Source organism: Roseovarius sp. MBR-78 (assembly GCF_040547535.1).
Classification (GTDB): Bacteria; Pseudomonadota; Alphaproteobacteria; order Rhodobacterales; family Rhodobacteraceae; genus Roseovarius.
The window spans coordinates 1-57,671 of sequence record NZ_JBEPPX010000023.1; the positions used below are offsets into that span (position 1 = coordinate 1).

Genomic DNA, 57,671 nt, shown 5'->3' on the forward strand with positions numbered 1-57,671 from the left:
ACTCAGGCGTATGCATTTTTCTCTTCGTCATTATGGATCGTCTCTCTCGTCATGCGATCCACCTTAACAACTGGTCCGAATTTTCGCGACCACCTATGTCCGAGGTCGTCCACTTCCTCGGACCGCCAGGCACCGGCAAGTCGCACTTGGCTACAGCCCTTGGCGTCGCAGCCGTGAAGGCCGGTAGAAGCGTTTACCGCGCAACCCTGGCCGACCTGATCACGGCGTTGCATCAGGCCGAACGCGAGGGTCGGCTGGCCGAGAAGGTCCGTTTCTATACCCGGGCCTCCCTGCTGATTGTCGATGAGATCGGCTATCTGCCCATCTCCACAGGCGGTGCCAACCTGTTCTTCCAACTCGTCAACGCTCGCTACGAAAAGGGGGCCATGATCCTCACCTCAAACCGCGGCTTCGCGGAATGGGGCGAGGTCTTCGGCGATCCGGTCGTCGCGACCGCACTGCTCGACCGGCTCCTGCACCACGCCGTGGTCATCCAGATCGAGGGTGCCAGCTATCGGCTTCGCAGCCATGCTGACCTCATCCCCGAGCATGTCCGCGCCAACGCCCCAATCACCCCACCACCGCCGCCAAAGCGGCGCGGGCGGCCGCCCAACACCAAAAACGGAGCTAAAGATCACTGACACCGGCTGATCACCGGACCCGTGAAAGTGGGGAAATTTACTTCGGCACTTCTGGGGATTTTTAACTCGGCGTTGACACGCCTTCGCCGCCGTCCGTCACCGCACCGGCAGAACCAAGGGCTGCCTGAGCCGGAAGACCGGCCTCGCCATGGCCTTCCGCCTGATGATGTCAGCACAGGCGAAATGGCGAAAACTCGACGGTGCCAACCGGCTGCCGGAAATCGTCCAGGGGATTGCCTTCAAGGACGGGATCAAGCAACTTCAAACTGCCGCCTGATCACGCAGTCACCAACTTTCGGGCATAGCTCCCAAGAACCGGGCCCAGCTCTTCGCGCTCTTCGCCCTCGGCAACCCGTTTCTGGTGCGACGCAAGCTGACGGCATGAGGACGAGTCCGCCCAAAGTGCGTCGAACCGCCGGGACGGCGGCTTTGAACTCGGGCAATCGGCCCAAAAACTGAATTACGCCCCAGGAACCCGTCATGCTGCCAAAGCGGCGCAGCCGAAGCCGTTGACCGGGCGTTCCTCAAACAGATACAGACGCGGCACAGTCGGCCACAATAAGGATGAACAGATGGTCCGCCACTCCGTTTTACGCTTGCTGATGCTTGCCAGCCTCGTCTTTAGCATTTTGAATGTCACGCCCGCCATTGCCCAAGACCCAGAGCTGCGCTTGCTCGCGGTCATTGAGGATATCGAACAAAGGCTTGATGCCCGCGTCGGGATGTTCATTCGCGACAGCGGTTCGGACTGGTCGATCAGCCACCGCGCGGATGAACGGTTTCTGATGTCCAGCACGTTCAAGCCGATGCTCTGCGGTGCCGTCCTGAAGCTCGCGGATGACGGCATGCTTGATCTGGACGAACACATCGCCATCCGGTCGCAGGATATTCTCGAGTATGCGCCGGTCACGCGAACCATGATCGGCCACACGATGACATTCGGCGATCTGTGTTTTGCCGCGCTTGACATGAGCGATAACACCGCGACCAACCTTTTGATCGACCGCATCGGCGGCCCCGAGGCCGTGACGGCCTTTTTGCGCGGCATCGGGGACCCGATCAGTCGGCTGGACCGGCGCGAGCCTGAGTTGAATACATTTGCCCCCGGCGATCCCCGCGATACGACAACGCCCGAAGCGATGGCGGCGACGCTGGAAACGATGCTGACCGGTGATGCCCTCTCGGCGCAATCGCGTGCGCAACTGACCGACTGGATGAGCCATGGCGGCGTCACAGGCCCCCTGATCCGGGCCAGCACACCGGCAGACTGGCTGATCGCCGACCGGTCGGGCAGCGGGAATTTCAACCGCAACGTTATCGCCATGGTGACGCCGCCGGATCGGGCTGCTTACTTCATCACGGTTTTCCTGTCAGACGCAGATGCGGATTTTGCAACGCGCAATGGCGCGGTGATCGACCTGTCACAGGCCGTCATGGAGGTTGTCACGAACCGCTGAGGGCCGACGGGGCGCGCATTTTCACGCCTGTGCATCATGCCCTGACATGCGGGGCGATCTCCATCTCCAGCAAGACGGAGGCGAGGCATTTTCCATGGGCGTCAAGCGCGAGAGAGCGCGTCACCCCGCCGGTCAGGGCACCCCGAATGACGAAGTTCAGCGCGTGGAGCTGGGGCAACTCGTAGCGGGTGATCGCTTCACCCCCCGCTGACGATGACGCGATGCTCCCGTTGTCCCGTGACACCGGGGTATGCCACAAAAGTTGCGCCGTCATGCGTGCCGGTATCGGTCAGGCCCTGCGTGGCCGAGGTGACGAAAAGCGTTTGCAGATCGTGCCCGCCAAATGCCGGGCACGACACCTGGCTTGCGGGGAAACGGATGGCGGACAGGAACCGCCCGTCGGGCGCGTATCGCGCCACGCGGGCGGCCCCCCATTGCGCGTTCCACAGACAGCCTTCGGCATCGACCACCGCGCCGTCGGGGTTCAGACCTTCATCTGCGAGGTCTATAAACACCTCTGCCCCCCCTTCGGGCCAACCCTCCCGCCCCAGCCGCTGCCGCAGGATATGGTGCCTGCGGGTATCCCCGAAATAGGCATGGTGCCGGTTCGGGCTGAAACAGATGGCATTCGATATCGTGATATCTTTCGCGACAGGTTCGAGCCGACCCTTGTAATAGCGATAGATCGTCCCGGCCCCCGGCTCAGCCGTCTTGCCCATGGTGCCGATCCAGAATCCGCCCCAGGGATCGGCGCGGCCGTCGTTCGACCGGGTTGTCGGATCATCCGCCTCCAGCGCGACAAGGTCGGCGCGCCGCTCTGTGGTCAGGTCAAAAAGGAACAGCGCGGTCTCGGACGCGATCAGCAGAGTGTCGCGATCGACCCAGCCCGCTGCCGAGACATGTTCGCCGAACCGCCACTCCAGCGCGCCATTGCTGTCTTGGCTCAGCAGTTTCTTGCCGAGAATGTCGAACCAGAACAATTGTTTGCGCTCCGGGTGCCACAGCGGCCCCTCGCCAAGCAGGCAGACCCGCGGATCGTAGATCGCCCCGGTCATTGGCCGTGAGTCCGGTGGGCGCTGGATTTCGATGTATTGGTCATGTTCATCCTTGTTTCATCTCCGTCAGGATGGGGGGCGGGCATCCGGGTGGGGCAAGACGATCAGCCCGCGCGCAGGTCTGCGGGTAGCAGGCTGTCGGGCATGTTCTGATAGCAGACCGGTCGCAGGAAGCGCCGGATCGACAACGTGCCCACCGAGGTGGCACCAAAGTTGCTTGAGGCGGGATAGGGTCCGCCATGCACCATCGCGTCGGCAACCTCGACCCCTGTGGGCCAGCCGTTGACCAGCAGCCGACCGGCCTTGCGTTCGAGCACCGGCACAAAGGGGGCTGCCGTATCGGTATCCGCCGCGTCCATCTGAAGGGTTGCGGTCAATTGGCCTCGCAGGCCTTTTGCAACGTCGAGCATCTGCTCTGCGTCAGCGGCGGTGACGAGGATGCCCAGCGGACCAAAGACCTCTTCGGCCAGCGCCCCGTTGGCCAACCAATCCCCCGCAGTGACCGAGTAAACAGCCGGTGCGGCGTTGCGCCGATCGCAGACCGCCCCCAACAGTTCCCGGACACCTCTGGCCGAGGCCACCTTGGCGACGCCCCGGCGATAGGAGTCGGCGATGCCGTCGGTCAGCATCACGCCCGCGCCGGTTTTGGAAAGGGCATTGGTGGCGGCACCGACAAAGGCCTCGAGCCCCGGCCCCTCTGGCGCGATGACGATGCCGGGATTGGTGCAGAATTGCCCGACGCCCATGCCGAGCGATGCGGCCCAGGCGGCACCCAACTCCGCGCCGCGACCGGCCAGCGCCTCGGGCATGACGAAGACCGGATTGACCGAGCCGAACTCGCCGAAGAAGGGGATCGGCTCGGGCCGCGCCGCGCAGAGATCGTAGAGCGCCCGTCCGGCACCGAGTGAGCCGGTGAACCCAACCGCCTTGATGAGAGGATGCCGGACCAGAGCGCCCCCCAATTCATGGCTGGTGCCCTGGATCAGCGAGAATACCCCGGCAGGCATGCCACAGCGCGCGATCGCCGCCATGATGGCTTCGGCCACGATCTCGCCGGTCGCGGGATGTGCCGGATGGCCCTTGACCACGACAGGACAGCCCGCAGCGAGCGCCGCAGCGGTATCGCCACCGGCGGTCGAGAAGGCAAGCGGGAAATTCGAGGCACCAAAGACCGCGACCGGCCCGATCGGTCGCTGAACCATCTTCAGATCGGGTCGCGGCAGTGGCGCGCGGTCGGGCAAGGCCGTGTCATGGCGGCGGTCGAGGTAATCGCCGTTGCGGATATGATCCGCGAACAGCCTCAGCTGTCCGGTGGTGCGTCCGCGCTCGCCTTGAAGGCGCGCCTCGGGCAGGCCGGTTTCCGCACTGCCAAGCCGCGTGATGTCCTCGCCCCGCGCGTCAATCTCTTCGGCGATGGTATCAAGGAGGGTCGCGCGGTCATCGCGGGTGGCCCAGCCAAAGGCGGCAAAGGCCTCTTCCGCCGCTTGCGCGGCACGGTCCACCTCTGCAACACCACCCGACGAAAAGCTCAGCGCGTCCCCCGTCACGGGCTGCGATGTGAAACTGTCTTCTGATCCGATCCAGTCGCCTGCGATCAGATGTTTGCTCTTTGGTCGATATGTCATGATGCTCCTCTCATTTGCCCCAGCGCAGCGCGATGACGTCGCGTTCTGCGGCCAGTTGCAGCAGCCGCGCCCTAGTTCGCCCGGTCATCGGTTTCAGCGGATGACGCACGTGATCGGACCCGATCACGCCGCCTTCCTTCATCACCACCTTCGTCGCGCGCAGTCCACATTGGCGGTTCTCGTGGTTGATCAGCGGCAACGCATCGCGCCAGCCCGCAAGCGCCGCGTCGATATTGCCTGAGCGATAGTTGATGACGATGGGCCGGATCAGTTCCGGTTGCAACGCGGATGTCATCGTGCCGGTGCAACCTGCGTCCAGATCGGCCAGCAGCGTCGCGGCTTCTTCTCCGTCGAACGGGCCAAGGATATGCTCTCCACCTTCTTCGATCAAGCGGGTCAGCTTATCGGCGGCAAAGGGCATTTCCATCTTGAAATAGCTGACGTTTTCGATCTCTTTCGCCATGCGCACCAGCAAGGGAACCGACAGGTTGACCCCGGAAAGCGGCGCATCCTGCACCATGATGGGGATCGAGACCGCGTCGGAGACGGCGGCGAAATGCTCGTAGATGCCGATGTCAGTCGGGGCAAGCCCGACGCCGTGATAGGGTGCCATCATCATCAGCATGGCGGCACCCATGGCTTCGGCTTCGCGGGCGCGGTTCACCACCACGCGCGTGCTGAAATGGCTGACGGTCACGATGACCGGAACCCGGCCTGCCACATGCTCCAGCGAGAGTTTGGCGAGGGCGGCACGTTCGGCGTCGGACAGAACAAACTGTTCCGAGTAATTGGCGAGGATACAGATTGCATCCACGCCCTGATCAATCATGCAGTCGAGGACGCGCGTCATGCCATCTGTGTCGATCGAGCCATCGTCGTGGAACGGCGTGGGCGCAACGGGTAGAATGCCGGTCAGCGGTTGGGTCATGGGGTCTCCTTGCGGATGAAACGGAAGCGGGAGGTCTGGCTGAAGGGGGCACCGGGGCGAAGCGTGATCGGCGGAAAATCGGGATGATTTGGCGCGTCCGGCCAGAACTGGGGCTCCAGCGCGATGCCGGAATGCGCACCATAGGGCGCGCCGTGATGGCCCTTGGCAGGCGCGGTATCCATCCGCGCGGCGTCATAGACCTGCAAGCCCGGCGCGTCGGTTTCGACGACCATGACGAGCCGGTCGGTTTCAAGCCGCGCGACTTCGCGCAGGCCCTCGCCGTTCAGGCAGAAATTCGTATCCAGATCGACGCTCGCGGGCAGTGGCGTGGGCTGTCGCAGGTCATAGGCCGTCCCTGCCACCGGGGCCACGGTGCCGGTCGGGATCAGCGCCGCATCCACCGGCAGATAATGGTCGGCATCAATCGTCAGGCGGTGCCCGGCAAGCCCTTGACCGGTCAGGCTCCAATAGCCGTGAAACGCCGGGTTGCAGAGGGTCAGCGTCGCGCTCCGGGCGGTAACAGCGATCCGAAACGCGCCATCCTCCTCGATGTCGTAGGTGACGGCAAAGTCTATCGGTCCCGGCAGGCCCCCGGCACCATCCGGCATATGATATCCGAAGGTAACACTTTCGGCGCGGCACTTCGTGATCGCCCAGACCTGCTGCGACAGCCCGTCAGGCCCACCATGCAAGGCGCTGCCGGCCTCATTCGTGTCGAGATGAAGGACAGAGCCGTCCAGCGGGGCGATGCCCTTGGCAATGCGATTGGCAATCGGTCCGACGATGGCACCGAAATACCGCAGGGGCCCAGAATAGCAGGCCGGATCAGGGCTGCCCAGGGTCAGCGAATGGTCGAAACCGTCGAGGTGAAACGCGCTCAAAGTGGCCCCACGGGTCAGCAAATCTGCGCGCGCCGGGCCGCGTGCGAGGGTTACGCCATGACCGGGGCACCCGTCAGGCGCGTCACCGCGTGTCATCGGGCACCTCATGGAACGGGGCCACGGTTTTCCGCCGCCCCAGCGTGAACGCATCCGCCACAAGCGTCATCGGGCGCAGATCGACCTCGCCACCGCCCTGCTGCACGAAGCTGGCCATGCGGTGATAAAGGCGCGGATATTCGCCGCTCAGCGGGGCCGCCTCGCCGCTCGCCTTACCGTCGATGGAAAGCCGCGCGCCCCCGTCCGACAGCCGCAGCGTGCCGCTTTCGGTCACGGCTTCGATCTCCCATGTCTGCGCGCCCTCCTGACGCCAGTCGAACACCGCCGAGACCCTGGCCCCCTCGGGGTGATGAAACGCGATTTGCGCGGCAATCGGGGTCTGGCAGTTCTCGGGCACCTCAAGCTGCGCCTGCGTGACGTGGATGTCGGCGGGAAGGATCTCGGTCACGATGGAGAGCGCATTGATGCCCGGATCAAAAACGCCAAGCCCGCCCGGCTCCCATATCCAGGCCTGTCCGGGATGCCAGCGGCGCACGTCCTCCTTCCAGGTGACGGTCAGGCTGCGCAACCGTTTGTCGGCAAGCCAGGCCTTGGCCGCAGGGACCATGTCGGCATGACGCGAATGCCAGGTGGCATAAAGGCTTAGGTTCGCGGCCAGCGCCGCGGCTTCAAGCGCGTGACATTCGGCCAGCGTCGCCCCCGGCGGCTTTTCCAGCATGACATGCCGCCCGGCCCTAAGCGCCTGCATCGCATATTCGAACCTCGGCACCGGCGGCAGGCAGAGCGAGACGACCCGAATATCGGTGCGCGTCGCCAGCAGGGTGCCGAGATCGGTGAAGGCCTCGACGCCGTCGACCGTGCCGTGGCGGCTGACGGTGGCGGCCAGTTCCCAGTCGGGGCTGTCGGCGATGGCCGGAACATGCTGATCCAGCGCGATCTTGCCGATACCTGCCAGTGCGATTTTCATCAGTGACTGTCCTTTCCGACCGGCGCGCCACGGCACCCCTTGAGGAAATCCAGATCGGCCCCGGTATCGGCCCCTTCCACATGGGTCTGGTGCAGCCAGTCATAGCCGCTTTGCGCGCGCGCGTGCGACGGGGTCCAGTCGGCCAGCCGGGCCTGCAACGCCGCATCGGAGATATCCAGATGCAAGCGGCGGTTTTCGACATCGACCTCGATCATGTCGCCCGTGCGCACGACCGCCAGCGGCCCGCCCGCCGCCGCCTCGGGCGAGGTGTGCAGGATCACCGTGCCATAGGCCGTGCCCGACATGCGCGCATCCGAGATGCGGATCATGTCCTTGATGCCCTTTTTCAGCACCTTGGGCGGCAGGCCCATATTGCCCACCTCGGCCATGCCGGGATAGCCTTTGGGCCCGCAATTCTTCAGCACCATGATGCAGGTCTCGTCAATGTCGAGTGCGTCGTCGTTGATCCGGGCCTTGTAATCGTCGATATCCTCGAACACCACGGCGCGGCCGCGATGCTGCATCAGGGCAGGGGTCGCGGCAGAGGGTTTCAGGATCGCCCCCTTGGGGGCCAGATTACCCCTGAGAACCGCGATGCCGCCCTTTTGCGTCAGCGCACGATCGAGCGGCAGGATCACGTCTTCGTTCCAGTTCTTCGCGTGCCGGACCTCATCCCAGATCGTCTTGCCCGAGACGGTCAGCGCCTGCTTGTGCAGCTTGCCGCCCTCGGCCAGCCGCTTCAGCACGACGGGCAGGCCGCCGGCATAAAAGAACTCCTCCATCAGGTATGTGCCCGAGGGTTGCAGGTTCACGATCGTGGCAATGTCGCGCCCGCAACGGTCCCAGTCATCAAGCGTGAGGTCCACGCCCACCCGGCCCGCGATGGCCAGCATGTGGATCACGGTATTGGTCGATCCGCCGACCGCCCCATTGCAGCGGATCGCGTTCTCGAAGGCGTCGCGGGTCAGGATGTCAGAGGGTTTCAGATCGTCCTTGACCATCTGCACGATGCGCCGCCCGGAAAGCTGCGCCATCACCCTGCGGCGGCTGTCCACCGCCGGGATCGCCGCATTGCCCGACAGCGCCATGCCGAGCGCCTCGGCCATCGAGGCCATGCTCGACGCGGTGCCCATGGTGTTGCAGGTGCCCGAAGAGCGCGTCACCGCAGCCTCGGCATCAAGGAATTCGTCCTGCGTCATCTCGCCCGCCTTGACCGCCTCGGAAAAGCGCCACAGATGCGTGCCCGCGCCAACGCGTTCGCCCTGAAACCAGCCGTTCAGCATCGGCCCGCCGGTCACCACGATCGACGGCAGATCGCAGGAAGCGGCCGCCATCAGCAGCGACGGCGTGGTCTTGTCACAGCCAACCATCAGCACGCAGCCGTCCATCGGCTGGCCCCGGATCTGTTCCTCGATGCTGAGGGCGGCGAGGTTGCGGAACATCATCGCCGTGGGCCGGAAGGTGTTTTCCGAGGCCGAGAAAACCGGCACTTCCATTGGAAATCCGCCCGCCTCCCAGATACCGGCCTTCACCTTTTCGGCCAGTTCGCGCAGGTGGCCGTTGCAAGGCGTCATGTCGGACCATGTGTTCAGGATGCCGATCACCGGGCGTCCGTCAAACAGGTCATCCGGATAGCCCTGATTCTTCATCCAGCCGCGATGATAGATGACGTCCTTGGTGCTGCCGCCATACCATTCCTGAGACCGCAACTTGCGGGGCCATTTTGCGGGTTTGAATGCCATGAGCTTAGCCCTTCCTCTTGTTGTAGACGTCAAAGATGACAGCGGCGAGCAGCACGAGGCCCTTGATCATCTGCTGATAGTCGATGCCGATGCCCATGAGCGACATGCCGTTGTTGAGCACCCCCATCAGGAAGGCCCCGACCACGGCACCGACGATCCGGCCCACACCGCCCGACATCGACGCGCCGCCGATGAAGGCCGCGGCGATCACGTCAAGCTCCAGCGCGAAACCGGCCTTGGGCGTCGCGGTATTGAGCCGCGCGGCAAAGACCAGACCGGCGATGGCGGCCAGCATGCCCATATTGACGAAGGCCAGAAAGGTAAGCCGTTCGGTCTTGATCCCCGACAGCTTGGCTGCCTTCTCGTTGCCGCCAAGCGCATAGATGCGGCGGCCCAGCACGGTGCGTTCGGTGATGAAGGCATAGATCAGCGTCAGTGCCCCCATGGTCAAAAGCACGTTGGGCAGGCCGCGAAACGTGGCCAGCTTGTAGAGCACGAAGACCAGCGTGACCGCGATAATGGCGGTTCGCGCGATGAAAAAAGCGCGCGGCTCGTCCTCGATCCCGTAGGCCTTGTTATGCGCGCGCTGGCGCAGGCCGGACCAGATGACCCATGCCGCCGCGATCAGCCCGGTGGCAAAGGCCAGCACGTTGAAGTTCCGGGTGCCGAAGAGGCTCTTGAACGCCTCGCTGCCCGGCAGAATATCGGGCACGAAGCCCGTGGCGATCACCTGGAATTCGCGCGGGAACGGCCCCACCGACTGGCCTTCGAGCAGCCAGAGCGACAGGCCGCGAAACACCAGCATCCCCGCCAGCGTCACGATGAAGGACGGGATTTTCCAATAGGCGATCCAATAGCCCTGCGCGCCGCCGATGATCGCGCCGACCGCAACGCAAGTGGCCATGGTGACGCCGATCGAGACGTCCCAGTTCACCACCATCACCGCCGCCAGCGCGCCGACAAAGCCCATGACGGAGCCCACCGAAAGGTCGATATGGCCCGCGACGATGACGATCAGCATCCCCAGCGCCATGATGATGATATAGCTGTTCTGCAATAACAGGTTGGTCAGGTTGATCGGCCGCAGCAGCGTGCCGCCGGTGACGATCTGAAAGAACGCCATGATCGCGATCAGCGCGAAGAGCAGTCCGTATTCGCGCAAATGCGCCGCGAGATAGGCTCCGATCCCGCCAGTTCCGCCGGCCTTTTGCGATGTGCTTTCGACAACAGACATCCCTTGTCCCCTATTCGTTCACGATGAGCGACATGATGCGCTCCTGACTGGCCTCGCCGACCGGCATTTCGCCGACCAAAGCGCCTTCATTCATGACGTAGATCCGGTCACACATGCCCAGAAGTTCCGGCATCTCGGACGAAATCATGACCACGCCCTTTCCGGCGGCGGCGAGATCGTTGATCAGGCCGTAGATCTCGTATTTCGCGCCGACGTCGATGCCGCGCGTCGGCTCGTCGAGGATCAGCACCTCGGGCCCGGCGAAAAGCCACTTGGACAGCACCACCTTCTGCTGGTTGCCGCCCGACAGGTTCACCACCTTCTGGAAAACCCCCGGCGTGCGGATGCCCAGATCCTTGCAGTATTTTTCGGCGACCGTGGTTTCGGCGTGATCGTTGAGCACCGCGCCGCGCGCCACCTTCGGCAGGTTGGTCAGTGTGATGTTGCGTGTGATCGTGTCGTCGAGGATCAGCCCAAGGCTCTTGCGGTCCTCGGTCACATAGGCCAGCCCGGCCTCGATGGCGCGGCTGACGGTCGAGACATCGACCGGTTTACCGTGCATCTCGACAGTGCCCGTGATGTTCTGCCCCCAGCTTTGGCCAAAGATCGACATGGCCAGTTCGGTGCGCCCGGCCCCCATCAGCCCGGCAATGCCCACCACCTCGCCCGCGCGGACATCGAACCCGACATTACGGATCACCTGCCGGTCGGCGTGTTCGGGGTGATGGACCGACCAATCCGCCACCCGCATGATGCGCGCGCCGATCTGTGGCGTGCGCTGGGGATAGCGGTTTTCCATCGACCGCCCGACCATGTCGCGCACGATGCGATCCTCCGTGATGCCATCCTCGGCGTCAAAGCGCGAGACCGACTGCCCGTCGCGGATCACGGTCACGGTATCGGCCACGCGGCGCACCTCGTTCAGCTTGTGGCTGATGATGATTTGCGTCATGCCCTGCGCCTTCAGCTCCAGCATGAGGCTCAGCAGGGCCTCGCTGTCGCTTTCCGACAGGGCCGACGTCGGCTCATCGAGGATCAGGAGACGCACATCCTTGGCCAGCGCCTTGGCGATCTCGATCAGTTGTTGCTTGCCGACACCCAGCTTTGCCACCTGGACGGTCGGCGCATCGCGCAGGCCGACCTTTTTCAGCAGGCGTTCGGTCTTGCGATTGGTTTCGCGCCAGTCGATCACGCCGCCACGGGCCGTCTCGTTGCCCAGAAACAGGTTCTCGGCAATCGACAGAAGCGGCACCAGCGCCAGTTCCTGATGGATGATGATGATGCCGCGCGCCTCACTGTCGGCGATGCCGCGAAACGCGGCCAGTTCGCCGTCATAATGAATTTCACCCGCGTAGCTGCCCGCCGGATAGACGCCCGAGAGCACCTTCATGAGCGTCGACTTGCCCGCGCCGTTCTCGCCGCAGATGGCGTGGATTTCGCCGCTTCGGACCTTGAGCGACACATCGTCCAACGCCTTGACGCCGGGAAACGTCTTGGTGATCGAGCGCATTTCCAGCAATGTATCGCGCATGGTGGCGACCTCGCGAAAATAAGGGAGCAGGGGCGGACCGGACAGGGTGGAGCCGACCGGTCCGCCGGGCCAAATGGCGGCAAACGGCGCGCGAGGCGTCTACTTGATCTGATCCACCGTGTAATAACCGGTATCTATCAGACGCTCTTGCCAGTTGTCCTTGGTGACCTTCAAAGGCTCCAGAAGATAGGAGGGCACGACCTTGACACCGTTGTCGTAAGTCTCGGTATCGTTGATCTCGGGCGTGCCGCCTTCCAAAATAGCCTCGACCATGCCCACGGCGACGCGCGCCAGTTCGCGGGTGTCCTTGAAGATGGTCGAATATTGTTCGCCCGCGAGGATCGACTTGATCGAGGGCACTTCGGCGTCCTGACCGGTGACGATTGGCATCGCCGTGTCGCCGGAGCCATAGCCAACCCCCTTGAGCGAAGACAGGATGCCGATCGACAGGCCATCGTAAGGCGACAGCACGCCATGCACCCGCGTGTCGGTGTAATGTGCCGACAGAAGGTTATCCATCCGCGCCTGCGCCACGGCACCGTCCCAGCGCAGCGTGCCCACAGTGTCCATTCCCATCTGGCCCGACACGACGTTGATGCGGCCCGAATCGATCAGCGGTTGCAGCACCGACATCGCGCCATCGTAGAAGAAGTAGGCGTTGTTGTCGTCGGGCGAGCCGCCGAAAAGCTCGACATTCCAGGGTTCGGCATCGGCAAAGCGCTCTTGCAGACCCGAAACCAGCGTTTCGGCCTGCTGCACGCCGACCTTGAAGTTGTCGAAGGTCGCGTAATAGCTGACATGCGGGCTGTCGCGGATCAGCCGGTCATAGGCGACCACCTCGACACCTGCGTAATTCGCGTTCTCCAGCGCGTTCGACAGGGTGGTGCCGTCGATCGCCGCGATAACCAGCACGTCGACGCCATTTGTGATCATGTTCTCGATCTGCGCAAGCTGGTTGGGAATGTCATCCTCGGCGTATTGCAGGATCGTCTGATAGCCAGCGTCTTCGAATTGCTTGACCATCGACTCACCGTCCGAGATCCAGCGGGACGATGATTTCGTTGGCATCGCGATGCCGACAAGCCCGTCGGCAAAGGCACCTGTGGCAACTGTGCTTGCCAGCGCCGCGCTGACAAGAATGGACTTCAAGGTCATGATTTCCTCCTCCGGTGGCGGGGCGCTCTTGAGATGCGGCACCATCCAGACTCCGTTCTAGCCCCGGAAAGCATAGCAAACTAATGCGAAATTAATCGACAGTCATAATATAAATGGTATGCTTTGGTATGAGCCCTTCCTCGATCTCGCGCCTCAAGCCGTCGCATCTCAGGCTGATCCGCGCCATCCACGACACCGGCAAGCTGCAACTGGCGGCTGACGCGGTCGGCCTGTCGCAACCCGGCGCGTCCCGGATGCTGTCGGAAATCGAAGCCGACATTGGCGCGCCGCTCTTTGAGCGCCTGCCGCGCGGGATGCAGCCGACCCCGACCGGGGCCGCATTCGTCCGTCATGCGCGGGTTATCCTTTTCGAGATGGACGCCCTCACGACCGAAGTGACCCATCTGCGCGACGGCATGGCAGGCGCGGTGCGGGTCGGTGCCGTGACCGGCCCGACCGTCGGCGTCCTGGTGCCGGCCTTGCTGGCGGTGCGAAAAGACGTGCCCGACATCCAGCCAACCATCGAGGTCGCGCCCTCGGTGACGCTGGTCCGCGGGTTGGAGGAAGGCCGGTTCGATTTCGTTCTGGCCCGGATCGGCGACGGCAGCGAAGTGCGCAGCTTTCAGGCCTTTCCGGGGCGCACGGAAGACGTTTGCTTTCTGGTTCGCGCGTCGCATCCTCTGGCAGGTCGCAGCGTGTCGCTGGCCGAAACCATGCCCTATGAGTTCGTCATACAGGAATCGGGCCTGCCGATCCGCACGGCGCTGGAAAATGCCTTTCTGGCAAACCGGCTGAACACGCCGAGACGGGTCACCAACAGCTCCTCACTGCTGGTCGCGCTCAGCGTGGTCATGGGGTCTGAGGCCATCGCGCCGCTGACGCGCGAAGTCGCGCAGCTGCTGACGCGCACCGGTCCCGGCCTTGCGATACTGGATACGCAAGAGACCGTTACCGTGCCACCCTTTCTTGTCCTCTGCCCGCGTCACCGTGAGCTTGCGCCGGTCGCGCAAAAGCTGCTGGATGAGGTGCTGCGTCGGCTTTGAGCCACTGCGAACATCCGCCGCTCGCGGTCACGCCAAAGGCGCGCAACTTGAGCATTGGCGGCGGACGCCGCCGGGGGCGGGCGAGTTTGTCATATCCCCGTGAGGCAAGGTGGGCAGCTTCAGCGTCTTCAGATGGTCTGCGAGCAGGATTTTCGGGCGCACGGTCATACTGCCTTACCTTTCTTCTGCGCTTCGGCGTCTGCCCTTTTCGGGATATGATCGCAGGATGGCAGGGAAGCGCTCATGGTGGCACCGAAATCCTGTCCGGTCTGGCGCGAGACGCGCATCGCGCCTGAAGCGCTGCCGGACAAGAGCGCTCAGCATAGCGTGTTGCGCAGAAACCGGGTGAACCGCGGGTCATTGGCGCGCGCCACATTGATGCGGATGCCATGCCTGTGCGCCGCGGGATCAGCCGCAAAAAAGGTGCCGGGTGCCAAAAATATGCCCTCGGCCGCGGCGCGATGGGCCAGTTCCACATCGTCCTTCCCATCGGGTAGCAAAAGGTAGGTGTAATAACCCTGCGCGGGGATGGTATGGGTGTGCAACCCCAGCTCGCGCAAGGTTTGCGCAAGGCTGACGCCGGCATCATGGGTTAGCCGGGCAATCCGATTAAGGTGTTTCTGGTAGCGGCGGCTGCGGATGATATCGACGATCATCAGCTCGGAAAACCGCGAGCTGTTGACCGAGGTGATCATTTTCAGCTCGGCCAGTTCCGTCGCGATATCCGGCGCGGCGGCGATATAGCCAGAGCGGAAGCTTGCCGACAGCATCTTTGAAAACGTGCCCACAAAAATTACGTTCCGAAACTGGTCAAGCGCGGCCAGCCGCACGCCCTCGATGCCCGGAAGGTCGATGAAGGGGTCGTCATCGACCACAAAGCACCCGGCTTGTTCGGTGATCCGCAGAATGCCATGCGCGGTTGGCAGGTCGAGCGAACTGCCGGTGGGGTTTTGCGCCAATGACTGAGTGAAGAACATCTTCGGTGCCTCGCGCGCCACTTTCTCGGCCAGATCGTCAAGGTCTGGCCCCACGGGCCCGCGACGTACGCCCACAAAGCGCACCTGCGCCAGCCTCAGCTTTGCAAACAGAGGATAATAGCCCGGATCATCCACAAGCACGCAATCCCCGGGCCTCAGGTAGCGCCGCACGATCAGGTCCAGCGCGTGGTTGCCGCCAAATGTGGTGACGATCTGTTTGGGCGACAAGTCGATGTTTTGGCTTTGATGGCGCGCGGCGATCAGCTCCCTGATGGAACTGTTGCCCTTTGGAACGCCATAGCCGGAACTGTCGGCAATCGTATCGCTCGAGGCCGCTAGAATGCGGCGTGGGACGGTTGAGGTCATCCAGCTGCCGGGTGGTCGGCCATCGCCGACGCGGACATCGTAATTCTGGTCAAGCTGGGCACGCAACAACGAGATGTGGTCAACCGCTTCCACCACATGGCGCGGCGTTTTTTCCTGCCGGGGCGGGCGAATGGCCTCGGCAACGAAAAATCCCGCGCCGCGCCTTGCGCGCAGATACCCCATCGCCACAAGCCGCTCGTAAGCCTCCACCACGGTGTTGTACGACACGCCATGGTCTTCGGCCGCGCGACGGATCGAGGGCACTCGGGCACCGGGGCACAGCGCGCCTTTGGCGATCTGCTGGCGGAGGTTTTCAACAACCCGCTCTGTTTTCGTCATTCCGCGCCTCTCTCTGTATCTATAAAATATAAGATACAGTTATGGTATTATTTCTCCAACTGTATCTTTTATTCCTCCAGTCAGCCTCTATGCATTCCGCAAGGGACGGAGGAGCGACATGCCGCAAGACAACAAAGAGCACACCGGGCGCGTGACATCCCGAATCGAAAACCTTCGCAGCATGGAGCCCGCCGAGCGCCTTGCAGCCACGGCCGGCGCTGCCGGGTTGGAGGTGGCGGACATCGCGGCGCTGGGTGAGGGGCCGGTGCTGCCGATGACGATCGCCAATGGCATGATCGAGAATGTGATCGGCAGGTTCGAGTTACCTTTGGGGGTTGCCAGCAACTTCACCGTCAACGGACGCGACTATCTGGTGCCGATGGCGGTTGAGGAACCCTCGGTGGTGGCCGCAGCCTCCTATATGGCGCGGATCGCGCGGGGATGCGGCGGCTTTGTCACCACCTCCAGCGCGCCGATCATGCGCGCGCAGATACAGGTGCTGGGCATGGATGACCCGCACGCCGCGCGCCACCGGCTACGATCGGAAGCGGATGCGCTGATCGAGATGGCCAACCAGCGCGATACCGTGCTGATCGGGCTAGGCGGTGGCTGCAAGGATATCGAGGTGCATGTGTTCGATACCTCGCCCGTGGGGCCGATGGTGGTGCTGCACCTGCTGGTCGATGTGCGCGATGCAATGGGCGCGAACACCGTCAACTCCATGGCCGAAACCATTGCGCCACGCGTAGCCGAAATCGCCGGCGGTCATGTCCGGCTTCGCATCCTGTCCAACCTTGCCGACAAGCGTCTTGTGCGCGCCCGCGTCAGCCTGACCCCCGAGGCGCTGACCACTCCCACGCTGGCCGGTGCCGAGGTGATCGACGGAATGTTGGAGGCCTGCGCGCTGGCATTGATCGACCCATATCGCGCGGCAACGCATAACAAGGGCATCATGAACGGCATCGACCCGGTTGTGGTGGCCACCGGCAACGACTGGCGCGCGATCGAGGCGGGCGCACATGCCTGGGCCGCGCGCAGCGGGCGCTACACCTCGCTGACGCAGTGGGAAAGGGGTAAGGATGGCCGGTTGCACGGGACGTTAGAGATGCCGATGGCGCTGGGTCTGGTGGGCGGCGCCACAAAAACCCACCCCGCCGCGCAGGCCGCCTTGCGGCTGCTGGGCGTCAGCTCGGCGCAGGAACTGGCCGAGGTGACGGTGGCTGTCGGACTGGCGCAGAACATGGCCGCGCTGAGGGCGCTGGCAACCGAAGGTATCCAGAAAGGGCATATGGCCCTGCACGCGCGAAACATCGCCATTCTGGCGGGTGCACAGGGCCATCAGATCGAGGCGGTTGCGAAAGCGCTTGCGGCCTCGGGGAACGTGAGTGTGGACAAGGCGCGGGAACTGCTTGACGGCAAATGACACCCGCGTCGACATCTTCAAGGGAGGAAAGAAGACAATGACCAATTCAAACCGACGCAACTTCATTTGCGGGGCGGGGGCGACCGCTCTGGCGGTACCCGCTGTCGTGGCCGCCAGTAGCGTGCGCGCCCAGGGCGTGACGCAATGGCGTATGCAGGCCCTGTGGGATGGCGGCACCACGCCGATGGCCTATGAAGAACGCTTCTGCGCGCGTGTCGAGCAACTGTCCGGTGGCACGCTTCAGATCAGACCGTTTTCGGGCGGTCAGATCGTGCCTGCCGCGCAGGCTTTTGACGCGGTGCGCGGTGGCGCGTTCGAGATGATGAAGACCTTTGACGGCTACACCGCCGGGCGCATCCCATCGCATGGTTTTTCCTCGACCGTGCCTTTCGGTTTTCCGCAGGGCGATCAATTCGAGGCGTGGTTCTATTATCGCGGCGGGCTGGAGATGGCGCGGCGAAGCTATGCCGATGCGGGCCTGACCTATATTGCCCCTACCATCTATGGCGAAGAACCTATCCATTCGCGCGTCGAGATCCGCCGCATTGCCGATATGGGCGGCCTGAAGGGACGATTTGTCGGGCTGGCCGCTGCCGTGATGGCCGATTTCGGCGTCGCCGTATCGCCGCTGCCGACCGGCGAAGTGTATTCGGCGCTTGATCGCGGTTTGATTGACATTGCCGACCGCGGAGATGTTCGCGCCAATTTCGAGGAAGGGGTTCAGGAGGTGGCACGCTATCTCTTGCTGCCCGGCGTGCATCAACCAAGCACCGCAACCTCGTATGTCGCCAACTCTGCCGCATATGGTCGGCTTGACGAGCAGCAGCGCGTGGCGCTGGATGTGGCCGCGCGCGAGATTTCGGTGTCGCTGCGGCAAGACCTCATCGCAGCGGATGGCGAATATCTCGCCAAATTTGCCGAAGCCGGGGTCGAGGTCATCCGGTTTGACCCCGAGGATGTCATCGAGGGCCGCCAGCGCGCCGTCGAATCCTGGGCACACGCTGCGGGCGATGATGCGCTTGCGGTCGAGATGATGGAAAGCCAGAAAGAGATGCTGCGCGAACTGGGCCTTTTGTAAGCAACAGGCGAATACAAGTGTCACAGGCCTGTCGGGCAACCCGGCTGGCCTGAATTGGAGGTAGGGCACATGCTGCGTATCGCACAGGCTGTCACGGGCCTGAACCATCGGCTTTTTTCAGCAACGCGCTGGCTGGTGTTCGTCATCGCCGGTCTTATGCTGTTCGAGGTGATTGCGCGCTACAGCTTCCGGCTCCCGTCCTCATGGGCACCGGAACTGGCGACCATGCTGTTCGGGCCGTTCTTTCTGTTCGGCGGCCCATATCTTCTGCATTTGGGGGGCCATGTTGCGGTGGATATCGTGTCCGAACGTGCGACCGGCTGGCTGAAACGGCTTCTGGCCTTCGTTGCGGCCCTGCTGGCGCTGGTCTTTGGTGCCATTCTTCTGTGGTTCAGCCTGCCGCTGGCATTGCAATCCTACAGCTACGGCGAGACCACCTACTCCGCCTGGAACCCCGTTATCTGGCCGGTCAAGGCGGTGCTACCGCTGGCCGCGCTTCTTTTGATCCTTCAGGCGCTGGCGGAACTGGCCTTTGCCGCTGTCGCGCCGGAGACCAAGTGATGGAATCCTCTTTTGTGCTGACGGGCATGTTCGCCTCGCTGGTTCTTCTTATGCTGACTGGCGCGGGGCTGGCCTTTGTGCTGGGCGCCATCGCCTTTCTGGCAACGATCTTTCTGTGGGGGCCCCATGCGCTTATTGTCACGGTTCTGAACACCTATCAGACCATGACATCAGAATCCCTGATGGCAATTCCGCTCTATGTGCTGATGGCTGCCATCCTGCAAAAATCGGCGATCATCGAAGATCTCTACAACGCGATGGAAAAGTGGTTTTCCAACCTAAACGGTGGGTTGGCCATTGGTACGGTGGTGATCTGCACAATCATGGCGGCGATGACAGGGGTTGTCGGTGCGGCGGTTGCGGCGATGGGGATTCTGGCGCTACCGGCGATGTTGAAGCGCGGCTACCACCCACCGCTGGCGCTGGGCACGATCTGCGCCGGTGGCACGCTGGGCATCCTCATTCCGCCGTCGATCGTCACCATCGTTTTTGCGATCACCGCACAAATCTCCATCGGCCAGATGTTCATAGCCGGTATCGTGCCGGGGCTCATTCTGGCGAGTTCCTACAGTCTGTATATCTGGGCGCGCGCGCGCCTGAACCCGGCACTGGCACCGCTGCCCGAAAACCGTGTCACCCCACCGCTGGCTGAGCGGCTGGCAGCCCTGCGCACGCTGATCCTGCCAGCTCTCGTTATCCTGAGCGTGCTGGGCACCATCTACATGGGCCTCGCCACCCCGACCGAGGCCGCGGCCGTGGGCGTTCTGGGTGCTGCTCTGTCGGCCGTGGTCTCTGGGCGGTTCCGGCTGGCGGTTCTGAGCGAGGCCGCGACTGACACGCTGCGTGTCACCGCCATGATCTTGTGGATCACCCTCGGTGCCAAGGCCTTCATCTCGGTCTTCGTGGCAACTGGCGGCGCGGATTCGGTGCTTGATTTCGTGCGCAACCTTGAAGCTTCGCGCTGGATTGTATTGGGAGTGATGATGGCCATCCTGATCCTTCTGGGGCTGTTTCTGGATGAGATCGGCATCATTCTTTTGTGTGTTCCGGTGTTCATGCCCATCGTGCGCTTGTTGGGGTTCGACCCCTTGTGGTTTGGTGTCCTGTTCATGGTTACGGCGCAGATGGCCTATATCACGCCGCCCTTTGGCTATACGCTATTCTACCTGAAGGGGGTGCTGCCAAAGGGCATCGGCATCGGCCAAGTCTATCGCGGGGTGATGCCGTTCTTTGCGATACAGTTGGTGATTCTGGTCCTGTTCGCCGTCTTCCCCGGTATCGTCACATGGCTGCCCGAATTGGCGATGAACCGGCTTCGCTAGCGTGGAAAGGTTGCTGTCGCTTTGCCTTTAATTCGGCTCTGCCTTAATCTGTATGGCGGAGGGGTAGCGGCCTGACCGAGGCGGAAATTCACTTAGAAAACGCCAGGAACCTGTTCAGATCAACCGAACCACCTCTAATATCACTCAGAACGCACCTTGCCATGAAGAGCGCGGATCGCCGAGGAGAAATGTGATCATTCGGGATGGAACAGTTAGGCACATCTGGATCGCGCCATCTCTGTACTCAGGCTGCCGACCCCGCTTGCCGGTCGACGGAGGCACCCAAGCCATATCTTGATCGAACCAGATCGTCAGGGAGCTGTGCCGCTTCAACGCTTCGTTGTAGGACGGTCAGTTCTTGGTCTTGTAGCTCGGTCGTATGGCGCTGCTCATGCATCACAGCAACCATGCTGGGTTCTCAATATGAAGCTCTCTCGATGTTTGCGTAACAAAGTCGGTCCGCGGTGCTTTGTGCAAGCGGGGCCAGTTCCGTAAACGGCTGATGCGAAAGGAGTTTCCTGAGTTCATGGCAATGCTTTCTGCGTCATGCTTGCCTGCTGCAGTTTCGTCGCCGCACCGCTTTCGCGATAGGCCAGATGAGGACGAGCACGGTCGCGATTGCCAACCCGGCCGAGATCGGGTGCGTAAGAAGCTCGGTCGCATCTCCGCGGCTGATGAGAAGGGCGCGCCTCACACTCTGCTCGGCCATTGGTCCGAGGATCATGCCAAGAATGATGGGGGCCAGCGGGACATTGACCTTTTCAAGAAAATAACCCGCAAGACCGGCGGCGAGCATCACCCAGAGATCAACCGGACGACCATTGATGACGAAAACGCCGACGCACATCAGGACCAGGATCGACGGCACCAGCAACACGCCGGGCAGGCGCTGAAACTGGGCAAAGACACGCGTTGCCAAGACACCGCCAAGGACTAGGATCAGGAGCGACGTAATCAGCATCTCCATCATGAAACCGCCTATGAGGAGCGGGTTCTGATGGAAAAGCTGCGGCCCTGGTTGCAGACCGTGGATGGTGAGCGCACTCAGCACGAGGGCTGCGACCACGTTGCCGGGAATGCCAAGAGACAGCGCCGGAATCATCGAGGCGGCATTGTCGGCATTGTTGCCGCATTCGGCGGCGGCCACGCCCTGGGGATTGCCCTTGCCAAAGCTGTCGGGGTCGTCGGAGGCGTTCCTGGCGGCGTTGTAGCTGAGGAAGGCCGCAATGTTTCCGCCCGCTCCGGGCAGGATGCCGACGCCGATACCGATGCCCGAGGATCGCAGCCAGGTCGGCAGAAGGCCGCGCCACTCACCGGGACTGAACGGCACGCGCGTCAGTTTCAACTGTGCCGCCGAAAGTCCCTTGAGATCGCAATTCTCGGCCAGTTGGAGAACCGGCGGCAGCGCATAGAGCCCGACCAGCACAACGATCAGATCCGGCCCACCGAGAAGCCATGTCTGGCCGAAAGTGAACCGCGCCTGCCCCGAGAGATTGTCGATGCCCATGGTGCCGATCAGCAAGCCGAGAGTGGCCGCCATGATGCCCTTGACAGGATCAGAGCCGACCATCACCCCGACCGAGGCCATGCCGAACATGGCGATCCAGAAATACTCGGCGGGGCCGAAGAACAGCGTGACGCGCGCCAGTAGCGGACCGACAGTCATCAGTGCGAGGGCGCTGGCGATGCCGCCCACGGCAGAGGACCAGCAGGCGATTTTGAGCGCCTTGGACGCTTCGCCCTTTTCGGCCATGGGAAAGCCGTCGAAGGTCGTTGCGATCGAGGCAGGAGTGCCGGGAATGCGAAGCAGGATCGCAGGAATTGCGCCGCCATACATCGAACCATTATAGATTCCGGCCACCATGCCGAGCGCGACCAGCGGGTCCATCGAATAGGTCAGAGGCAGCAGCAGCGCGATGGCCATGACCGGGTTCAGGCCAGGAAGCGCGCCAATGAAGACACCCACCAGCGTCGCCCCGATCATGGCGACCAGCGGACCGAAGGTCAGAACCTCCGAAAGCGCATTGATGTAGAACTCCATGTCAGCCCCCGACACCCGAAAGGGAAAGGATCGCCTCGCGAGGGAGCGGCTTCCTGAGCAGGACGGTGAAAACCAGATAAACAATCGCGACGAACGCAACGGCGGTGAACAATGCGTAGATACCCCGACGGAATCCCAGCCCCAGTGGCATGGCCAGCATCAGCAGAAAGGACGCGGTGTAGAACCCGAGAGGGACAACGGCGGCCACGTAGAGGGTCGCAATCACGACCGCCGTCATCAGTTGGGCCGGGGCATCCACGAGGATACGCGCCCGTGTTGAACCGGACCGGACGGCCTTGGTCGCCACGGCCCCGCCCAGAAGCGTCAGGACCAGGCCGAGCACCATCGGATAGGTTCCGCTGGCCCCGGCATAGTCTCTCGCCATCCAGGCGGCGGCGAGGCCGAGGCTGATAAAGATCAGCCCCAGCAGGATATCCTGACGCGTTTCCATCGCTCAGAGGCCCAGGGCCTTGGACACTTCGGCCAGAGCGTCGTATTCCGACTTGAGCCGCGCGCCGAGCGCCTCGCCCTTGACCACGTTGGGTACTTCGCCCTTGGTCTTCAGAAACTCCACATAGCTTGGATCATTGACCGCCTCTTCGATGGTGTTGGCCAGGAGCGTGACGATCTCCGGATCAAGCCCCTTCGGCCCGAGAATAGCCCGCCACAGCAGCGTTTCCTTGTCACCAAGACCCAACGCCGCCAGCCCCGAAGCACCGGGCAAGGCCGGCACGTCGGCTGCAGACGTCACCAGCAGGCACTTCGCCTCGCCATTCTCGACATAGGGTAGGACGGGCGAGATCGAGCCGCCGTAGATATCCACATGGTTGCCAAGAAAGTTCTGCAAGGTTTCGCCCGCGCCACCAAAGGGAATGGCCACGGCCTCGATGCCCCTGGCCTGGAAGATCCGCTCTGCGGCCAGTTGCATGGTCCCGCCGATGCCGTCATTTCCATAGGTGTATTTGCCGGGGTTGGCCTGCAATTCCGCAAGAAACTCTTCGCCGGTGCTCGCCGGGAAGTCGGCCTTGACACAAAGCGTATAGGCGGTTTCCGAGGTCGAGACGATCGGCGTGAAACTGTCCAGCGTATAGGCGACGTTCTGCACCTGCGGCACGGTGGTGAGCGGGCTGTTCCACGTCGCGAACAATGAATAGCCATCGGGCTTGGCCTGCATGAATTGCGAAGCGCCGACAGAGCCACCACCGCCCCCCACATTCAGGATTGCGATCGAGGTGCCGAGTTTTTCTTCAAGCAGGATCGCCAGCTTGCGGGCGCTGGTATCGGTGCCGCCGCCCGCGCCGGCCGGAATCGTCAGCTCGATTGTGCGCGCGGGGTATTCTGCCAGAACCGGCGTGGCGATTGCCGCCGCTGCCGTCACGCCGATGAGTGTTGCCTTCAGTGTCATGGTCTCTCTCCCTTGTGTATCTCTGTGTCGTCACTTGATTTCGCTGCGATAGCGAAATTCGGTGGCGCTGCCGCTTGCGATGCGCCATTCGATCGGGGTGTTCTCGATGTCGAGCGCTGTGCGCTCGATCACGGCCAGCGGGTCGCCTGGCTGGATTCGAAGTTGCTGCGCGACACGGTCCGAGGCCCGCCCAAACGAGACCTCATCCGCCGCGCGCGTCACCATCACGCCGAAATGCTCGAAATAAAGCGGGTAGAGCAGCGGGCCCAGACTGGCCTCGGGCAGCGCCTCGAAGCCAGCAAAGCGGCTTGCCGGGATATAGATTTCCTCGAAAAGGACCGGCTGATCCGAAAGGCTGCGCAGGCGCACGATCTTGATGACATCGCGTGTCCCCAGCACGCTGGCCGCCTTTTGCGGTGCTTCGGTTGCGCTGCGCAGGATGATCTGGCTCGATGGAATCGAAGGTGGCGAGCCGTCTCGCTCACGGATCGGGAAGAATCGGAACAGTGTCGCGTTGAAAGAGGGGGCGCGCACACGAGTGCCAGAGCCTTGCCGACGTTCGAGCAGACGCTCTTCCACCAGCCCATCCACCGCCTTGCGCACGGTTCCGATCGACACGTCGAACTCCTTGGCCAGACGCGCCTCGGACGGGATCGGATCATCCGGGGTCCATTCACCCTTCGCGATCCGGGCGGTCAGCGTATCACGCAACCGCACATAGGCCGGAAGCCTGGTGTCGGCCTCTGCGAATCTGTCCATCACGCACTCCTCCTGATAAGAGGAATAGTTCATATTGACCCATATAGTCAACTGGTCATATATATGATTATGAGGAGGCTAGGATGATCCAGTTCGATTGCCATGCGCATGTCTATGAAGAAGTGTCCGTCATCGACGGCGCGCGCTATGTTCCCGACCAACCCGCGCCTCTGGTCGATTGGCTCGATCATCAGGAAAATCGCGGAATCAAGGGGGGTGTGATCGTTCAGGTCAGCTTTCTCGGGACCGACAATTCGGAACTCTGCGCCGCGCTCTCGCGGTTGGACCGGTCACGATTTGCCGGGGTTTGTGTCGTTGCAATGGATGTGCATGACGAAGAACTTGATCGGCTCGCAGCGGTTGGCGTGCGGGGGGTCCGCTGGAACCTGGTGCGTGGGGCGACGGTCCCGGACCTGCGGCACAAGACCACAAGGGCATTGCTGCGCAAGCTCCGGGATCGAGACATGCATCTCGAACTCCATCTCGAGGGCCCACGCCTTGCCTCCTTGCTGCCAAAGTTGACCGATCTGGGGATCAACATCGTGGTCGATCACTTCGGCCTGCCCTCGGAAGCGGTGCCAAGAGACGATCCGCTGCTCAGGGCAGTCGCGCATCTGAACGACCGCAACGCGCTTTTCTTCAAGTTTGCCGCGCATTACCGGATGCCGTTCGACATCCGGCCGCATGCGGAAGAACTGACAAGCTTGCTGCTGGCCGATCATGTCGTATGGGGTAGCGACTGGCCGCATACCCAGCATGAAACCCGAGCCAGCTATACGGAGGTTTGGTCCCTATCATCGCAATGGCGCGGGTTATCGGATGCGCGCGCGGCTCGGATCTTGTACGGAATCGGATAGGAGGCATTGCCGAAAATCCACTTACCCCGGCTGGTCAGATTCCCGGAACCACCCCTGTTCATGAACGTCTGCCCCCCGCTTTTCAGAATGACAGGGGCGCGTTATCCTTGACCTCTTTCAAGACAAAGAATGTCCGGATCTGACGGACGCCCGGCAGCGTGATCAGTTGCCGACCGTGCAGCAGGTTGAACCCGGCCATGTCGCGAACGCGGAGTTTCAGGAGATAGTCGAAATCGCCTGCGACGAGGTTGCAGTCCAGCACTTCTTTCATCGCGTCCACGGCTGTCTCGAATTCGGCAAAACTTTCCGGTGTGGACCGGTCCAGAACGACCCCGACCATCACCAGCGCCCCAAGGCCCACTGCGGCAGGGGCCACCTCTGCACGAACCGAGGTAATGAAACCCTTGTCCAGAAGCCTCTGCGTGCGTCGGTGGCACGTGGCCGGGCTGACATTGACCAGTTTTGCCAGATCGGCATTGGCAATGCGGCCATCCTTTTGCAGCGCCCGCAACATGTTGCGGTCGATTCGGTCAAGTTCATGTGTGGAAGATTCTTCCATAATAACCATTATATGTGGATATATAGTCAGTATATTTTATTTAAAATCGGCAGTAAAGGAAATATCCAGTCAAAATATGAAAGCCATGTTCCGGGCATCCCTGCTAGAGTTTTCAATATCCGGAACACTCAGGAGAAACCCGCATGTCGCTTCTTACCAAATTCGAACGCTATCCCCTCACCTTTGGCCCCACGCCGATCGAACACCTGCCCCGCTTGACAGAGGCACTTGGCGGCAATGTGCAGATTTATGCCAAGCGCGACGACTGCAACTCGGGCCTCGCCCTGGGCGGCAACAAGCTGCGCAAGCTGGAATATATCGTGCCGGATGCGATTGCCTCGGGGGCTGACACGCTTGTGTCCATTGGCGGCGTGCAGTCGAACCACACCCGCATGGTGGCGGCGACGGCGGCCAAGATCGGCATGAAATGCGTCGTGGTGCAGGAAAAATGGGTGCCGCATTATGACGCCGTCTATGACCGCGTCGGCAACATCCTGATGACCCGCCTGATGGGCGCGGATTCGCGTCTGGTTGAGGATGGCTTTGACATCGGCATCCGGCAAAGCTGGGAAGACGCGATCCAGTCGGTCAAGGATGCGGGCGGTGTGCCCTATCCCATTCCGGCGGGGGCGAGCGTGCACAAATACGGTGCGCTTGGCTATATCGGCTTTGCCGAAGAAGTCGCCGCACAGGAAAAAGAACTGGGCTTTACTTTCGACTACATCGTCGTCTGCGTCGTCACCGGATCAACGCAGGCTGGCATGATCGTCGGTTTTGCCGCGCAGGATCGTGCGCAAACCGTGATCGGCATAGACGCTTCGGGCACGCCGGAACAGACCCGCGCACAGGTGCGTCAGATTGTTGACAACTCCGCTGAACTGGTGGGGCTGGACCGCAAGCTGCGTGAGGATGAGATCGTCATCAACCCTGACTATGCCTATCCGGCCTATGGTGTCCCGTCCGAGGCGACAAACGATGCCATCCGGCTCGCCGCCCGAACCGAGGCGATGATCACCGATCCCGTCTATGAGGGGAAATCCATGCAGGGCATGATTGACCTGACCCGCAAAGGGTTCTTTCCCGACGGCGCGAGGGTGCTTTACGCCCATCTGGGCGGCGCACCGGCAATCAACGGTTACAGCTATTACTACAAAGAGGGTTAATCCCATGTCCGCCGATTTCCCGCATCTCAAGGCCATCGAACAGCGGCTTCTCTGGCTGTCTCACTGGATGATCCATCATGCGAACCACGTTCGGCCAAAGGTGGATGGGATCAAGATCGGCGGGCATCAGGCCTCATCTGCCTCGATGGTGTCGATCCTGACGGCGCTCTATTTTCATGCGCTGCGGCCCGAAGACCGGGTGGCAGTCAAGCCTCATGCGTCACCGGTCTTTCATGCGATCCAGTATCTGATGGGCAATCTTGACCGCGCCCGGATGGAAAATTTCCGCGGCTTTGACGGCGTGCAAAGCTATCCCAGCCGGACCAAGGATGTGGATGATGTGGATTTCTCCACTGGCTCTGTCGGACTTGGGGTGGCGATCACCACCTTTGCCTCGCTTGTGCAGGATTATATTCGTGCCAAGCCATGGGGCGCGGATGTGCCCGAGGGGCGGATGGTGGCGCTGGTTGGTGATGCCGAACTGGACGAGGGCAATGTCTACGAGGCACTGCAAGAGGGTTGGAAAAACGAGTTACGCAATTGCTGGTGGATCATCGACTACAACCGACAGTCGCTGGACGGGATTGTGCGCGAGGGGCTTTTTGCCCGGATCGAAAAGATATTCGAGGCCTTCGGCTGGGACGTGGTGCGCGTAAAATACGGCACGCTGCAACGCGCGGCCTTTGCCGAACCGGGGGGCGCCGCCTTGCGCGACTGGATCGACCGCTGCCCGAACCAGCAATACGCGGCGCTGACCTTCATGGGCGGGGCCGTCTGGCGCAAACGACTGATGGAGGATCTGGGCGATCAGGGCGATGTCAGCGCGCTGATCGACCGTCGCACGGATACCGAACTGGCCGCGCTGATGGAAAACCTGGGCGGCAACTGCGTTGAAACGATGGCCGAAACCTTTGCCGCCATCACCCATGACCGCCCGACCTGTTTTCTTGCCTATACGATCAAGGGTTGGGGCACGCCGATTGCCGGGCACAAGGACAATCACGGCGGGTTGATGAACCCGACGCAATTCGCCACTTGGCAAAAGCACATGGGCGTGCCCGAGGGGCAGGAATGGGAGCCGTTCGCGGCCCTCCCTGATCCGGCGGCGCTGCGCGATTATCTCTCGCGAGTGCCATTTTTTGCCAAGGGCCGCCGCCGCTTTCACGATGCCAGCATCCCGGTGCCCGGCATTGCCATCGATACCGACCGCGAGATTTCGACCCAAGCCGCGTTTGGCAAGATTCTTGATGATCTCTCCAAGGGCGACAGCGCGCTGGCGGCACGGATCGTCACCACCTCACCGGATGTGACCGGAACCACGAATCTTGGCCCTTGGGTCAACCGGCGCAAGCTGTTTGCCCGCCAGCCGCTGGCCGATGCCTTTATCGAACATCGCATTCCGTCGACTGCAAAATGGAACTTTGCCCCGGAAGGTCAGCATATCGAACTGGGTATCGCCGAGATGAACCTGTTCTTGTTGCTTGGGGCGGCAGGCCTGTCGCACAGCCTGTTCGGCAAGCGGACCTTTCCCATTGGCACGGTCTATGATCCCTTTGTGCATCGCGGATTGGATGCATTGAACTATGCCTGCTATCAGGACTCGCGCTTTATCATTGTTGGCACCCCGTCCGGTGTGACTCTGGCCCCCGAAGGCGGCGCGCACCAGTCCATTGGCACGCCCTTGACCGGCATGTCGCAGGACGGTCTCGCAGCGTTCGAGCCTGCCTTTGCTGATGAACTCGCCGTCATCATGGAATGGGCGTTCGATTATCTTCAGCGCGACGGCGACGGCGACCCGGATGAGCGCACCTGGCTGCGCGATGAAACAGGCGGGTCGGTCTATCTTCGGCTGAGCACCAACCCGCTGGAACAACCGGGCAAGCGCCATGATGACGCCTTCCGGCAGGGGGCTATCGACGGGGCATACTGGCTGCGTAAACCGGGGCCGAATTGTTCGGTTGTCGTCGCCTATCAAGGCGTCGTGGCACCCGAGGCCATCGCAGCAGCCGGGATCATCGGCGAACATCGCCGCGATGTTGGAGTGCTCGCCGTCACCTCCTCTGACCGGCTGAATGCGGGCTGGACGGCGGCGCAACGTGCGCGCGCACGGGGCAATGCCAAGGCCCGCAGCCATATCGAGACCCTGTTTGCTGATCTGCCCCGCGACTGCTTGTTCGTCACCGTGATAGACGGCCCCCCGGCCACGCTCGCGTGGTTGGGCGCGGTCAGCGGGCACCGGACCGTGTCGCACGGGGTCGAACACTTCGGCCAGACCGGCACAATCGGCGACCTGTACCGTCACTTTGGTCTTGACCGGCATGCTCTGGCGCAGTCGGTGCTTGCGCTGTCGGACGGAGACCGATCCGCGCTGGCCGCATTGCGCAGTCTGCTTCCGTCTTGACCCGCTGGACGGCAGGATGTCGTCGCGGCGCAAGGTCCGAATTCTACCCCGCCGCCACACAGATTTAGGCGACATCTGTCATTTTCCCGAAACTGGCGATCACGATCCGCCCCGATGGGTCCGCCGGGGCGTTATGCGCCGACCGGCGGGGGATCGTTTCGGCCTGCCCTACAGCCCGCCGAAGTGGAAGGCCTTGGTCTCGAGGTATTCCTCGATCCCTTCCTGAGCACCTTCGCGGCCAAGACCGGAGGCCTTGACGCCGCCGAACGGGGACACCTCGTTGCTGATCAGCCCGGTGTTGAGGCCGACCATTCCGAATTCCAGCGCCTCGCCAAAACGGAAGGCGCGCGCCATGTCGCGGGTGTAGAAATAGGCGGCCAGACCAAACGGCGTGCCATTGGTCAGCGCCAGCGCCTCTTCTTCGGTATCGAAGCGGAAAATCGGCGCGACGGGGCCAAAGGTTTCCTCACTCGCCAGCCGCATAGCGGTGCTGGCACCCGAAAGCACCACAGGATCGGCATAATGTTCCGGCAGATCGCGGGCCTGGGTGACGCGAGTTGCGCCCTTGTCGAGGGCATCCGCCACATGGGCGTTGATCTTGTCGATCGCGGCGGTGTTGATCATCGGTCCGATATCCACCCCGGCCTCTGTCCCGGCGCCGACGCGCAACGCATCGACCCGTTTCGCCAGCGCCGCGACAAAGGCATCATGGATGCCCGACTGCACCATGATCCGGTTGGCGCAGACACAGGTCTGACCGCCATTGCGGAACTTGGACTGCATCGCGCCTTCGACTGCCGCATCAAGATCGGCGTCATCAAAGACAACAAACGGCGCGTTGCCGCCCAGTTCCAGACTGAGCCGCTTGAGCGTCGGCGCGCATTGTTCGGCCAGAAGCGCGCCAACGCGGGTCGATCCGGTGAAGGACAGCTTGCGCACGATGGGGCTGGCGGTCAGGGTCGCGCCGATGGCCTCGGGTTTACCGGTCAGGATGTTCAGCACCCCCGCCGGCATCCCCGCACGCTCGCCAAGAACGGCGAGGGCCAGGGCCGAACAGGGCGTGAAATCGGACGGTTTGACCACCATGCTGCAGCCCGCCGCCAGCCCCGGTGCAACCTTGCGGGTGATCATGGCAATGGGAAAGTTCCACGGCGTGATGATCGCGCAGACGCCGACCGGTTCCTTCATGGCAAGGATCTTCTTGCCCGCGACGGGCGAGGGGATGATCTTGCCGTTGATCCGCCGCGCCTCTTCGGCGAACCAGCGCACGAAACTGGCCCCATAGGCCACCTCGCCGCGCGATTCCGACAAGGGCTTGCCCTGTTCGGCGGTCAGGATCTGTGCAAGATCGTCGGTATTGTCCAGAATAAGCGTATACCACCGCATCAGGATATCGGCACGCTCGGCATGGGTGCGGGCACGCCAGCCGATCATCGCCTTTTCGGCTGCTGCAATGGCGGTGCGGGTTTCCGCGGCGGTGCAATCGGGCAATTCGCCCAGGACCGCGCCGGTGGCGGGGTTCGTCACCGCCATCTCGGGGCGGGAAAACCACGCACCGTCGATCAGTGCGGCGTTGCGAAAGAGATCGGGGTCTTGCAGGGTCATGGGGGTTTCTCTTGTGCGGCGAGGTTTGGCGCGAGACGGATTTTGGGTGAGCGGGCTCATGAGGCCGCCTCCAGCGCGGCAAGGATTGCCGCCGTGATCTGGTCGGTGGAATGGCGACCGGGCCGGGTGCCGATGCCCTTGGCGGTTGCCTGTTCAATGGCCGCCATGACGGCCCTTGCGGCGGCGTTTTCGCCCAGGTGGTCAAGCATCATCGACGCCGACCAGATTGCCGCGATCGGATTGGCAATGTTTTGTCCGGCGATATCGGGGGCCGAGCCGTGAACAGGCTCGAACATCGACGGACCAGAGCCATCGGGGCAGATATTGGCCGACGCCGCAAAGCCCAGCCCGCCTTGGATCGCCGCGCCGAGATCGGTCAGGATATCGCCGAACAGGTTCGAGGCCACCACCACGTCCAGGCTTTCGGGTGCCATCACCATGCGCGCCGCCATCGCGTCGATATGCATCATGGAGACGGCAACATCGGGATAATCGGCGGCGACGTGGCGGGTGATTTCATCCCAGAAGACCATCGAATACTTCTGCGCATTCGACTTGGTGACCGAGGTCACATGCCTGCGGCGTGCCCGCGCCTGCTCGAAGGCGAAGCGCAGAATGCGTTCGACGCCAGCGCGGGTGAAGATCGCGGTCTCGACCGCCACTTCGTTGACCATGCCCTGATGCACGCGGCCCCCGGCGCCGGAATATTCGCCTTCGGTGTTCTCGCGGATGCACAGGATGTCAAACCCCGGCGCTTTCAGCGGCCCCTCGACACAGGGCAGCAGGCGATGCGGGCGGATATTCGCGTATTGGTTAAAGGCCTTGCGGATCGGCAGCAAAAGACCGTGCAGCGACACCGCATCGGGCACCGTGTCCGGCCAGCCAACCGCACCCAGATAGATCGCGTCGAACGCACGCAGCGTTTCGATCCCGTCGGCAGGCATCATCGCACCGGTCTCTTGATAGTGCGCGCAGGACCATGGAAAGGTCTCGGTTTCCAGCGTGAAACCGGCAGTCATAGCCACGGCGTGCAGCACCTTCATGGCCGCATCCGTCACATCCGTTCCAATCCCGTCACCGGGGATCAGGGCGATCTTGTGATTGGTCATGTTCGTTCCCTCAAGAAGGCCGTTCAAAACGTGGCCAGCACGGATTTGGTGCGGCGATTGGCGGTGTAGGCTTCGCGGCCCAAATCCTTGCCCAGCCCGCTGGCCTTCCAGCCGCCGGTTGGCAGGATATGATCGCGCGAGCGACCGTAGCGATTGATCCAGACCGTGCCGGCCTCGATTCTCCGCGACAGGCGGAGCGCGCGGGCGAGGTCGCGGGTGAACAGCCCGGCGCAGAGCCCATAGGTCGGATGCCTAGCCATCGCGATCGCCTCGTCCTCGGTCTCGAAGGTCTGAAAGGTGGCGACGGGGCCGAATATCTCGTCGGTGACGGCGGGGTTGTCGGTGGCGGCACCGGCAAGGAGTGTGGGGCGGTAATAACTGCCTTCGGTGTCGAAGCGCGTGCCGCCGCAGAGGATTTCGGCACCGTGCTCGCTTGCGGCGCGCACGATGCCGTCGATCCGCGCAAGTTGCGTCTCTGAAATGATGGGGCAGAAGCCGGGATGCTCGGCCCAAGTCGGCGCGGGAACATGCCGGTTGAAGCGTGCGGTCAGGCGCTCTGCCAGATCGTCGGCAATCTCGCGGGCCACGATCATGCGCGACCCGGCAACACAGAACTGCCCGGCATTCGGCAGGATGCCACGTTCAAGACAGTCCGCTGCAAGGTCGAGATCGGCATCGGCGAAGACAACCATCGGGCTTTTGCCACCAAGCTCCAGCGTCATCGGCTTGATCCCGCAGCGGGCGATATTCTCCATGATCGCGGCACCGGCGCGCGTCGATCCGGTAAACGACACCTTGTCGATACCGGGATGGCCGGTGATCGCCGCCCCGGTTCCCGGGCCGTCTCCCAGAACGACGTTGATCAACCCTTCCGGAAGGCCCGCACGCACCGACAGCTCGGCCATGAAGAGCGCTGACCAGGGTGTCATCTCCGACGGTTTCAGGACGACCGCGTTGCCTGCGGCGAGAGCAGGGGCCAGCTTCCACCCGGCCATGGAGATAGGGAAGTTCCACGGCGTAATAGCGCCCACCACGCCATAGGGCTCGGAGGTGATCATGCCCAGATGCCCCTCTGCCGTCGGTGCAAGCGCGTCGCATTCCTTGTCCGCGAATTCCGCAAAGAACCGGATCTGTTCGGCGGTGACCGGAATATCCCCGGCCATCACCTCGGCGACCGGGCGCGAGGAACAGACAGCCTCCAGGCGCGCCAGCGTTTCGGCCTCCCGCTCGATCAGATTGGCCCAGCGGTGCAGTGCGCGCAGCCTGTCTCGCGGAGCCGCAATTCCCCAGCCGGAGGTCTGCAATGCGGTGCGAGCCGCCTCAACCGCGCGGTCGACAATCGCCGCATCGGCGCACGGGATCGCCCCAAGTGAGGCCCCATTGGACGGTGCCGAGATCGCGATGTCCTCGGTCGCGGAAATATACTGACCGCCGATGTGATGACCAGGCGGCAGGGCCAGGCCCAAAGGATCGAAGGCGAATGTCATGAAAACCTCTTGTGTGTCGCCTTCAGCTTGGCGTGGTTGGGTTGAAAGCATTTGCCGAAAGCGCCCGGTTGGCAGCATTTTTCGCCGCAAGTGCCAGTTGCGGGCGCAGAAGATGGTGCGGCTCAGTCCTGGCAGGCCTCGCGTGTCGCGAACGCGGCGAGTGGCACCGGGCGCGCGGGCGGCTGCGCCCGCAACCGGCCCATCTGAGCGGCGCGCGCCCCTGTTGCCGCCGCCATCACCTCCACCCCGGCAAGCTGGCAATAGCGCCCCTGACAGCGCCCCATGCCGACGCGGCCGAGCGATTTGGCGCGGTTCGCCTCGGGCCCGGAAAGCGGCAGGGTCGCGCGCAGTTCGCCGGTCGTGACGCCTTCGCAGCGGCACAGGATTGTGTCGTCCGGCAGCGCGCGGATCATGTCCGCAGGCCACGGGAAAGCATCAGCGACACCTTTGGCAAAACGGCGCAAGCGACGCGCGCCCCGCAGGTCGCGTCTCTGGGCGACGGTGTCGGTCGGGTATCCCAGATCGTCAAGACAGGCGCGCGCCGCCAGTCGCCCGCCGATTTCCGCCCCGTCGGCACCGAGCAGGGACATCCCGTCACCCGCCAGATAGAGCTCATCCGCAGCGCGACCCGCAGCGTCCGTCCGGGGGAGCCATTGCGCCCATGTCTGTGACCATGTGAACGTCGCACCGGCCAGATCCGCGAGGGTTGTTTCGGCGCGCAAGTGCCAGCCAAGCGCCACTGTATCGCACTCGGTGCGATGTGTCCGCCCTCGCGCGTCGCGCCAGATGATCGCCTTGGGGCTGGTCCCGTCACCCTCAATGGAGTCGAGCGTGACACCGGCCTTGTAGAGGTGCCCGAGGCGCGCGCGCAGGCGCAGCCCGCGCAGCGTGAAGACCGGGCGGGCCAGCGCCATCCTCGCACCACCCCTGACCTGTGTGCGCCAGGGTGCGGTATCCAAAACTGCCGCTACCTCGGCCCCCGCATCAATCAGTTGCGCGGCAACCAGCGTCAGCAACGGGCCTGAACCTGCCAGAACGATGCGCCGTCCGAGTGCCACCCCCTGTGCCTTGAGTGCAATCTGTGTGGCACCCAGACTGTAGACCCCCGCCATCTGCCACCCGGGCACGGGGGCGAGCCGGTCGGTTGCCCCGGTCGCAAGGATCAATCTGTCATAGGGCAGCGATATCACACCGGCAGGTGTCAGAACCTGCGCGATCCCTTCACGCAGGCCCAGAACGCTGCATCCCGGATGATACCCGATCTTTTGGTCCCGCACGAGCCCGTCGAAGACGTCGTGCAAGTGCCGGGCCTTGGCGGCCTCGGACCCATAGAGTGTGCTCGGCGACCGGGTGAATTCCTCGGGCGGGCGACGATAAATCTGCCCCCCCGCCCGCGATCCTTCATCCACCACGGCCGGGCACAGCCCGGCTGCAACAAGCGTTTCGGCGGCGCGGATACCCGCCGGACCCGCACCCACGATTAGTATGCGGGTCATGACAAGATTCCGGGCCAGTTGTCCGATGGGGCCGAACGCAGGCGCATCCCCGCGCGCAACGGCGTCGAACAGGCGCGCAAACGCGGGCCGTCCTCCTGCCACAGCCAGCAATCCTGGCAGGCCCCCATCAGGCAGAACCCCGCGCGCCGCTCGGGTCCGAATTCCGCCGCGCGGAGATCGGGTACTGCGGCCAGAACCGCGGTCAGCACCGTGTCGCCGTCCAACCCTGAATACGCCTCCCCATCAAAGCTGAAGGCCAGCGAGACGCGGCCGGTTTCGGCCACCCGCCTTACGCGCCCGGCACTTGGGGTGCCGCCCGTCATTCCGCAGCCTCGGCATGGGTGTGGGGATGTGGGATATCGGGAAACCGCTCTCGGGTTTCGGTGTAGGCGGCGTTCACCCCCTCCGCGCCCTTGCGCGACTCCATCCGGCGAAAGACCTCTGTCTTGACGAAAAACCGCCAATGCACGGGCAGGGCCATCAGGATATCGGTCAAACAGGCGTAGGCTTCATCGGTCCATTGCGCCTCGAAAGCGTCGCGCTCTGGCCCGAAATGGAAATGCCCATCATGCGTGCGCGCCTTTGCGCGCAACGCGGCGGTCGCGGTCTCATCGACCTCGCCGCCTCGCATGACGACGCCGTAGTCGCGGCGTGCGGCCTCTTTCGACACATGACCGCGCGCCACGTCCTGTGCCACACGCCATGTCTCGCGGCTCATCGGGTCGCCGCGTCCGCCCCCGCCCGCCGAACGGATGGAAAGCACGTCACCCGGCTGCAAGATGGCCGTGTCGGCACTGCCCATGCGGCGCGCGTCCGGAGTGCCGGGATTGACCACCATTTCCGCCAGCCCCGCCGCGCGCCCACCCAGGACACCCCAGGGACGAAAGCGCGAGCGGTCGCGGTTGCGGGCGGTGATGCGCGTGTCCGGGGCGAAAACGCGAAAGGCCATTTCCGTGGCCAGCCCCCCGCGCCAGCGTCCTGCCCCGCCTGTATCGCGTGCAAGGCTGTATTTGACGAACTCCACCGGCACCTCGGTTTCGGTGATCTCGATCGGTGTGTTCTTGAGATAGGCGGCATCCGCGCCCGAGCCGTTGGTGCCGTCGCGATGCGGCATCCCGCCACCGCCGCCGACCACCGGATTGACCGCCGCGATGACCTTTTGCCCGCTGCGCTCGTCATGGGTCATGACATTCACGATGCAGTTGTTTCCCGCAGGCGCAGCGGGCATACGCTCTGGGATGGCCTGACTGAACGCGCCGAAGATCACCGAGCGAAGCCGCGCACATGTCAAAGACCGCATCCCCACGGCCGCCGGCGCGACCGGGTTGAGCACCGTGCCCTCGGGCGCGATACAGGTGAAGGGCCGCGTCAGCCCGGTATTCAGCAAAAGCCGCGGATTGAGCGTGTAGAGCACATAGTAAACCCCGACCAACAATATGGTATGTCGCGGATCGCCCCCCGAAGGCACGTTGAGCGATGAGCCAAGCTGCGGGTCGGACCCGGTGAAATCCAGCTCGGCGCTGTCGCCCCGGATGCGCAGGGTCAGGCGCAGGCGGCAGGGATTTGCAAAATCGCTGTCTTCGTCGGCGTAATCGGCAAACTCATAGTCGCCATCGGGAATGCCGCGCAGGATCTCGCGGGCCTGCGCCTCGGCCTGATCCTTGAGCGCGGCAACCCCGGAGAGAAAGCCTTGACCGCCAAACCGTGCCAGCATCGCGTGGACCTTGCGTTCGCCGGTATTGAGCGCGCCGACCAGCGCCTTGATGTCGCCGATGTTCAAGGCGGGCTTGCGGACATTGGTTTCCATGATACGCAGAATCTGCGCGTCAAAGACCCCCTCGTTGACCAGCTTCATCGGGGGAAACCGCACCCCTTCCTGATGAATTTCAGTGAGCGAGCGCGACAGGGACGCAGGCACCGCGCCGCCCATATCGGTATTGTGGATATGCCCGCCGGTCCATGCCACGATCTCGCCGTCGTGAAAGACCGGTTTCCAGAGATGAGTATCCGGGGCATGCGTGGCGACATGGCCGGAATAGGGATCGTTGGTAAAGGCCACGTCGCCGGGGCGATAATCCTCGACCATGTCGATGGCCCGCCTGTAGCTCAGGCCCGGATACCAGGTCGCCCCCAGATCCATCGGCACGGCAAAGGTGTCGCCGTGGCGATCCATCAGCATCACCGTGAAATCCTGTGTCTCCTTGACGAAGGCGGAATGCGCCGTGCGATGCAGCGTATGCGCCATGTTTTCGGCGGCGGCACGGGCATGGTTGGCCAGCACTTGAAGGGTCATCTTGTCAGACATGGGCTCACTCCGCGAATTCGAGGTGGATATTGAGATGCCTGTCAACGTGGGCGCGCGCACCCTCCGGAATGGCAAGCGTGGTGTCCTCCTGACAGACCACGGCGGGGCCGTCGAAGGTGGCACCGGCCATGAGATCGGCGCGCTCGAAGAGCGGGATATGGCGCGCACCGTTCAGATGCACCTGCACTTGCCGGGCGGGCATGGCGTGACCGGTCGTCGTGATTGCCTCGGCGAAGTCCGGCTTGGGGGTGATACCGATCGCCGAAAGCCGCAGGTTCACGATTTCGATTGCGCCCGCCGGGTCGTCGAAATCGTATATCCGGCGGTGCGTCTCATGAAATGCCGTCGCCAGACGGGCGGGATCGGAGAGCCAATCCGGCTCGAGCGCGGTCTCGATCTCATAGCTCTGACCGGCATAGCGCATGTCGGCCGAGAGCCGGACCTGTGCCGCGCCTGAATGGCCCTGCACCTTGAGCCAGGCATCTCCCTCTTTCTGCAGTTCTGCGAGCGCGGCGCAAAGTTGGCGGGGGGCGTTGGCGTTGAGATCGGTGAAAACGGTCCGCAGGAAATCGCCCCGCATATCCGCGACCAACCCACCGAGCGCCGAAACGACACCGGGCCTTCGAGGGGCCAGAACGCGCGTCATGCCAAGCTCACGCGCGAGGAAGGCGCCCAGCATGGGGCCGCCGCCGCCAAACGGCATGAGCGCATAGTCGCGCAGATCGACGCCCGCGCGCGAGCCCAGTTTCTCGACCTCCACAAACAGTTCCGACACGGCGATGTCGAGAATGGCCTGCGCGGTTTCCTCCACGCTGCGGCCCATCGGTCCGGCAATCCGGGTCACCGCCTCGCGGGCGAGATCGCGGTCTATGCTGAGTTGACCATAGGCCATTTCAGCCTGCCCCAGCCAGCCGCAGACGGCCATCGCATCGGTCACCGTGGCGGCCGCGCCACCGCGCCCATAGCAGGCCGGTCCGGGGCTGGACCCTGCCGAGTCCGGCCCCACGCGCAGCACGCCGTGACTGTCGACGCTGGCAATCGAGCCACCGCCGATGGCGATGGAACTGACCGAGACCGAGGGGATATGCAGGGGGAAGTCGCCGATCCGCTCATCGGTCCCGAACTGCACCTCACCATCGACGATGAGCGCAAAATCGGCCGAGGTTCCGCCGATATCAAGGGTCAGGACATGCGACTCTCCGGCTTGTCGCGCCAGCCAGGCCGCCCCCATCACGCCCGACGCCGTGCCCGACAGCAGCATCGACACACAGTCCCTGCGGCCCTGATGCGCGCTCATCAGACCGCCATTCGATTTGGTCAGTAAGGCGCGCGCCGGCACGCCCCGACCGGCCAGACGATTCTCCAGCGCGGACAGGTATCCGGACACGCGGGGGTGAACATAACCGTTGAGAATCGCGGTCGAACTGCGCTCGTATTCGCGGATCACCGGCCACACCTCGGAGGACGTGAAGACGAAAAGATCGGGGGCCTCGGCCTCGATCATCGTCTTTACCGTGGCCTCCTGTGCCCCATTGCGCCAACTGTGCAGAAACGAGACGACAATGCCATCGGCACCGGCCTCCTGGGCCTGCCTCACTGCGTCGCGGACGGCCTCAGATGTCGGGGCAACCGGTTCGCTGCCATCCGCGCGCAGCCGGACGGGGATACCAAAAACCCGGTCACGCGGGATCAAAGGCTCTGCCCGGTGACAGAACAGCGAATACATCTCGGGCATTCCCAGGCGCGCCAGCTCGATCACGTCCTCAAAGCCTTGATTGGTGATGAGCGCCAGTCGCGCGCCCTTGCGTTGAAGGATCGTGTTGATGCCTACCGTGGTGCCATGCACGAACCGGGTCACAGCGCCCGGATCGAGCCCTTCGCGCTCCGCCAGCAGATCGAGCCCCGTCAGCAATTCGGCACCCGGATCATCGGGGGTGGTCAGCACCTTGAGCGACGCGATACGCCCGCTGCGGGTATCCAATGCGCAGAAATCCATGAAGGTGCCGCCGATATCGACACCGATCTTCCAGTCCGCAGGGGCGGTGTTGCCATCCATCTCTCTTCGATCCTTTCCGGTCGTTTGCCGGTACTCGACCAGATCGGTCGGGCCGCGTCCAAGACGGATAGAGTGACGATGTATAAGGCAGGCTTATGTCTCGATGAGTGGGGTGGCATGTAACAGTTTGCGCATGGCCTCTTCGGCGCGCGAAAGCGTTTTGTCACGCGCGGTCAGGAGAGACACCGGCAAGCCGGGCGTATCTGTCAGTGGGCGTGCCACAAGGCCGGGAAACTGCGCCCAGGGCAAAAGCGCATCGACCAAGGCGATACCCAGCCCGGCACGCACGAACCCGGCCGCCGAGATCGAACTGTCAATCTCGATCTGCGGGGCAAAGATGCCGCCACGCCGGCGCAGTGCCATGTCCAGTTCGTCATGCGGTCGGGTCTGACTGCGATAGGATATGATCGTCTCGTCTTCCAGATCGGAGAACCCCACCTCTTGCGCGCCTTTCAGCCGATGGCCCTCTGGCAAAAGGCAGCAAAAGCTCGTGGTGCCAATGTTTTCGACCGCGATATCGGGCGGCAGGTCGTCATCGAGCGCCAGCGCCATCGACGCATCTCCAGTGCGCAGAAGATCCACCATCGCGGCCAGAGGGGCTACATGCGTGCGCAAAACGACATCCGGATGCTCGGCACGGAATGCCTTGAGCGCGCGGGGCAGCAGGGACATGCCAGGCGGTGGCGAGGCCGCGATCCGCACCAGCCCGGCCCGGCCAAGCCGCAGATCCGATGTCTTGCGGCGTAGCCCTTCAAGACCAGCAAACAGGCGCTCGGCCTCTGGATAAAGCTCGAACGCCTCGGGCGTGGGGCGCAGCCTGCCCTTTTCGCGATCAAAGAGGGCAAAGCCAAGTTGCGCCTCCGTATGAATGAGAATCTGGCTGAGCGCGGGCTGCGATATGTTGAGAAGCCGCGCCGCCCCGGTCACGGTTCCGGCCCGCATGACAGCGGTAAAGACTTCGAGTTGACGAGCGCGCATCGCGTTTCTCCCATAGGTCAGGCTTATAGGGTGCCACGTTTACCGACTTTGACACAACCGGGTTAGCAGGGTTTGATGGGCGAAATTCCTATGTCAAAAGGACATGGCGGCATGGATGTGATCGTTCTGGGCGGCGGTCTGATGGGGACAGCCTCGGCCCTTTTTCTCGCACGTCGCGGCGTCCGGGTGACATTGATCGAGCGCCGCCGGATCGGCGCGGGAGCAACGGTGGCATCCTTCGGCAATATCCGGCGCAGCGGACGGCATTTGGCGCAATTACCTCTGGCTGCCCGGTCTCTCGCGATCTGGAACGAGGCGCAGACACTGTTGGGGCGCGACGTGGAGTTTCGCGCGACCGGGCACCTGAGACTGATTTTCGACACGGACGGGCTGGACGACATGCGCAGCTATGCGCGCGCCGCGCGGGGCAACGATCTCACGCTTGAAGAACTCGGCCCGGACGATCTCCGTTGCCGCTTTCCGGGGCTTGGACCGGATGCAATCGCCGCCTCGTTCTCGCCGAGGGACGGATCGGCCAATCCTCGGTTGGTGGCCCCGGCCTTTGCCGACGCTGCTGCGCGCGCAGGGGCCCTTATCATAGACGAGGCACCGGTTCTGGAAATCGGCCATGGCGAGTCGGGCTTTGCAGTTAAAACGGCGAAGGGGGTCTATAGGGCCGCCACCCTGTTGAATTGTGCAGGCGCCTGGGGTCGGGAGGTGGCGGCGCGCTTTGGCGAGGATGTGCCGCTTGGCACATGGGGGCCGCAAATGGCCGTGACAGAGCCGGTGCCCTATCGCATCGCACCTGTGGTCGGGGTCTGGAGCCGCGCGCACGGGGCTTATCTGCGGCAGGTAGAACGCGGCAACGTGGTGTTTGGCGGCGCTGTCCCGCGCGTTCCGGTGGCACCAGATCCCGGCTATGCCCATGCCGATCCGTCCTCATTGCCCGCTCAGGTGGCGGCGGTGCTGAAGCTGGTTCCGGCGCTGGTCGATGTTGCCGTTATCCGCCAGTGGTCAGGTTGCGAGGGCTACGTTGCCGACAACCTGCCGGTGATGGGGGCCTCTGGCACAACACCGGGATTGTTTCACGCTTTCGGGTTCTGTGGACACGGATTTCAATTGGGCCCCGGCGTCGGCGACGCCATGGCCGAATTGATCGCCACAGGTCGTTGCGCAACACCGCTTGACGACTTTGCCATCACCCGGTTCGCGGCATGAGATCAAAAATCGGCCACCTTTCCCCGCTGACCTTTGCCGAAACGTGCAAGACGGTATTGCTCGGTCTGCGTGATCGGGCGGCGCCCGAGCACCATGTCGGCCACCAGATGCCCCACACCTGGCCCAATGCCGAAGCCATGCCCCGAGAGCCCCGCCGCCAGCACGAGGCCGGGCGTCCCGATATCGGCATCGATCACCGGCACACCATCCGGTGTGCTGTCGATATAGCCCGCCCATTGCGCCTGGATCGGCAGGTTCCCGAGAGCGGGCAGAAGGCTGCGGGCACGATCCAGCGTCAGGTCGATCAGCGCCTTGCTGGGGCGGGGATCGAGGATGCGGCTGCGCTCCATCGGTGTTTCGCGATCGAAGGCCCATTCCTTGCGCGTTTCGAATCCTGCGCGCCAGGCCTGCGCCCCGCCCGGGCGCAATGCGCGCCATCGCTTGGCGAACATCGGCAGGAAATGGCGTGCACCGACGAGCGCCCCCGGCGTGGGATCGAGATTGGCCAACCCCGATACGGCAAGCGTATGCGCGCCGTCGCATCGGCGCGTTACCGACACGTCGGCGGTGTGCAATGCGTGGGGCAGCCCCTCGGCCCCCGGTGCCACGGACAATATCGAACTGCGCACTGCGGCCTGCGGAAACCCGATGCCGTGACGATGCAGAAAGCTGCCGGCCCAGGCACCACCTGCCATGACCACCACGCGCGTCCTGATCGTGCCGCGCTCGGTGATGACGGCCGAAACGGCACCGGCCTCGGTTTCCAATCCACGCGCCGCACAGCCCTGCAGCACCGTGCCGCCATGCGCCACGACCCCCTGCGCGATCAGCGGTGCCGCGCGCGATGGATCGGCGATGCCATCGCTTGGCGACCAGACACCGCCCTGCCAACGCTGCCCGGTGGCGGCACCGCGTTCGGTGGCCTCTTCGAGGGTCAGCATCCGGGTATCGACGCCTTCGCCACGTGCGAAACGGCCCCATCTGGCCCAGCCTTCGATTTCGTCGGGATCGTTGGACAGGTAGAGCAGCCCGCAGCGTCGAAACCCGAGATCGGCACCGATATCCGCGCTCATCTCTTCCCACAACGCGAGGCTGCGGGTGGACAACGGCAATTCCCGGGCATCACGATTTTGCTGGCGGCACCAGCCCCAGTTGCGGCTCGATTGCTCCGCACCTATAAGACCTTTCTCGAGCAGAACGACGTTCTGCCCTGCGCGGGCAAGCCAATACGCAGCGCTGACGCCAACAATTCCACCGCCAATGACCACACAATCGGCCTGGTCGGGAAGCTCGTAGTGGGTTTCAATCTCAAGCAGTGGAGCAGGCATGATTTCCCCATGTGTTTTTCAAAGCCTAGCTGTAGGATTCCAGTTGTTTGTGCCGCATCTGCGGAGTTGCTCGGCAGATCGTTTCGTATTCGTGCTGCCGGGTGTGACAACCGCCTCCGGAGCCGCGTGCCGCGCCGTTACATGCAAGGACAGGACCGATGAACAACCTTCAGAAGCTTGACCGAATCGACATTCGCATACTGGCCGAGTTGCAGCGCAACGGCCGCATCACAAATGTCGAGTTGGCCGATCTCGTTCATCTGTCGGCCTCGCCTTGTCTGACACGCGTGAAGAAATTGCAGAAATCCGGCTACATCACCGGATACTCGGCGCTGATCAACGTGGCCAAGCTGGGTGAGACGCTGACCGTGTTCACCGAGTTCACGCTAAAGAACCACCGCCAGATAGATTTTGCCCGTTTTCAGGAAGCGTTGGAAAAGATCGAAAATTGCGTGGAATGTCACCTGATTTCCGGCGGTTACGACTATCTGGCAAAATTTGTCACCGCCGGGATCAGTGACTATCAGGAGATCATCGAGGAGCTGATTGACCGCAACTCGGGAATAGATCGCTATTTCAGCTTCGTGGTGATGAAGACCCCGTTCATCAAGCGGCAACTGCCGTTGACCCGGCTTTTCACGGAGGCCGAGTAAAGATCGGGGGCTGGCGTCTCAGCGATCAGAGAACGCAGCCAGCAATTCGGGATCCTGTTCCAGGCCGGCGAGCCAACCGGTATCGAGCTGCGGCACCGACGATATCAGCAGCCGGGAATAGGCGTGGGTCGCGTCCTGAGACATCCGCGCCGCCGGCAAGGCCTCGACCACCTCGCCCTTGTACATCACCAGAACGTCGTCGCAGATCGCCTCGACGGTGGAGAGGTCATGGCTGATGAACATGTAGCTGAGCCCAAGTTCGCCCTGTAGCTCCTTGAGCAATTCGAGAATCGCGGCCCCCACCACGGTATCCAGGGCGGAGGTGATCTCGTCGCAGAGGATCAGTTCGGGTTCGGCGGCCAGGGCGCGGGCAAGGTTCACGCGTTGTTTTTGCCCGCCCGACAGCTCGGACGGGAGCCGGTGGCGCAAGGCCGGGGGCAGGTGGACCATCTCCAGCAATTCGATCAACCGCTTGTCAGCGGCACCGCCGCGCAGGCCCTTGTAGAACCGTAGCGGGCGCGCGATGATGCTACCCACGGAATGCGCCGGGTTCAGTGCCGTGTCGGCCAGTTGAAAGACGATCTGCGCGCGGCGCAGTTCCTGCTTGCTGCGTTGATCCAGGGATGGCGCGAGCGTCTGTCCGTCAAGCAGCACTTCGCCCCGATAGGCTGGCAGGATGCCAGCCACGGCCCGCGCCAGCGTCGACTTGCCGGACCCCGACTCGCCGATCACACCGAGGTTGCGTCCGCGATAGAGCTTGAAATTCACGTCGCTCATCACCTTGGCCAGCGGTTCGCCATTCTTGACGGGGCCATATCCGGCATAAAGGCCTCGAATTTCGAGTATCGGCGTCTCGGTTTCCGCTTCGACCTCCTTCGCGGCGACATGGGGCACCGGATCGAAAGCGGCCAGAAGCTCCTTGGTATAGGGATGTTCGGGCGCGTTCAAAATCTGCTCGGTCGTGCCGTGTTCCTGGATCTCGCCATTCTTGAGCACCACGATGCGATCTGCGATCTGCGCGACAACGGCAAGGTCATGGCTGACATAGACACCGGCCATGCCGCCGTCTTCCATCACGCGGCGAAAGGCGCGCAGCACCTCGATTTGCGTGGTCACATCAAGCGCCGTGGTGGGTTCGTCAAAGATCACCAGCTTCGGGTCGCCAATCAGGGCCATTGCTGCCGACAACCGCTGAAGCTGTCCGCCCGATACCTGATGCGGGTAACGCTCGCCGATGGTGTCCGGGGCGGGCAGGGCAAGCGCGCGAAAGAGACTGCGGGCGCGTTCCTCGGCTTTGGCGCGCGGCATCAGGTTATGGATGCGGGTTGTCTCCACAACCTGATCCATAATCCTCTTCGACGGGTTGAACGCGGCCGCCGCCGATTGCGGGACATAGGAAACCTCGGTGCCGCGCATCTTGGCGCGCTGGCTTTCGGTCATTCCGGTGACATCGTGCTCTCCGACGCGGATCGTGCCGCCCTCGATGGCACAGCCACGGCGGGTGTGACCCATGAGCGAGAGCGCGATCGTTGTCTTGCCCGACCCGGATTCACCGATCAGGGCAAGGATTTCTCCGGGAGCGATGTCAAAGTCCACGCCCCGAATGATCCCGACATTGCGGCCCGAGTCGGTGACGGCACCAATCCGCAGGTCGCGGACGGAAACGAGAGGTGTGTCTGTCATCATTCGGCCCTGTCTCTGATTTTGGTGGGTAGGTTGTCGATGAACATGTTGACCGAGATGGTCAGCGACGCGATGGCGATGCACGGAAAGATCACCGCCGGCGCACCGAGGCTCAGCCCCTCGATGTTCTCACGCACCAGAGCCCCCCAATCGGCGTGGGGAGGCTGAACGCCCAGGCCAAGGAAAGACAGACCCGACAACACGAGCACGATAAAGACGAACCGCAACCCGAAATCGGCAAGCACCGGGCCGAGGATGTTGGGAAATATCTCGAACGTGATCATGTAAGGCGTGCCCTCGCCACGGGCGCGGGCGACGGTCACGAAATCCATCGTGTTGATGTTCACCGCCAGCGCACGGGCAAACCGGTAGGCCCCCGGCATGTAGATTGCGGCCAGCGTCCACACCAGAACCGGGATGGATGACCCGATGGCGGCCACCACCACGAGACCAAAGAGCAACGAGGGGATACCGTTGAACGCATCCAGAAGCCGCGACAGCAGCGTATCGAACCAGCCGCCGATCACCGCCGCAATCATGCCGAGGATGACACCGAAGGTGCAGGCCAGCGTCACCGCCGCCAGTGCTATTCCCACCGTATAGCGTGCACCCATCAAAACCCGCGAAAAGATGTCCCGGCCGAGGTAATCGGTGCCCATCCAGTATTCGGCACTTACACCGCTGAAATAGTCCCAGTCGACAATCTTGCCGACCGGGTAGGGCGTGAGCCAGTTTCCGACAAGTGCGACAATGGCCCAGAAGATGATGATCGCGATGCCGACTCGTCCCGTCCAGCCGAAGGAATAGCCGAGATTGCGCGGCGTCGGCAGACGAAGTTTGCGGGGGGTGGTCATGGGATTCGTCATCACTTGCGCAGCCTTGGGTTTGAGAGGATTGCGATCATGTCCGCCAATGTGATCAGCGTCAGGTAGCTGACGCTGAAGACCATCGCACAGGACTGGATCAGTGGCAGGTCGCGGGTGGCTACGGCGTCCACCATGAGCTTGGCAACGCCCGGATAGTTGAACACGGTTTCAACAATGATCACGCCGCCGACGAGATAGGACAGCGACAACGCGACGGCGTTGGCAATGGGGCCAAGCGCGTTGGGCAGGGCGTGAACCAGGACCATGCGCGACCTCGAGGCGCCTTTGAGCAAGGCCATCTCGACATACGGGGTCTCTATCGTCTCGATAACCGCCGCTCGGGTCATGCGGATCATCTGGGCCGAGACAACAAAGCTCAGCGTGATGACAGGCATGGCATAGGCTCGCAGCATCGCGCCGATGCTGTCTACATTGACGCCGTAGCTGAGTGCCGGCAACCAGCCAAGCCAAACGGCAAAAACCAGAACCGCCAGCGTCGCGACCATGAATTCCGGCACCGAGATCACCGAAATCGTGGCCACGGATACCGCCCGGTCCAGCCATGAGCCACGAAACATCGCCGCGATGATGCCAAGGGTGAGTGCCACTGGCACGCAGATCACTGTCACGATCCCTGCCAGGCGCAGCGAGTTCAGCAATCGCCCCCCCAAGAGATCGACAACTTCGATGTCGTTGACGTAAGAGCGCCCCATATCGCCTGTTGCAAGCCCCGCCAGCCAGCCAAGAAAGCGTTGAAGCGCAGGTTCGTTCAGCCCCATCGCCTCGCGCAGGCCGGCAACGGCCTCGGGCGTCGCTGCCTGACCGAGCAGAATCTGGGCGACATCGCCGGGCAGCATTTCCGTCGCGAAGAACACCGCGAAGGAAACGATGATGAGCGTTATGAATGCGATCCCGAGGCGTTGCCCGACAAGAAGCCATGTCGTGGTTGACCGGAGCATGGAGCACCTCCCTTTTCAGGAATGGAAATTGCCCGCGCATGTTGCCATGCGCGGGCGCGTCTTGGGATCGATTTTATTCGTCCAACCAGACGTATTCCGCAAAAGCATAGCCCATCTGGCCACCGAGCGGGTTGGGACGCATCCCCTTCAGTGTGTCGGCCATGCCATCGACATTGGAAATATAGGCGGGAATGATGGTGCCCGCCTCGTTGGCGACCATTTCCTGCATATCCCAATACATGTCGGTCCGCTTGGTCTCGTCCAGCAATCCACGGGCCTCGATCAGCATGCTGTCGAACTTGTCGGATTTGTAATGGGATTCGTTCCACGGCGCTTCCGAATGATAGAGCAGCGAGAACAGGATATCCGGCGTCGGGCGCGGGTTGATGTTGCCGAAATGGACCGGCGCTTTCAGCCAGTAGTTGGACCAGTAACCATCGGACGGCACGCGCTGAACATCGAACGTCATGCCAATCTCGGAGCCGGCCTGCTGCACCACCGTCGCCATATCGATCGACGCATTGGCGGCTTCGGAGGCGACGATCGGGATCGTCTGGCCAAGAACACCAGCCTTCTCGAACAACGCGCGGGCACGCTCGGGATCGTATGCACGCGGCTGCAGCTCGGTGTTGAAGTACCGGTTCGCAGGCGAGACCGGCTGATCGTTGCCGATCTCGGCCAAGCCGCGCAGCACGGATTTCTGGATCTGCTCACGGCGGACAAGATGCTTCATGCCTTCGATGAAGCCCGCCTTGGCACCCGGGTCCAGATCAAGTCGGATATTGAGGTTCGTATAATTGCCAGACGTGCTGATCATCGTGTCGACATGCGACTGACCTTCCATCATACGTAGGGAGCGCGCGTTGACTGCCGCGGCAAGGTGGATGTCTCCCGACAACAGCGCGTTCACGCGGGCATTGTTGTCCGGGATGGCGAAATACTCGAAACTGTCGAGATAAGGCCCTGTGTCCTTGAAGTAGTTCGGGTTGCGGACTGCGACAGACCGAACGCCGGGGCTGAATTCTTCGAGCTTGAACGCACCGGTACCGTTGCCCTTGGAGAAATCCGTGGTGCCATCGGCGACGATCATGAAGTGGTGCAGCGACAGAATGGTTGGCAAGTCGGCATTGGGCTCGGTCAGAACGATCCGGGCGTTCAGGTCATCGACCGCCGTGATCTCGGCCATCTGCTTGGCGATGGAGTTCACCTTGGAGCCGACATCCGGGTCGAGATGACGCTTAAGCGAGAAGACGACATCGGTCGCGCTCAGCGTTTTGCCGTCGTGGAAGGTGACGCCGGATTTCAGCTTTACGTTCCAGGTCTTGGCGTCGGTCGAGTCGATTGACTCGGCCAACTCCATCTCGACTTCGCCGGCCTCATTCAGGAAGGTCAGACGGTTATAGAGCGCGCAGCAACGCGTGTAATCGGTCGAGAGAGAGGCTTTGGCCGGGTCCAGCGTGTCCGCCGTGGATGAAGACCAGCCCGCGGCTTTCATGTGGCCGCCGGTCTTCGGCGTCGCGGCGACCGCCCGAGTGGCCCGCATCAAGAGACCGCCACCTGCGCCAAGTGCCACGCCCGAGCCCATGAGCATCTTCAGAAGGTCACGGCGCGATGCACCGCGGCGGATCGCCTCTTCGACCATCGCGTCGTCGCGCGCGGTCCAGTTGTTCGGAGTGTCTTTGGTCATGTCTGTGTTCCCTGTGTTTGTTGAAGTTGGTGGTTCAGTCGAGACCCCATCCGGTTCTGCGTGCCGGTTTCGGTCGGGGTGGTGGGCTCAGGTCACGGTCGCGCTTTCGATAGCGTCGGCCAATTCCATGAGCGATCGGAAATGGTAGTCCGGTTCGGTGAAGGTCTCGGGCTCTATCGTGGCACCATAGCCCGCTTGCCCGTGGCGGCGTTCGATCCAGACATTCGTCATGCCGAGCCGTCGCGAGATACCGATATCGTGGTGCTGACTTTGCGCCGCATGCAAGATGTCGTCCGCCGTGCCGCCGGTCGCTTCCACGTGTGCAAACACCTTGTGAAAAAAGGCCGGGTCAGGCTTTTCAGTGCCGGTATCGTCTACGGTAAACCCCGCCCAGAACGGAAAACCCAGCTTTGCCTCGTATTTCTCGAATGCCCAGCGGCGGGCATTGGTCATGGCGATCAGCTTGTAGTGCGTGCCAAGCCGGGCCAGTGCTTCGGGGCTGTCGGGAAATGGGGATGCTTCTGCTACCGCGTCGATCACGCGGGCGCGTAACTCGTCCGTGTCGGGCAGGCCGAACCGCGCAGCGATCCGACCGTAGCAGCGACCCAGATCATCCGGGAACAGGCCTGCATCGGGTTCATAGCGTGCGGCACGATAGACCGACAATGCCTCTTCGTCATCGAGATCGACGCCGGCCTCCCGCGCGATGGCAGTCAGCGCGCCGGTGATCGCAGCTTCGAAATCCATCAGCGTGCCAACCACGTCAAAACTCATATAGGCGAACGCGGTTAAAGGTTTTGTCATCGTTGCTTCTGTCATCCGACACTACCTTTTCTTCTCATGCCCCCTTTGGGGGAAGGGGCGCCGCCCCAGTTGATTGATCATCGCCCGCTGGGCAAAGGCCGTGACGTCGAATCCTGTTGACGCAGCGGCATATTCTTTCGTTTTGTGGGCTCGAGCGGCGAGAAATGCCGCGCCCCGATTCCGGCCTAGTACCCTTGCTCGTTGTCCACAAAACCGGGGAGTGCAGTGCCCTCACGGGTGGCGCGGATCACGGCCAACGCGTGACGCGCACCCTCGACCGCATCCGTTTCCGCCGCGGTGTGCGGTGTTATGATGACCCTTGGATCTGTCCATGCCCAATGACTCTGCGGCAGGGGTTCAGGCTCTGTCACGTCCAGCATCGCGGCCCGAAGACGACCTGCTTCGAGCGCGCTGCGCAATGCCTGCATATCAAGCTGAGCGCCGCGCCCGGCATGGACGAGCGCGGCACCCTCGGGCAGCAAAGCAAAGACATCGGCCCCGATCAGCCCGCGCGTTTCACTTGTCAAAGGCAGCACGCAGATCAGCAGATCGGTCCGGGCGAGGAACGCGACAAGATCAGCGTGGCCATAGACCTCGATCTTGTCGACGGGGTGGCCCGACCGGCTCCATCCCGCGACGTCAAAGCCCAGCGACGAAAGGGGCGCCGCCGCCGCGCGCCCGATCCTGCCCAATCCCATGATGCCCACGCGGCACTCGCTGGCAGGGCGTGGGGGGTGCGTGCGCCACTCGCCGCGCCCGGCCTGCTCCAGGTAGCGCGGCATGTCGCGATGCAGCATCAGCGTCGCCATCAGCACCCAGTCGCGGACCATCGCGTCGATGCCGGGTGCCAGCGTGCGGGCCAGCATGACGCCGGGCGGCAGGGGCGGCATCTGGTCCACGCCCGCGCCGGTGCTTATCACTACCTTGAGATTGGGATAACAGCCAAGGTCGGCGGGTGGTGTCCAACAGGCCAGATGCGTGATGGCGGACGCATCCTCCACCGCATCCTCACCCACCACCAATTCCTCTCCGACGGCATCGAAGATCGGCCGCCACGCGCGGGCGCGCTCGGGCGGCCCCAGCAGCAGCAGAGTCATGAGCGAAGCACCTCGCGGATTTCAGGGTCTTCCAGCGTGAGATCGAGCACCTTGCGGGTGCGCTCGACGATCCGGTCGATCTCGGCGTCGGTGCAGCACAGCGGCGGGGCATAGCCCAGCACACCTTGCGCAAAGGATCGCAGGATCAGCCCCTGCTCCCACGCGCGATCAAAGAGCCGCGTCGCCGCGTCCAGCGCGACGGGAAGAGGCGTCTTTTCTTCCTTATCCGTGACAAGCTCGACCGCCGCCAGCATGCCGCGCCCACGCACGTCGCCTACCAGCGGATGGTCGGCAAGACCGGCCAATCCTTGTTGCAAGCGGGCACCCTGACGGCGGCCATTGTCCAGCAGGCCACCCTCGTAGAGCTTCAGTATTTCGAGCGCCACAGCGGCTGAAACAGGGTGTGCGGAATAGGTGAATCCATGCCCGACGGCCTTCTTGCCCGCACCTTCGGCGATGGTCTGGTAGACATGCTCGCTCATCAGCACCGCGCCCATCGGCACATACCCCGAGGTCAGGCCCTTGGCGACGGTCATCAGGTCGGGCACGATGCCTTCGTCTTCGCAGGCAAAGAGCGGCCCGGTGCGGCCAAACGCGGTGATCACCTCGTCAGCGACAAAGAGGATGCCGAGTTCGGTGCAGGCATCGCGCATCGCCTTGATCCAGCCCTTGGGCGGCACGAGAACCCCGCCGGATCCCTGAATGGGCTCGACATAGAAGGCGGCGACCCGTTCGGGGCCAATCTCCTCGGCCTTGGCGCGCAAGGCCGCGACCGATGCAGAGATGATGGTTGCGTCGTCCGGTCCTGCCGGGTTGCGATAGGTGTAGTGCGACGGAATCTTGTGCTGCCAGTCATAGGGCAGCCCAAAGCCGTCGTGAAACACCGGCAGCGCTGTCAGACCGGCACCGGCGGAAGTCGAGCCGTGATAGCCCTGCGCGACCGAGATGAACTGATCGCGGTCCGACTGACCTCGGGCGTGCCAGTAGTAGCGGATGAAACGGATCGTGCTGTCCACCGCGTCAGACCCGCCAAGGCAGAAATACACATGATCCAGATCGCCGGGCGCGCGCTCTGCCAGTTCGGCGGCAAGGCGAATCGGCGCTTCGGCCCCCAGATCGAAATAGCCGGTGGCGTAGGGCAGGTTGCGCATCTGCTCCGCCGCGGCCTGAACCACGCTTTCATGCCCGTAACCCGCGTTGACGCACCACAGACCGGCAAACCCGTCGATCAACTCGCGCCCTTCGCTGTCCGTCACGGTGGCCCCGTGCGCCGAGCGGAGCACGCGCACGCCGCGCGCCTCATGTCCGTGGAACGAAGAGACCGGGTGGACAAGGTGCCGACGGTCGAGTTCGACGAGGGAGTTTGTAAGCATGATGGTCTCCGCTGGAATTATCCAAGCGCCTGGGACGCAAGCGCGTAGGTTGTGATATCGCCCGCAGGCCGAGGGCCGGGATCACGGACCATCGCGGTGCCGTCACCCACATGAGCCAGCCCGAGGGTGGTCACGAAATCCGACAGCCCCGCAGCCTCGGGCAGGTCGATGCGCAGGAACGTGCCTGCGTTGCGCAGCATCCCTTCGGCGATCAGCGAACGCGCGGCTGCCGCGTCACGCGCGACCACGGGACCGATCACGCGCCCGCGCCCGAAATCACGCAAAAGCGCGAAACCGCGCTCGGCCAGGAGCACCTCGCCCTGTGCCGCGATCCTTTGAAGCAGTGCACGACGATCGAGACCGGATGCCGCATGGTCCATTTCCGCCAGTCGCACCACATCCGGCACGCTGCCAACCCGCACCGGCAGTTCGGGTGTCGCTGTTTGCGCAATGCCCTGATGTTGGAAAATTCGGTGCGTTGCGCGAAAGCCCAGCTTCTCATAGAGCGGCAACCCCTCGAGGGTGGCGACAAGCCGCATTTCCGAGCCCCGTGCAAAATCCATCACCGCCGCCATCAGCCTCCGTCCAAGGCCGCGTCCGCGCATCGCCTCATCCACGATGATCATGTTGATGAGTGCGACGGTGCCGAAACGGCTGCAACATGCCGTCCCGACAATGCGCGTGCCGTCGAACGCCACGACCCCCTCGGAGACCGCGAGCGCCAATGCCCAATCCTCTGACCTGTGTGGCCAACCCACCTGTTGCGAGAGGCGCAGCGCCTCGGCCACATCATCGGGCGCGAACGGTCGTATCTCCAACCCTGATCCGAGCATGGGTTGCGTGGAAGCGTCTGTCATGAACTCACTCGTCTTGTTGCCCCTTTCACCGTAGGGCGCGAGGATCGGCATGTTGCACCTGAAGTGTGATCAGTGCGGCAGTTTTCCTTTGCGTCAGGCCGCCCGCACCGCAGGAAATGCCGCCTCTACCCGGCGCAGACCCGACCGAGGGCCAGTAGCATGGCATGGCAGGCCCGAAGCTCTGGCAGGGTCAGGTATTCCTCGGGCCGATGTGCGCGGGCGATATCGCCGGGGCCGCAGATGATTGCCGGAATACCCGCCTGTTGAAAAAGCCCTGCCTCCGTCCCGAAGCTCACGGCGGCGGTCGCAAGATGACCGGAAATCTCAGACATGAGGGCGGCCAGCGGATGCGCGGCATCGAGAGCAAGGGGTGGGTAGCTGGAGAGCCACTCGGTCTCGACACCGCTCTTGTCGGCAGCGGCCAGGACCGGGTCGAGCAGCGACCCGGGATCGGTCCCGGCGATGGCGCGGGCCTCGATCTCTGCCTCGGCCCGATCCGGAATGATATTGAGCGCCTGCCCGCCTGTGACGGTGCCAACTTGCACGCTGGACCATGGTGGCGCGAACCGGTCGTCCTGTGGTCCGCGTGCCTGCAGCTCGCGCGCCTGCGCCTCGGCAGCAATCAGCGCAGGCAGCAGCGCGTGGATCGCGTTTCGCCCCAGATCAGGACGCGAGCTATGGCCCGCCACGCCCGTCGCGCGCAGGCGCAGCGCCGCCTTGCCCTTGTGAGCGAGCACCGGCACCAGCCCCGTGGGCTCTCCGACGATGCAGCCGAGCGGCGCGGCGCACAGCTCTGGCAGCCTGGCGATCAGGTGTGGCACACCTTTGCAGCCGGCCTCCTCGTCATATGAGAGCGCGATATGCAGGGGCGTGGCCAGAGCCATTGCCGCCAGATCCGGCGCGGCGGCAAGGACGGCGGCAACAAAGCCCTTCATGTCACATGCCCCACGCCCGATCAGCCGATCGCCGGCCTGGCGCAGGGTGAACGGGTCGGCGTGCCACCCAAGCTCTCCGGCCGGAACGACATCGACATGACCGGACAGGATATATCCGGGTCGCGTCGCATCTCCGATCGTGGCGAAGAGGTTGGCACGATCGCCTTCCGGCCCGACGAGGATGCGGCAGGAAATGCCGTGTCCGTCGAGCCAATCCGCGACCGCCTCGATCAATGGCAGGTTCGGGCGCCCGACAACCGTGTCGAAGCCGACAAGCTGGGCGAGCATCTCTTGGGGTGTGCGGGCCGAGAGCATGGTGTCCGTGTGTCCTTCTGTCAGGTGGCTGGCACTCATGGTCGATCCTGCATCGAAGCGAGACGGCAGGGGCGTTGCTTCTCGCGGGTCCAACGGCACCTTTTGCCGGATCACGCCCGCACAACGCGATATCCTGCGGCAAGCCTGTCAAACGCGGCAATCCATTCCGCCGCCGAACAGCAAGGATGAGCGCATCGCATACGCTTTGGAGACCATCATGACCTTTCGCCCCAAGTTCATCACTTTTGACTGCCACGGCACCATGATCTTTTACGACATGGCGGGAGCGGCGCGCGATCATTACGGTGAGACGCTGTCGCCCGAGGCGATGGAGGTGTTCATCCGGGATTTTGCGGCCTACCGGCTCGATGAGGTTCTCGGGGCGTGGAAGCCCTATGCCGAGGTGGTGCATAATTCGCTGGAACGGACCTGCAAGCGCAACGGCGTGGCGTTCGATGCCGATATCGCAACGGCAATCTACCAGCGTGTGCCGACATGGGGGCCGCATCCGGACGTCCCGGCAGGCCTCGCCAGGATTGCGGACAAGATCCCGTTGGTGGCGCTGACCAATGCGATGAACAGCCAGATCCCGCACAACATCGCCAATCTCGGCGCGCCCATTGCCCATGTCTTCACCGCCGAGGACGCACAGGCCTATAAACCGCAGATGCGCGCATTCGAGTATATGTTCGATCACCTCGGGTGCGGCCCGCAGGATGTGTTGCACGTCTCATCGAGCTTTCGCTACGATCTGATGACAGCGCACGATCTCGGCATCACCCACAAGGCATGGGTGAATCGTGGCCATGAACCGGCCAATCCGTATTACGGCTATACCGAGATCTCGGATATCTCCGGGCTGCCCGCCCTGGTCGGGCTCTAGGTCAGGCAGAGACGATCATGAAATACGCATCCTACTGGCACGAGACCGCCCCCGCCTTCGAGGCCGGACAACAAGGCCCGGTCGAGGGCCGCTTTGACGTGGCTGTGATCGGCGGCGGGTTCACCGGGCTGAGCGCGGCGCGTCGGCTGGCGCGGGCGGGGGTATCGGTGGCGCTGCTTGAGGCAGAGCATGTCGGCGCTGGCGGGTCGGGCCGCAACGGGGGACATCTCAACAACGGCATCGCGCACGGCTATGCCGCGGCCAAGGCGCATCTGGGGACGGAGCGCGCCCACGCGCTCTATCACGCCTATGATCGCTCGATCGACATGATCGAGGAGACCATCGCCGAGGAACGAATTGCGTGCGACTTTCGCCGCTCGGGCAAGCTCAAGCTGGCGTCGAAGCCAAGCCATGTCGCGTCGCTGCGTGCCAATTGCGCGTTGATCGCGCGTGAAGTCGATCCCGAGGCGCGCTGGCTGGAACCTGACGCGTTGCGCGCCGAGATCGGATCGAGCACATTCCACGGAGCCAGCCTGCAACCTAAATCGGCAATGATGCATATGGGGCGCTATGTGTCCGGGCTGGCGCGGGCGGCGGCAGAGCACGGAGCGCTGATCTGGGAAAACGCACCGGTGACGGGGCGGCGCAAACAGGATGGCCTGTGGCGGCTCGACACCCCGCGCGGCCATCTGCACGCGGAGCGGATCATCGCCGCGACAGGTGCCTATGCCGGTGCGGTCGAGGGGGCGCCGCTCACTGCCTTTCGCAGACGCATCATCTCGGTCGGCTCGTTCATCGTGGCGACGCGCCCGCTCACTGACGCAGAGGTCGCCGCGACCCTGCCCGGCAATCGCACTTGCGTAACCTCGATGAATATCGGCAATTACTTCCGCCTGTCGCCCGACAACCGCCTCATCTTTGGCGGGCGCGCACGGTTTTCAGCCAGTTCCGACCAACGCTCGGACGCGAAATCGGGCGAGATTCTGCGCGCCGGGATGGCGCGGATATTTCCGCAGCTTGCCGATGTCGAGATCGACTATTGTTGGGGTGGTCTTGTCGGGATGACCAAGGACAGGTTTCACCGCGCGGGCGAACTGGACGGCATGATCTATGGCATGGGATATTCCGGGCATGGCGCGCAGATGTCGACGCTCGTAGGTGCGTCTCTGGCGGACATGGCCATGGGGCACCCCGATGCCAACCCGCTCGCCGGTCTCGACTGGCCCACGGTGCCGGGATATTCCGGGCGTCCGTGGTTTCTGCCATTGGTGGGGCTGTGGTTCTCGCTGAAGGATCGGCTATCCTGAGGCCGCTGCCGGTCAGCCCAGGGAATGGGCGGCAAGCCCGAACATCCTCGGGCCGCTTAGCGGGCGGCGCTGGTTGCCCAGATACATCTCGGTAACCGTGTCGTAGACGCCCATTCCGGCCGCCGACAGAAACGCACCGAATTCCTCGCTTTCGACTGGCGTATCAAGGCGGACAAAGTCACCCTGACTGCGTTGAATAAGCGGAGCCGCGAGCATCATGGCCATGCTCTCGGTATCGGCGACGAGCGGCCCGATGACCCATCCCCGGCCAAAGCGTCGGCGCAGTGCAAAGCCACGCATCTCGCCCCCGGATTCGACCACGATCCCATCGGACAGATGCAACATCGCCGCCATCGTGTCATCGCGCGCCGCGCCATAGGCGTGCGTGTCCAGTGCGCGAATTTGCGACGCATCAGCGGGTTCCATAGGGCGCAAGGTAAGGCCCGGCACAGGCGCGGGCAAGTGGATTGGCCGGGTCACGCCCTGATGCTGCCAGATCGTGCCAAGCGGAACGAAGCCTGCTTCCTTGTAGAGCCGGTACCCCTGACGTGTCGCACTCAGCCGCAGGTCCATGTCCGGACAGTCGTTCATGACCCGGCGCAACAACCACCGACCGGTGCCCATCGTCTGAAGGCGGGGCGCAGTGACCATCATGCCCAACATGGCAAAATCGCTTCCCGCGCGAAAGCACATGGCCGACCCCATCGCGCGGCCGATCTCGTCAACCGCCAGATAACCCTCGCCGAGCGAGATGAACACGTCGAGGTCGCGCCAGCGATGCGGCCAGAAGACGCCAACCGTCAATTCGTGCAAAAGCGTGCGGTCAGCCGGGCTGATCAGGTGCGCCGTGGCAATGAACTTGTCCACGCGAAAGCTGTCGCGCAGGGTATTGTCCGCCACCTGCGCGTTTTCGGTTTCCGACGCTTCATCGAGTTGTCTCGCCATAAGTTCGCAAGCCTCTGTTTATTCGTTGCTATAGTGCCTAAGGCCGGGCCGCGCAGCGTCTAATCACATCTCCTGCACAGTATCGACCATTCGTCACGGTTTTTTCTGCGGTTTCTGGCCCGGATACCACAGCATATGCGCTTTCATTCCTGTCAGGA

At 63.1% G+C, this 57,671-nt stretch carries 50 protein-coding genes and 2 pseudogenes (1 of these 52 running past the window's edge); 15 read left to right on the forward strand and 37 right to left on the reverse strand.

Features of this window, described 5'->3' with window-relative positions:
• The 3 genes and pseudogenes from ABIE58_RS15855 to bla form a co-directional block, all read left to right on the forward strand.
• On the forward strand, positions 1-641 hold a 641-nt coding region (locus ABIE58_RS15855), incomplete at its 5' end, for an ATP-binding protein (RefSeq protein ID WP_354545681.1).
• An 82-nt stretch (positions 642-723) separates the two neighbouring features.
• A pseudogene (locus ABIE58_RS15860) lies at positions 724-918 on the forward strand (IS256 family transposase); the annotation flags it as partial.
• 232 nt (positions 919-1,150) lie between these two features.
• Positions 1,151-2,098 carry a class A beta-lactamase gene (gene bla / locus ABIE58_RS15865; protein ID WP_354545682.1) on the forward strand — a complete coding sequence of 316 codons (948 nt, stop codon included), beginning with the start codon at positions 1,151-1,153 and terminating at the stop codon, positions 2,096-2,098.
• Positions 2,099-2,132: 34 nt separating this feature from the next.
• Here bla and ABIE58_RS20360 read toward each other — a convergent pair whose 3' ends face one another.
• The 10 genes from ABIE58_RS20360 to chvE form a co-directional block, all read right to left on the reverse strand.
• Positions 2,133-2,372 carry an AtuA-related protein gene (locus tag ABIE58_RS20360; protein ID WP_502950110.1) on the reverse strand — a complete coding sequence of 80 codons (240 nt, stop codon included), beginning with the start codon at positions 2,370-2,372 and terminating at the stop codon, positions 2,133-2,135.
• Complete coding sequence (locus ABIE58_RS15870; protein ID WP_354545683.1) at positions 2,296-3,153, reverse strand: SMP-30/gluconolactonase/LRE family protein; 858 nt, start codon at positions 3,151-3,153, stop codon at positions 2,296-2,298. Before ABIE58_RS15870 ends, ABIE58_RS20360 begins: the two co-directional genes overlap by 77 nt.
• A gap of 104 nt (positions 3,154-3,257) precedes the next feature.
• Complete coding sequence (locus tag ABIE58_RS15875) at positions 3,258-4,778, reverse strand: aldehyde dehydrogenase (NADP(+)) (protein WP_354545684.1); 1,521 nt, start codon at positions 4,776-4,778, stop codon at positions 3,258-3,260.
• Between the two features lie 10 nt (positions 4,779-4,788).
• Positions 4,789-5,706, reverse strand: a complete 918-nt coding sequence (locus tag ABIE58_RS15880) for a dihydrodipicolinate synthase family protein (RefSeq protein ID WP_354545685.1) — start codon at positions 5,704-5,706, stop codon at positions 4,789-4,791.
• Positions 5,703-6,683 (reverse strand): aldose epimerase family protein, encoded by a 981-nt coding sequence (locus ABIE58_RS15885; protein WP_354545686.1) that lies wholly within the window; start codon positions 6,681-6,683, stop codon positions 5,703-5,705. Before ABIE58_RS15885 ends, ABIE58_RS15880 begins: the two co-directional genes overlap by 4 nt.
• Positions 6,670-7,611 carry a Gfo/Idh/MocA family protein gene (locus tag ABIE58_RS15890; protein ID WP_354545687.1) on the reverse strand — a complete coding sequence of 314 codons (942 nt, stop codon included), beginning with the start codon at positions 7,609-7,611 and terminating at the stop codon, positions 6,670-6,672. The genes ABIE58_RS15885 and ABIE58_RS15890 overlap by 14 nt, the downstream gene beginning before the upstream one ends.
• Positions 7,611-9,353: an L-arabinonate dehydratase gene (gene araD, locus ABIE58_RS15895; protein ID WP_354545688.1), complete on the reverse strand. Its 1,743-nt coding sequence runs from the start codon at positions 9,351-9,353 to the stop codon at positions 7,611-7,613. The genes ABIE58_RS15890 and araD overlap by 1 nt, the downstream gene beginning before the upstream one ends.
• 4 nt (positions 9,354-9,357) lie before the next feature.
• Complete coding sequence (gene mmsB / locus ABIE58_RS15900; RefSeq protein WP_354545689.1) at positions 9,358-10,587, reverse strand: multiple monosaccharide ABC transporter permease; 1,230 nt, start codon at positions 10,585-10,587, stop codon at positions 9,358-9,360.
• 10 nt (positions 10,588-10,597) lie between these two features.
• Positions 10,598-12,118: a multiple monosaccharide ABC transporter ATP-binding protein gene (mmsA, locus tag ABIE58_RS15905; protein ID WP_354545690.1), complete on the reverse strand. Its 1,521-nt coding sequence runs from the start codon at positions 12,116-12,118 to the stop codon at positions 10,598-10,600.
• 99 nt (positions 12,119-12,217) lie between these two features.
• Positions 12,218-13,273, reverse strand: coding sequence for a multiple monosaccharide ABC transporter substrate-binding protein (gene chvE / locus ABIE58_RS15910; protein WP_354545691.1), 1,056 nt, complete (start codon positions 13,271-13,273; stop codon positions 12,218-12,220).
• A 128-nt stretch (positions 13,274-13,401) separates the two neighbouring features.
• Between chvE and ABIE58_RS15915 the strand changes: the two genes are divergently transcribed.
• Positions 13,402-14,316, forward strand: coding sequence for a LysR family transcriptional regulator (locus ABIE58_RS15915; RefSeq protein ID WP_354545692.1), 915 nt, complete (start codon positions 13,402-13,404; stop codon positions 14,314-14,316).
• A 317-nt stretch (positions 14,317-14,633) separates the two neighbouring features.
• Here ABIE58_RS15915 and ABIE58_RS15920 read toward each other — a convergent pair whose 3' ends face one another.
• Positions 14,634-15,998: an aminotransferase-like domain-containing protein gene (locus tag ABIE58_RS15920; protein WP_354545693.1), complete on the reverse strand. Its 1,365-nt coding sequence runs from the start codon at positions 15,996-15,998 to the stop codon at positions 14,634-14,636.
• A 118-nt stretch (positions 15,999-16,116) separates the two neighbouring features.
• On the opposite strand from ABIE58_RS15920, the gene ABIE58_RS15925 reads away from it, so the two are divergent.
• From ABIE58_RS15925 to ABIE58_RS15940, 4 genes are all read left to right on the forward strand, one after another.
• On the forward strand, positions 16,117-17,421 hold the full coding sequence (locus ABIE58_RS15925; RefSeq protein WP_354545694.1) for a hydroxymethylglutaryl-CoA reductase, degradative: 1,305 nt from the start codon (positions 16,117-16,119) through the stop codon (positions 17,419-17,421).
• Between the two features lie 37 nt (positions 17,422-17,458).
• Entirely contained in the window at positions 17,459-18,499 is a 1,041-nt protein-coding gene (gene dctP / locus ABIE58_RS15930) for a TRAP transporter substrate-binding protein DctP (RefSeq protein WP_354545695.1), read from the forward strand.
• A gap of 69 nt (positions 18,500-18,568) precedes the next feature.
• Positions 18,569-19,060: a TRAP transporter small permease subunit gene (locus tag ABIE58_RS15935; RefSeq protein WP_354545696.1), complete on the forward strand. Its 492-nt coding sequence runs from the start codon at positions 18,569-18,571 to the stop codon at positions 19,058-19,060.
• On the forward strand, positions 19,060-20,382 hold the full coding sequence (locus ABIE58_RS15940) for a TRAP transporter large permease (protein WP_354545697.1): 1,323 nt from the start codon (positions 19,060-19,062) through the stop codon (positions 20,380-20,382). The genes ABIE58_RS15935 and ABIE58_RS15940 overlap by 1 nt, the downstream gene beginning before the upstream one ends.
• Before the next feature lie 207 nt (positions 20,383-20,589).
• Here the strand turns inward: ABIE58_RS15940 and ABIE58_RS15945 are convergent.
• From ABIE58_RS15945 to ABIE58_RS15965, 5 genes and pseudogenes are all read right to left on the reverse strand, one after another.
• Positions 20,590-20,715: pseudogene (locus ABIE58_RS15945) on the reverse strand (transposase); the annotation flags it as partial.
• A gap of 211 nt (positions 20,716-20,926) precedes the next feature.
• Positions 20,927-22,423, reverse strand: coding sequence for a tripartite tricarboxylate transporter permease (locus ABIE58_RS15950; RefSeq protein WP_354545698.1), 1,497 nt, complete (start codon positions 22,421-22,423; stop codon positions 20,927-20,929).
• A gap of 1 nt (position 22,424) precedes the next feature.
• Positions 22,425-22,874 carry a tripartite tricarboxylate transporter TctB family protein gene (locus ABIE58_RS15955; RefSeq protein WP_354545699.1) on the reverse strand — a complete coding sequence of 150 codons (450 nt, stop codon included), beginning with the start codon at positions 22,872-22,874 and terminating at the stop codon, positions 22,425-22,427.
• A gap of 3 nt (positions 22,875-22,877) precedes the next feature.
• On the reverse strand, positions 22,878-23,828 hold the full coding sequence (locus ABIE58_RS15960; RefSeq protein WP_354545700.1) for a tripartite tricarboxylate transporter substrate binding protein: 951 nt from the start codon (positions 23,826-23,828) through the stop codon (positions 22,878-22,880).
• A 30-nt stretch (positions 23,829-23,858) separates the two neighbouring features.
• Complete coding sequence (locus ABIE58_RS15965) at positions 23,859-24,587, reverse strand: GntR family transcriptional regulator (protein WP_354545701.1); 729 nt, start codon at positions 24,585-24,587, stop codon at positions 23,859-23,861.
• 83 nt (positions 24,588-24,670) lie between these two features.
• Between ABIE58_RS15965 and ABIE58_RS15970 the strand changes: the two genes are divergently transcribed.
• Positions 24,671-25,444, forward strand: a complete 774-nt coding sequence (locus tag ABIE58_RS15970) for an amidohydrolase family protein (protein WP_354545702.1) — start codon at positions 24,671-24,673, stop codon at positions 25,442-25,444.
• 82 nt (positions 25,445-25,526) lie between these two features.
• On the opposite strand, the gene ABIE58_RS15975 is transcribed toward ABIE58_RS15970, so the two are convergent.
• Positions 25,527-26,012: an Lrp/AsnC ligand binding domain-containing protein gene (locus ABIE58_RS15975; RefSeq protein WP_354545703.1), complete on the reverse strand. Its 486-nt coding sequence runs from the start codon at positions 26,010-26,012 to the stop codon at positions 25,527-25,529.
• A gap of 134 nt (positions 26,013-26,146) precedes the next feature.
• Here ABIE58_RS15975 and ABIE58_RS15980 point away from each other — a divergent pair, with 134 nt between their 5' ends.
• A complete protein-coding gene (locus tag ABIE58_RS15980) occupies positions 26,147-27,166 on the forward strand; it encodes a 1-aminocyclopropane-1-carboxylate deaminase (protein WP_354545704.1) in 1,020 nt (339 codons plus the stop codon).
• A gap of 4 nt (positions 27,167-27,170) precedes the next feature.
• Positions 27,171-29,567, forward strand: a complete 2,397-nt coding sequence (locus tag ABIE58_RS15985; RefSeq protein WP_354545705.1) for a thiamine pyrophosphate-binding protein — start codon at positions 27,171-27,173, stop codon at positions 29,565-29,567.
• Positions 29,568-29,735: 168 nt separating this feature from the next.
• Here ABIE58_RS15985 and ABIE58_RS15990 read toward each other — a convergent pair whose 3' ends face one another.
• From ABIE58_RS15990 to ABIE58_RS16025, 8 genes are all read right to left on the reverse strand, one after another.
• Entirely contained in the window at positions 29,736-31,172 is a 1,437-nt protein-coding gene (locus ABIE58_RS15990) for an NAD-dependent succinate-semialdehyde dehydrogenase (protein ID WP_354545706.1), read from the reverse strand.
• Positions 31,173-31,228: 56 nt separating this feature from the next.
• Positions 31,229-32,281, reverse strand: a complete 1,053-nt coding sequence (locus ABIE58_RS15995) for a tartrate dehydrogenase (protein ID WP_354545707.1) — start codon at positions 32,279-32,281, stop codon at positions 31,229-31,231.
• Between the two features lie 23 nt (positions 32,282-32,304).
• Positions 32,305-33,768: an aldehyde dehydrogenase family protein gene (locus ABIE58_RS16000; RefSeq protein WP_354545708.1), complete on the reverse strand. Its 1,464-nt coding sequence runs from the start codon at positions 33,766-33,768 to the stop codon at positions 32,305-32,307.
• A 122-nt stretch (positions 33,769-33,890) separates the two neighbouring features.
• On the reverse strand, positions 33,891-35,264 hold the full coding sequence (locus ABIE58_RS16005) for an FAD-dependent oxidoreductase (RefSeq protein ID WP_354545709.1): 1,374 nt from the start codon (positions 35,262-35,264) through the stop codon (positions 33,891-33,893).
• Positions 35,261-35,587: a (2Fe-2S)-binding protein gene (locus ABIE58_RS16010; protein ID WP_354545710.1), complete on the reverse strand. Its 327-nt coding sequence runs from the start codon at positions 35,585-35,587 to the stop codon at positions 35,261-35,263. Before ABIE58_RS16010 ends, ABIE58_RS16005 begins: the two co-directional genes overlap by 4 nt.
• Positions 35,584-37,569 (reverse strand): hydantoinase B/oxoprolinase family protein, encoded by a 1,986-nt coding sequence (locus tag ABIE58_RS16015; protein ID WP_354545711.1) that lies wholly within the window; start codon positions 37,567-37,569, stop codon positions 35,584-35,586. The genes ABIE58_RS16010 and ABIE58_RS16015 overlap by 4 nt, the downstream gene beginning before the upstream one ends.
• Positions 37,570-37,573: 4 nt before the next feature.
• Positions 37,574-39,625: a hydantoinase/oxoprolinase family protein gene (locus ABIE58_RS16020; protein ID WP_354545712.1), complete on the reverse strand. Its 2,052-nt coding sequence runs from the start codon at positions 39,623-39,625 to the stop codon at positions 37,574-37,576.
• A gap of 93 nt (positions 39,626-39,718) precedes the next feature.
• The gene (locus tag ABIE58_RS16025; RefSeq protein ID WP_354545713.1) at positions 39,719-40,603 is read right to left on the reverse strand and encodes a LysR family transcriptional regulator; all 885 of its coding nucleotides are present in this window, start codon (positions 40,601-40,603) and stop codon (positions 39,719-39,721) included.
• 75 nt (positions 40,604-40,678) lie between these two features.
• Between ABIE58_RS16025 and ABIE58_RS16030 the strand changes: the two genes are divergently transcribed.
• A complete protein-coding gene (locus ABIE58_RS16030; protein ID WP_354545714.1) occupies positions 40,679-41,821 on the forward strand; it encodes an NAD(P)/FAD-dependent oxidoreductase in 1,143 nt (380 codons plus the stop codon).
• Positions 41,822-41,823: 2 nt separating this feature from the next.
• On the opposite strand, the gene ABIE58_RS16035 is transcribed toward ABIE58_RS16030, so the two are convergent.
• Complete coding sequence (locus ABIE58_RS16035; protein WP_354545715.1) at positions 41,824-43,149, reverse strand: NAD(P)/FAD-dependent oxidoreductase; 1,326 nt, start codon at positions 43,147-43,149, stop codon at positions 41,824-41,826.
• Positions 43,150-43,307: 158 nt separating this feature from the next.
• Between ABIE58_RS16035 and ABIE58_RS16040 the strand changes: the two genes are divergently transcribed.
• Complete coding sequence (locus tag ABIE58_RS16040; protein ID WP_354545716.1) at positions 43,308-43,802, forward strand: Lrp/AsnC family transcriptional regulator; 495 nt, start codon at positions 43,308-43,310, stop codon at positions 43,800-43,802.
• A gap of 18 nt (positions 43,803-43,820) precedes the next feature.
• On the opposite strand, the gene ABIE58_RS16045 is transcribed toward ABIE58_RS16040, so the two are convergent.
• The 9 genes from ABIE58_RS16045 to argE all read right to left on the reverse strand — a co-directional run bounded on the left by ABIE58_RS16045 (position 43,821) and on the right by argE (position 54,417).
• A complete protein-coding gene (locus ABIE58_RS16045; RefSeq protein WP_354545717.1) occupies positions 43,821-45,485 on the reverse strand; it encodes an ABC transporter ATP-binding protein in 1,665 nt (554 codons plus the stop codon).
• The gene (locus tag ABIE58_RS16050) at positions 45,485-46,339 is read right to left on the reverse strand and encodes an ABC transporter permease (protein ID WP_354545718.1); all 855 of its coding nucleotides are present in this window, start codon (positions 46,337-46,339) and stop codon (positions 45,485-45,487) included. The genes ABIE58_RS16045 and ABIE58_RS16050 overlap by 1 nt, the downstream gene beginning before the upstream one ends.
• 11 nt (positions 46,340-46,350) lie before the next feature.
• Positions 46,351-47,310, reverse strand: a complete 960-nt coding sequence (locus tag ABIE58_RS16055; RefSeq protein ID WP_354545719.1) for an ABC transporter permease — start codon at positions 47,308-47,310, stop codon at positions 46,351-46,353.
• 73 nt (positions 47,311-47,383) lie between these two features.
• Positions 47,384-48,997, reverse strand: coding sequence for an ABC transporter substrate-binding protein (locus ABIE58_RS16060; RefSeq protein ID WP_354545720.1), 1,614 nt, complete (start codon positions 48,995-48,997; stop codon positions 47,384-47,386).
• Positions 48,998-49,084: 87 nt separating this feature from the next.
• Entirely contained in the window at positions 49,085-49,801 is a 717-nt protein-coding gene (locus ABIE58_RS16065; RefSeq protein ID WP_354545721.1) for an HAD-IA family hydrolase, read from the reverse strand.
• A gap of 185 nt (positions 49,802-49,986) precedes the next feature.
• Entirely contained in the window at positions 49,987-50,898 is a 912-nt protein-coding gene (locus ABIE58_RS16070) for a 2-hydroxyacid dehydrogenase (RefSeq protein ID WP_354545722.1), read from the reverse strand.
• Positions 50,895-52,271: an aspartate aminotransferase family protein gene (locus tag ABIE58_RS16075; protein WP_354545723.1), complete on the reverse strand. Its 1,377-nt coding sequence runs from the start codon at positions 52,269-52,271 to the stop codon at positions 50,895-50,897. The genes ABIE58_RS16070 and ABIE58_RS16075 overlap by 4 nt, the downstream gene beginning before the upstream one ends.
• A gap of 17 nt (positions 52,272-52,288) precedes the next feature.
• Positions 52,289-53,128, reverse strand: coding sequence for a GNAT family N-acetyltransferase (locus tag ABIE58_RS16080; RefSeq protein ID WP_354545724.1), 840 nt, complete (start codon positions 53,126-53,128; stop codon positions 52,289-52,291).
• Between the two features lie 125 nt (positions 53,129-53,253).
• Positions 53,254-54,417 (reverse strand): acetylornithine deacetylase, encoded by a 1,164-nt coding sequence (gene argE / locus ABIE58_RS16085; protein ID WP_354545725.1) that lies wholly within the window; start codon positions 54,415-54,417, stop codon positions 53,254-53,256.
• A 178-nt stretch (positions 54,418-54,595) separates the two neighbouring features.
• Here argE and ABIE58_RS16090 point away from each other — a divergent pair, with 178 nt between their 5' ends.
• Positions 54,596-55,261 (forward strand): haloacid dehalogenase type II, encoded by a 666-nt coding sequence (locus ABIE58_RS16090; protein WP_354545726.1) that lies wholly within the window; start codon positions 54,596-54,598, stop codon positions 55,259-55,261.
• Positions 55,262-55,278: 17 nt separating this feature from the next.
• The gene (locus tag ABIE58_RS16095; protein ID WP_354545727.1) at positions 55,279-56,568 is read left to right on the forward strand and encodes an NAD(P)/FAD-dependent oxidoreductase; all 1,290 of its coding nucleotides are present in this window, start codon (positions 55,279-55,281) and stop codon (positions 56,566-56,568) included.
• A 12-nt stretch (positions 56,569-56,580) separates the two neighbouring features.
• Here the strand turns inward: ABIE58_RS16095 and ABIE58_RS16100 are convergent, their stop codons facing one another.
• Positions 56,581-57,435: a GNAT family N-acetyltransferase gene (locus tag ABIE58_RS16100; protein WP_354545728.1), complete on the reverse strand. Its 855-nt coding sequence runs from the start codon at positions 57,433-57,435 to the stop codon at positions 56,581-56,583.
• A 171-nt stretch (positions 57,436-57,606) separates the two neighbouring features.
• Positions 57,607-57,671, reverse strand: partial view of a hypothetical protein gene (locus tag ABIE58_RS16105; RefSeq protein WP_354545729.1) — the final stretch only. Its footprint extends 73 nt past the window's final position; the window shows 65 of its 138 coding nt (coding positions 74-138); its start codon lies beyond the right edge, outside the window; it ends in the stop codon at positions 57,607-57,609.

Coding starts and splice junctions, on each gene's coding strand:
- ABIE58_RS20360 (WP_502950110.1), bottom strand. CDS start 2,372: ATGACGGCGCAACTTTTGTGGCATACCCCGGTGTCACGGGACAACGGG.
- ABIE58_RS15870 (WP_354545683.1), bottom strand. CDS start 3,153: ATGACCGGGGCGATCTACGATCCGCGGGTCTGCCTGCTTGGCGAGGGG.
- ABIE58_RS15875 (WP_354545684.1), bottom strand. CDS start 4,778: ATGACATATCGACCAAAGAGCAAACATCTGATCGCAGGCGACTGGATC.
- ABIE58_RS15880 (WP_354545685.1), bottom strand. CDS start 5,706: ATGACCCAACCGCTGACCGGCATTCTACCCGTTGCGCCCACGCCGTTC.
- ABIE58_RS15885 (WP_354545686.1), bottom strand. CDS start 6,683: ATGACACGCGGTGACGCGCCTGACGGGTGCCCCGGTCATGGCGTAACC.
- ABIE58_RS15890 (WP_354545687.1), bottom strand. CDS start 7,611: ATGAAAATCGCACTGGCAGGTATCGGCAAGATCGCGCTGGATCAGCAT.
- araD (WP_354545688.1), bottom strand. CDS start 9,353: ATGGCATTCAAACCCGCAAAATGGCCCCGCAAGTTGCGGTCTCAGGAA.
- mmsB (WP_354545689.1), bottom strand. CDS start 10,587: ATGTCTGTTGTCGAAAGCACATCGCAAAAGGCCGGCGGAACTGGCGGG.
- mmsA (WP_354545690.1), bottom strand. CDS start 12,118: ATGCGCGATACATTGCTGGAAATGCGCTCGATCACCAAGACGTTTCCC.
- chvE (WP_354545691.1), bottom strand. CDS start 13,273: ATGACCTTGAAGTCCATTCTTGTCAGCGCGGCGCTGGCAAGCACAGTT.
- ABIE58_RS15915 (WP_354545692.1), top strand. CDS start 13,402: ATGAGCCCTTCCTCGATCTCGCGCCTCAAGCCGTCGCATCTCAGGCTG.
- ABIE58_RS15920 (WP_354545693.1), bottom strand. CDS start 15,998: ATGACGAAAACAGAGCGGGTTGTTGAAAACCTCCGCCAGCAGATCGCC.
- ABIE58_RS15925 (WP_354545694.1), top strand. CDS start 16,117: ATGCCGCAAGACAACAAAGAGCACACCGGGCGCGTGACATCCCGAATC.
- dctP (WP_354545695.1), top strand. CDS start 17,459: ATGACCAATTCAAACCGACGCAACTTCATTTGCGGGGCGGGGGCGACC.
- ABIE58_RS15935 (WP_354545696.1), top strand. CDS start 18,569: ATGCTGCGTATCGCACAGGCTGTCACGGGCCTGAACCATCGGCTTTTT.
- ABIE58_RS15940 (WP_354545697.1), top strand. CDS start 19,060: ATGGAATCCTCTTTTGTGCTGACGGGCATGTTCGCCTCGCTGGTTCTT.
- ABIE58_RS15950 (WP_354545698.1), bottom strand. CDS start 22,423: ATGGAGTTCTACATCAATGCGCTTTCGGAGGTTCTGACCTTCGGTCCG.
- ABIE58_RS15955 (WP_354545699.1), bottom strand. CDS start 22,874: ATGGAAACGCGTCAGGATATCCTGCTGGGGCTGATCTTTATCAGCCTC.
- ABIE58_RS15960 (WP_354545700.1), bottom strand. CDS start 23,828: ATGACACTGAAGGCAACACTCATCGGCGTGACGGCAGCGGCGGCAATC.
- ABIE58_RS15965 (WP_354545701.1), bottom strand. CDS start 24,587: ATGGACAGATTCGCAGAGGCCGACACCAGGCTTCCGGCCTATGTGCGG.
- ABIE58_RS15970 (WP_354545702.1), top strand. CDS start 24,671: ATGATCCAGTTCGATTGCCATGCGCATGTCTATGAAGAAGTGTCCGTC.
- ABIE58_RS15975 (WP_354545703.1), bottom strand. CDS start 26,012: ATGGTTATTATGGAAGAATCTTCCACACATGAACTTGACCGAATCGAC.
- ABIE58_RS15980 (WP_354545704.1), top strand. CDS start 26,147: ATGTCGCTTCTTACCAAATTCGAACGCTATCCCCTCACCTTTGGCCCC.
- ABIE58_RS15985 (WP_354545705.1), top strand. CDS start 27,171: ATGTCCGCCGATTTCCCGCATCTCAAGGCCATCGAACAGCGGCTTCTC.
- ABIE58_RS15990 (WP_354545706.1), bottom strand. CDS start 31,172: ATGACCCTGCAAGACCCCGATCTCTTTCGCAACGCCGCACTGATCGAC.
- ABIE58_RS15995 (WP_354545707.1), bottom strand. CDS start 32,281: ATGACCAATCACAAGATCGCCCTGATCCCCGGTGACGGGATTGGAACG.
- ABIE58_RS16000 (WP_354545708.1), bottom strand. CDS start 33,768: ATGACATTCGCCTTCGATCCTTTGGGCCTGGCCCTGCCGCCTGGTCAT.
- ABIE58_RS16005 (WP_354545709.1), bottom strand. CDS start 35,264: ATGACCCGCATACTAATCGTGGGTGCGGGTCCGGCGGGTATCCGCGCC.
- ABIE58_RS16010 (WP_354545710.1), bottom strand. CDS start 35,587: ATGACGGGCGGCACCCCAAGTGCCGGGCGCGTAAGGCGGGTGGCCGAA.
- ABIE58_RS16015 (WP_354545711.1), bottom strand. CDS start 37,569: ATGTCTGACAAGATGACCCTTCAAGTGCTGGCCAACCATGCCCGTGCC.
- ABIE58_RS16020 (WP_354545712.1), bottom strand. CDS start 39,625: ATGGATGGCAACACCGCCCCTGCGGACTGGAAGATCGGTGTCGATATC.
- ABIE58_RS16025 (WP_354545713.1), bottom strand. CDS start 40,603: ATGCGCGCTCGTCAACTCGAAGTCTTTACCGCTGTCATGCGGGCCGGA.
- ABIE58_RS16030 (WP_354545714.1), top strand. CDS start 40,679: ATGGGCGAAATTCCTATGTCAAAAGGACATGGCGGCATGGATGTGATC.
- ABIE58_RS16035 (WP_354545715.1), bottom strand. CDS start 43,149: ATGCCTGCTCCACTGCTTGAGATTGAAACCCACTACGAGCTTCCCGAC.
- ABIE58_RS16040 (WP_354545716.1), top strand. CDS start 43,308: ATGAACAACCTTCAGAAGCTTGACCGAATCGACATTCGCATACTGGCC.
- ABIE58_RS16045 (WP_354545717.1), bottom strand. CDS start 45,485: ATGACAGACACACCTCTCGTTTCCGTCCGCGACCTGCGGATTGGTGCC.
- ABIE58_RS16050 (WP_354545718.1), bottom strand. CDS start 46,339: ATGACCACCCCCCGCAAACTTCGTCTGCCGACGCCGCGCAATCTCGGC.
- ABIE58_RS16055 (WP_354545719.1), bottom strand. CDS start 47,310: ATGCTCCGGTCAACCACGACATGGCTTCTTGTCGGGCAACGCCTCGGG.
- ABIE58_RS16060 (WP_354545720.1), bottom strand. CDS start 48,997: ATGACCAAAGACACTCCGAACAACTGGACCGCGCGCGACGACGCGATG.
- ABIE58_RS16065 (WP_354545721.1), bottom strand. CDS start 49,801: ATGACAAAACCTTTAACCGCGTTCGCCTATATGAGTTTTGACGTGGTT.
- ABIE58_RS16070 (WP_354545722.1), bottom strand. CDS start 50,898: ATGACTCTGCTGCTGCTGGGGCCGCCCGAGCGCGCCCGCGCGTGGCGG.
- ABIE58_RS16075 (WP_354545723.1), bottom strand. CDS start 52,271: ATGCTTACAAACTCCCTCGTCGAACTCGACCGTCGGCACCTTGTCCAC.
- ABIE58_RS16080 (WP_354545724.1), bottom strand. CDS start 53,128: ATGACAGACGCTTCCACGCAACCCATGCTCGGATCAGGGTTGGAGATA.
- argE (WP_354545725.1), bottom strand. CDS start 54,417: ATGAGTGCCAGCCACCTGACAGAAGGACACACGGACACCATGCTCTCG.
- ABIE58_RS16090 (WP_354545726.1), top strand. CDS start 54,596: ATGACCTTTCGCCCCAAGTTCATCACTTTTGACTGCCACGGCACCATG.
- ABIE58_RS16095 (WP_354545727.1), top strand. CDS start 55,279: ATGAAATACGCATCCTACTGGCACGAGACCGCCCCCGCCTTCGAGGCC.